47 protein-coding genes and 3 other annotated features (2 of these 50 only partly in view) are annotated in these 57,671 nt (G+C 43.3%); of the genes, 41 read left to right on the top strand and 6 right to left on the bottom strand.

Features of this window, described 5'->3' with window-relative positions; translation table 11 throughout:
* Positions 1-1,473, bottom strand: the 5' portion of a protein-coding gene (locus GC093_RS34265) for an LTA synthase family protein (protein WP_312886687.1). The gene continues 642 nt to the left of window position 1, outside the view; only the first 1,473 of its 2,115 coding nucleotides appear in the window; its start codon is at positions 1,471-1,473; the stop codon falls past the left edge of the window.
* Positions 1,474-1,696: 223 nt separating this feature from the next.
* Between GC093_RS34265 and GC093_RS34260 the strand changes: the two genes are divergently transcribed.
* From GC093_RS34260 to GC093_RS34190, 15 genes are all read left to right on the top strand, one after another.
* Positions 1,697-2,638 (top strand): nucleoside hydrolase, encoded by a 942-nt coding sequence (locus GC093_RS34260; RefSeq protein WP_171656439.1) that lies wholly within the window; start codon positions 1,697-1,699, stop codon positions 2,636-2,638.
* Positions 2,639-2,809: 171 nt separating this feature from the next.
* The gene (locus GC093_RS34255) at positions 2,810-3,118 is read left to right on the top strand and encodes a hypothetical protein (protein ID WP_171656438.1); all 309 of its coding nucleotides are present in this window, start codon (positions 2,810-2,812) and stop codon (positions 3,116-3,118) included.
* Positions 3,118-3,717 carry a nitroreductase family protein gene (locus GC093_RS34250; protein ID WP_171656437.1) on the top strand — a complete coding sequence of 200 codons (600 nt, stop codon included), beginning with the start codon at positions 3,118-3,120 and terminating at the stop codon, positions 3,715-3,717. The genes GC093_RS34255 and GC093_RS34250 overlap by 1 nt, the downstream gene beginning before the upstream one ends.
* 609 nt (positions 3,718-4,326) lie before the next feature.
* On the top strand, positions 4,327-5,409 hold the full coding sequence (locus GC093_RS34245) for a glycosyltransferase family 39 protein (protein WP_171656436.1): 1,083 nt from the start codon (positions 4,327-4,329) through the stop codon (positions 5,407-5,409).
* 84 nt (positions 5,410-5,493) lie between these two features.
* Positions 5,494-6,750, top strand: a complete 1,257-nt coding sequence (locus tag GC093_RS34240) for a glycosyltransferase family 39 protein (protein WP_171656435.1) — start codon at positions 5,494-5,496, stop codon at positions 6,748-6,750.
* Positions 6,729-7,436, top strand: a complete 708-nt coding sequence (locus GC093_RS34235; RefSeq protein WP_171656434.1) for a glycosyltransferase family 2 protein — start codon at positions 6,729-6,731, stop codon at positions 7,434-7,436. The genes GC093_RS34240 and GC093_RS34235 overlap by 22 nt, the downstream gene beginning before the upstream one ends.
* Before the next feature lie 40 nt (positions 7,437-7,476).
* On the top strand, positions 7,477-7,821 hold the full coding sequence (locus tag GC093_RS34230) for a DUF2304 domain-containing protein (RefSeq protein WP_281365361.1): 345 nt from the start codon (positions 7,477-7,479) through the stop codon (positions 7,819-7,821).
* Positions 7,822-7,850: 29 nt separating this feature from the next.
* Positions 7,851-8,174, top strand: a complete 324-nt coding sequence (locus GC093_RS34225; protein WP_171656432.1) for an EamA family transporter — start codon at positions 7,851-7,853, stop codon at positions 8,172-8,174.
* Between the two features lie 6 nt (positions 8,175-8,180).
* Entirely contained in the window at positions 8,181-9,224 is a 1,044-nt protein-coding gene (locus GC093_RS34220) for a GNAT family N-acetyltransferase (RefSeq protein WP_171656431.1), read from the top strand.
* A 103-nt stretch (positions 9,225-9,327) separates the two neighbouring features.
* On the top strand, positions 9,328-9,993 hold the full coding sequence (locus tag GC093_RS34215) for a class I SAM-dependent methyltransferase (protein ID WP_171656430.1): 666 nt from the start codon (positions 9,328-9,330) through the stop codon (positions 9,991-9,993).
* Positions 9,986-10,882, top strand: coding sequence for a polysaccharide deacetylase family protein (locus tag GC093_RS34210; protein WP_216624998.1), 897 nt, complete (start codon positions 9,986-9,988; stop codon positions 10,880-10,882). Before GC093_RS34215 ends, GC093_RS34210 begins: the two co-directional genes overlap by 8 nt.
* 278 nt (positions 10,883-11,160) lie before the next feature.
* A complete protein-coding gene (locus GC093_RS34205) occupies positions 11,161-11,799 on the top strand; it encodes a rhomboid family intramembrane serine protease (RefSeq protein ID WP_171656429.1) in 639 nt (212 codons plus the stop codon).
* Positions 11,800-12,052: 253 nt separating this feature from the next.
* Entirely contained in the window at positions 12,053-13,042 is a 990-nt protein-coding gene (locus GC093_RS34200; protein WP_171656428.1) for a LacI family DNA-binding transcriptional regulator, read from the top strand.
* A 98-nt stretch (positions 13,043-13,140) separates the two neighbouring features.
* Positions 13,141-14,934: an L-fucose isomerase gene (locus GC093_RS34195; protein ID WP_171656427.1), complete on the top strand. Its 1,794-nt coding sequence runs from the start codon at positions 13,141-13,143 to the stop codon at positions 14,932-14,934.
* A gap of 24 nt (positions 14,935-14,958) precedes the next feature.
* Positions 14,959-16,647, top strand: coding sequence for a ribulokinase (locus tag GC093_RS34190; RefSeq protein WP_171656426.1), 1,689 nt, complete (start codon positions 14,959-14,961; stop codon positions 16,645-16,647).
* A 224-nt stretch (positions 16,648-16,871) separates the two neighbouring features.
* Here the strand turns inward: GC093_RS34190 and uraA are convergent, their stop codons facing one another.
* Positions 16,872-18,143 carry a uracil permease gene (gene uraA / locus GC093_RS34185; protein WP_171656425.1) on the bottom strand — a complete coding sequence of 424 codons (1,272 nt, stop codon included), beginning with the start codon at positions 18,141-18,143 and terminating at the stop codon, positions 16,872-16,874.
* A gap of 215 nt (positions 18,144-18,358) precedes the next feature.
* Between uraA and GC093_RS34180 the strand changes: the two genes are divergently transcribed.
* The 6 genes from GC093_RS34180 to ilvN all read left to right on the top strand — a co-directional run bounded on the left by GC093_RS34180 (position 18,359) and on the right by ilvN (position 25,757).
* Positions 18,359-19,135, top strand: coding sequence for a YheC/YheD family protein (locus tag GC093_RS34180; protein WP_171656424.1), 777 nt, complete (start codon positions 18,359-18,361; stop codon positions 19,133-19,135).
* Positions 19,136-19,224: 89 nt separating this feature from the next.
* Positions 19,225-20,052, top strand: a complete 828-nt coding sequence (locus tag GC093_RS34175) for a DUF6492 family protein (protein ID WP_171656423.1) — start codon at positions 19,225-19,227, stop codon at positions 20,050-20,052.
* A complete protein-coding gene (locus GC093_RS34170) occupies positions 20,049-21,236 on the top strand; it encodes a glycosyltransferase family 4 protein (protein ID WP_171656422.1) in 1,188 nt (395 codons plus the stop codon). The genes GC093_RS34175 and GC093_RS34170 overlap by 4 nt, the downstream gene beginning before the upstream one ends.
* Positions 21,181-22,482: a sugar phosphate nucleotidyltransferase gene (locus GC093_RS34165; protein WP_171656421.1), complete on the top strand. Its 1,302-nt coding sequence runs from the start codon at positions 21,181-21,183 to the stop codon at positions 22,480-22,482. Before GC093_RS34170 ends, GC093_RS34165 begins: the two co-directional genes overlap by 56 nt.
* A gap of 36 nt (positions 22,483-22,518) precedes the next feature.
* Positions 22,519-22,797 (top strand) — a binding site (T-box leader).
* Between the two features lie 59 nt (positions 22,798-22,856).
* Positions 22,857-23,132, top strand: a binding site (T-box leader).
* Between the two features lie 58 nt (positions 23,133-23,190).
* Positions 23,191-23,466, top strand: a binding site (T-box leader).
* A 66-nt stretch (positions 23,467-23,532) separates the two neighbouring features.
* Positions 23,533-25,263 (top strand): biosynthetic-type acetolactate synthase large subunit, encoded by a 1,731-nt coding sequence (gene ilvB / locus GC093_RS34160; RefSeq protein ID WP_171656420.1) that lies wholly within the window; start codon positions 23,533-23,535, stop codon positions 25,261-25,263.
* Positions 25,260-25,757 carry an acetolactate synthase small subunit gene (gene ilvN, locus GC093_RS34155; RefSeq protein ID WP_171656419.1) on the top strand — a complete coding sequence of 166 codons (498 nt, stop codon included), beginning with the start codon at positions 25,260-25,262 and terminating at the stop codon, positions 25,755-25,757. Before ilvB ends, ilvN begins: the two co-directional genes overlap by 4 nt.
* A 478-nt stretch (positions 25,758-26,235) precedes the next feature.
* On the opposite strand, the gene rbsK is transcribed toward ilvN, so the two are convergent.
* Together rbsK and GC093_RS34145 are read right to left on the bottom strand one after the other, a co-directional pair.
* The gene (gene rbsK / locus GC093_RS34150) at positions 26,236-27,144 is read right to left on the bottom strand and encodes a ribokinase (protein ID WP_171656418.1); all 909 of its coding nucleotides are present in this window, start codon (positions 27,142-27,144) and stop codon (positions 26,236-26,238) included.
* A gap of 167 nt (positions 27,145-27,311) precedes the next feature.
* Entirely contained in the window at positions 27,312-28,172 is an 861-nt protein-coding gene (locus GC093_RS34145) for a helix-turn-helix domain-containing protein (RefSeq protein ID WP_171656417.1), read from the bottom strand.
* Between the two features lie 150 nt (positions 28,173-28,322).
* Between GC093_RS34145 and GC093_RS34140 the strand changes: the two genes are divergently transcribed.
* The 8 genes from GC093_RS34140 to GC093_RS34105 all read left to right on the top strand — a co-directional run bounded on the left by GC093_RS34140 (position 28,323) and on the right by GC093_RS34105 (position 39,230).
* Positions 28,323-29,132, top strand: coding sequence for a phytanoyl-CoA dioxygenase family protein (locus GC093_RS34140; RefSeq protein ID WP_171656416.1), 810 nt, complete (start codon positions 28,323-28,325; stop codon positions 29,130-29,132).
* A gap of 267 nt (positions 29,133-29,399) precedes the next feature.
* Positions 29,400-31,193, top strand: a complete 1,794-nt coding sequence (locus GC093_RS34135; RefSeq protein WP_216624997.1) for a cache domain-containing sensor histidine kinase — start codon at positions 29,400-29,402, stop codon at positions 31,191-31,193.
* Positions 31,186-32,808, top strand: a complete 1,623-nt coding sequence (locus GC093_RS34130; RefSeq protein WP_171656414.1) for a response regulator — start codon at positions 31,186-31,188, stop codon at positions 32,806-32,808. Before GC093_RS34135 ends, GC093_RS34130 begins: the two co-directional genes overlap by 8 nt.
* Before the next feature lie 84 nt (positions 32,809-32,892).
* Positions 32,893-33,783, top strand: coding sequence for a carbohydrate ABC transporter permease (locus tag GC093_RS34125; RefSeq protein ID WP_246315807.1), 891 nt, complete (start codon positions 32,893-32,895; stop codon positions 33,781-33,783).
* A 15-nt stretch (positions 33,784-33,798) separates the two neighbouring features.
* Positions 33,799-34,686, top strand: coding sequence for a carbohydrate ABC transporter permease (locus GC093_RS34120; protein ID WP_171656413.1), 888 nt, complete (start codon positions 33,799-33,801; stop codon positions 34,684-34,686).
* 72 nt (positions 34,687-34,758) lie between these two features.
* Positions 34,759-36,138, top strand: coding sequence for an ABC transporter substrate-binding protein (locus GC093_RS34115; RefSeq protein WP_171656412.1), 1,380 nt, complete (start codon positions 34,759-34,761; stop codon positions 36,136-36,138).
* A 48-nt stretch (positions 36,139-36,186) separates the two neighbouring features.
* Complete coding sequence (locus GC093_RS34110) at positions 36,187-37,656, top strand: fibronectin type III domain-containing protein (RefSeq protein ID WP_171656411.1); 1,470 nt, start codon at positions 36,187-36,189, stop codon at positions 37,654-37,656.
* A 236-nt stretch (positions 37,657-37,892) separates the two neighbouring features.
* Entirely contained in the window at positions 37,893-39,230 is a 1,338-nt protein-coding gene (locus tag GC093_RS34105; RefSeq protein ID WP_171656410.1) for a hypothetical protein, read from the top strand.
* A gap of 63 nt (positions 39,231-39,293) precedes the next feature.
* On the opposite strand, the gene GC093_RS34100 is transcribed toward GC093_RS34105, so the two are convergent.
* The gene (locus tag GC093_RS34100; RefSeq protein WP_171656409.1) at positions 39,294-40,202 is read right to left on the bottom strand and encodes a bifunctional 3-deoxy-7-phosphoheptulonate synthase/chorismate mutase; all 909 of its coding nucleotides are present in this window, start codon (positions 40,200-40,202) and stop codon (positions 39,294-39,296) included.
* A 539-nt stretch (positions 40,203-40,741) separates the two neighbouring features.
* On the opposite strand from GC093_RS34100, the gene GC093_RS34095 reads away from it, so the two are divergent.
* The 3 genes from GC093_RS34095 to GC093_RS34085 are packed head-to-tail and all read left to right on the top strand — an operon-like array spanning position 40,742 to position 44,402.
* Positions 40,742-41,836, top strand: coding sequence for a GerAB/ArcD/ProY family transporter (locus tag GC093_RS34095; RefSeq protein WP_171656408.1), 1,095 nt, complete (start codon positions 40,742-40,744; stop codon positions 41,834-41,836).
* On the top strand, positions 41,826-43,244 hold the full coding sequence (locus tag GC093_RS34090; RefSeq protein WP_171656407.1) for a spore germination protein: 1,419 nt from the start codon (positions 41,826-41,828) through the stop codon (positions 43,242-43,244). The genes GC093_RS34095 and GC093_RS34090 overlap by 11 nt, the downstream gene beginning before the upstream one ends.
* 6 nt (positions 43,245-43,250) lie before the next feature.
* A complete protein-coding gene (locus GC093_RS34085; protein WP_171656406.1) occupies positions 43,251-44,402 on the top strand; it encodes a Ger(x)C family spore germination protein in 1,152 nt (383 codons plus the stop codon).
* Between the two features lie 89 nt (positions 44,403-44,491).
* Here the strand turns inward: GC093_RS34085 and GC093_RS34080 are convergent, their stop codons facing one another.
* A complete protein-coding gene (locus tag GC093_RS34080; protein ID WP_171656405.1) occupies positions 44,492-45,391 on the bottom strand; it encodes a YitT family protein in 900 nt (299 codons plus the stop codon).
* A gap of 641 nt (positions 45,392-46,032) precedes the next feature.
* Here GC093_RS34080 and GC093_RS34075 point away from each other — a divergent pair.
* The 9 genes from GC093_RS34075 to GC093_RS34035 all read left to right on the top strand — a co-directional run.
* Positions 46,033-46,935, top strand: a complete 903-nt coding sequence (locus GC093_RS34075) for a peptidylprolyl isomerase (RefSeq protein ID WP_171656404.1) — start codon at positions 46,033-46,035, stop codon at positions 46,933-46,935.
* A gap of 176 nt (positions 46,936-47,111) precedes the next feature.
* Positions 47,112-47,789 carry a response regulator transcription factor gene (locus GC093_RS34070; protein WP_171656403.1) on the top strand — a complete coding sequence of 226 codons (678 nt, stop codon included), beginning with the start codon at positions 47,112-47,114 and terminating at the stop codon, positions 47,787-47,789.
* Positions 47,786-49,147, top strand: coding sequence for a HAMP domain-containing sensor histidine kinase (locus GC093_RS34065; protein ID WP_171656402.1), 1,362 nt, complete (start codon positions 47,786-47,788; stop codon positions 49,145-49,147). Before GC093_RS34070 ends, GC093_RS34065 begins: the two co-directional genes overlap by 4 nt.
* Before the next feature lie 512 nt (positions 49,148-49,659).
* On the top strand, positions 49,660-51,336 hold the full coding sequence (locus GC093_RS34060; RefSeq protein ID WP_171656401.1) for a permuted SH3 domain-containing protein: 1,677 nt from the start codon (positions 49,660-49,662) through the stop codon (positions 51,334-51,336).
* A gap of 24 nt (positions 51,337-51,360) precedes the next feature.
* A complete protein-coding gene (locus GC093_RS34055) occupies positions 51,361-52,086 on the top strand; it encodes an ABC transporter ATP-binding protein (RefSeq protein WP_281365360.1) in 726 nt (241 codons plus the stop codon).
* The gene (locus tag GC093_RS34050; RefSeq protein WP_171656400.1) at positions 52,083-53,258 is read left to right on the top strand and encodes an ABC transporter permease; all 1,176 of its coding nucleotides are present in this window, start codon (positions 52,083-52,085) and stop codon (positions 53,256-53,258) included. The genes GC093_RS34055 and GC093_RS34050 overlap by 4 nt, the downstream gene beginning before the upstream one ends.
* Positions 53,259-53,352: 94 nt before the next feature.
* Positions 53,353-55,578: a hypothetical protein gene (locus tag GC093_RS34045; RefSeq protein WP_171656399.1), complete on the top strand. Its 2,226-nt coding sequence runs from the start codon at positions 53,353-53,355 to the stop codon at positions 55,576-55,578.
* A 290-nt stretch (positions 55,579-55,868) separates the two neighbouring features.
* Positions 55,869-56,552: a response regulator transcription factor gene (locus GC093_RS34040; protein WP_171656398.1), complete on the top strand. Its 684-nt coding sequence runs from the start codon at positions 55,869-55,871 to the stop codon at positions 56,550-56,552.
* Positions 56,549-57,671, top strand: partial view of a sensor histidine kinase gene (locus GC093_RS34035; RefSeq protein WP_171656397.1) — the 5' portion only. The gene runs 449 nt beyond the window's last position; only the first 1,123 of its 1,572 coding nucleotides appear in the window; it begins with the start codon at positions 56,549-56,551; its stop codon lies off the right edge, out of view. Before GC093_RS34040 ends, GC093_RS34035 begins: the two co-directional genes overlap by 4 nt.

Here is a 57,671-nt window from a genome sequence, read left to right as displayed (position 1 = left end):
TTCCTTGTATGCGCTGTAGTTCTCCCCTAGGCTCGGCAGATGGTCTCCAAAGAATAATAGGATGGTCGGCTCATCGATGCTTTCATAATGGGTTACCAATCGTTTCAGCATATCGTCAGCGCCCAGGAGTCCTTGAGCATAGGTTTCAAGCAGCCCTTTAGTCTGGCCGGTTACTCCCGTTACTTCTATTGTATTTTCTTTGAATTTTCCAGGATAATAATGGAAGTGATTCTCCATAGTGTTGGCAAAAATGAAGTCTGGTCCTTCTGTAAGCGTACTGGTTTCGATTATCTGCTTGGCTACTTCTCTATCGGCTATATAAGGGCCTTCATAGTCGGGCTTTAAAAATTCCATAGGTACATACTTGGAAAATCCGAAGTTTTCATATACTTTTTTGCTGTTATAAAACCAGCTGTGAAATGCATTAATTGCTGTAGATGCATAGCCTTGCCGAGCCAAAATACTTCCTAACGAATCAACATCTTTATTAATGTACTGATTGTAAGGAATAGAGCCTTGGGGCAAGAAACGCATGGAGTTGCCAGTTAGCACTTCGAACTCGACATTGGCCGTTCCACCACCGTACTGAGGGGAGAGCATTGTCCCGCTGCTGTATTTCTCCAATAATTCATGATAGAAAGGGAGCGGATCCCGACTAAAGGAAACATCTTTGATTTGTGTTGCATCCCAGAAGGATTCGCTTAGAACGACAATAATATTAGGTTTACGTTCCCCAGCTACGGGTACAGCCGGTGTAACTGAATTATAAGCAGTGCGAATGGATTCCTCATCATAGCCTTCAGGCTGGTTCATAAACAGAAACTGTAAATTCATGATCGTTGATAGAAGAAACCCGTTTGTTCGAACATTCTCCGTCTGATCCCAAGCAAGGTTTTGAATGTGAGCTAATCTTTTCAGCGACATGGATCCGTCCGTATATATCAAGGTTAATAGGAGAAGAGAAGCAATCCCCATACCTAAACGTTGTTTCCATGGAAAAGTAAAAGCAATGCGCGGCAACTTGTATAACAGTAGAAAACTAATGACTATAAACGCGATAGATCCCGAAATGACAGTGAAGTTAAGTAAGCCTTTAAGATATTGGGCCATATCTTTGGTCTCGCTTGTTAAGAGCACATCCCATGGCAGAAAAGGGACACCTAATATCTCCAGCTTAATCCCGCTAATTAACCCCATTAAAAGACAGGTACTGGATACTAACCAGAACGATAAATGAACTCTGCCAGTAATGGCTGTTATAAGAAACAGAAAGCCCAAGACCACTATTGCATTTAGAGCAAGCTCTGGTATCGCATGGAACGTCCAGCTGAAGGTATCCCCCCAGCCGCCTCTGCTCATTAATTCGACTAAAAACACAATCCAAATTGACCACAAAAGCAAAGGCATTCGTCTCGCTGCTTTCATGCCCTGAGTTTGAATTGCAAGCTGTAAATCCCCCATATTTATCACCACATTTGTATTATTAACTTCTTGTAAATTCAGCCTTAAGTATAGCATACCTAATAGAATTAAAGATATTGGAACCTTTTGCGGTAATGCTAATTAAAAGTTGTGATTAACGGAGTTTTGTATTGCTGAACGTTTAGCAGAAGTGTAAAATCGTGTGTATTCATTGTGAGTCATTCATAATAGCAGCAAATAACTTAATTTTTTATACAGGGAGAGAGGTATTAGGATGATAAAAATGATTTTGGATGTAGACACTGGCATTGATGATGCATTGGCAATTGCCTACGCGATAGCCTCTCCTGAGATTGAGCTATTGGGAATTACGGTGACTTATGGAAATACACCCATCGATAATGCATTTCAAAATACATGCGAATTGCTGGAGCGCATTCATACCCAGATTCCGGTATATAAGGGCGCAGAAAAGCCTATTTCACGAAGTGCGCATTTTAGCAGTGTGTTTCATGGCACGGACGGTTTAGGTGAAACTTTAGGTAAAGCCGATGGGGTTGATCATATTTCAGCGGATGCTGTGGATTTTATTATTGAGCAGGTGAATAAGTATGGACCTAACTTGACGATTGTAACGACAGGTCCTGTTACTAATCTGGCTCAGGCCATCATGAAAGACCCTTCCATAATAACTCGGGTTGGCAGCGTTGTGACTATGGGCGGAGCTGTGACGACCCCAGGCAATGTGAACAAATTTGCAGAGGCGAATATATTTATCGATCCGGAAGCGGCCGATATGGTTCTCCGTTCAGAGCTCCCGATAACGCTGGTCGGTTTGGACGTTACTCGGAAGACACTTCTGACTCAAAAGGATATGCAGCGTTGGAGAAGTATGGAAACGGGATTAAGCACTTTGTTCGCTGATTTTACTGAATACTATCTTAATGTGTATCAAAAATATTATCCATTTTTGGGAGGCTGTGCACTACATGATCCGCTTGCTGTAGCGGTTGCTAAAGATCCTTCCTTAGTACGAACGATACCTATGTTCTTAAAGGTTGATTTGGAACAGGATGCGTTGGGCAGAACCGCAGAAGATTTACAGCGGGCCTCCTTATCAGGACCCAATACGTTTGTTAGCGTTCAGGTAGATTCAGAGAGATTTATGAACGACTTTTACAATCGACTTGATCTAGTTCTGAAGGGTTCGGAATGATGGATTAAATCGGATTGTGCGTATGGTTTCATGATCATTTCATAACCATGTGCCAAGCTGAATGATGTGACTCGAAGAACCATTACAATGGTTCTTCGGGTCTATTTGGTTTTGCATGAATAACAATCGTTTTATGATCAGAAAATATAGGGGCAGAGGGAGCTGAATATCGTGGGTGAACAATTACAGAGCTTTATTCAAGACCTTATGGAGAGAAATAAAGGGGTTTTTAAGGAAGGTGATTTCAAGGATTGCCAGGGAGCAGCAGCTGACATTAGAGAAATGATTAGGAGGCTTGAAAGCACGGAAATTAATTTCAGGAGAAAGTTATCCGAGATTTCAGCTAAACAACCTCCAGATAAAGAAAAAATCATTTATTTGCAAGGCTTGGTAGATGGTATGAATTTAGCTATTAAACCAATGGAGATCCAATACGATAATGAACGGAAAACTACACAAGGTTATAGGAGTGAGGAATAATGGCTAGCGAATTTCTAACTTTGGTAAAAAATAGACGTTCCATCTACGAAATCAGCAAAGAATCAACTATCTCTGATGAAAAGATTCAAGAAATCATTAGTGAGGCTGTCAAACATACTCCTTCGGCTTTCAACTCACAGAGCTCACGAGTGGTTCTATTATTAGGTGATCAGCACAATAAACTATGGGATATTACAACTGAAGTCCTCAAGGGAATCGTGCCAGCTGATCAGTTCGCATCAACCCAGCAGCGGATGGATGGTTTCCGCAATGCCTATGGTACTGTTATGTTCTTTGAAGACACGGCTGTGGTGGAAGGAATGCAAGCGAATTTCCCAACATATCAGGATCGGTTTCCAGCATGGTCCCAGCATACGTCGGGGATGCTTCAATTCGTAATCTGGACCGCTCTTGAAAATGAAGGCTTGGGGGCATCGTTACAGCACTATAATCCCTTAATCGACAATAAAGTGAAAATGGAGTGGAGATTGCCAGAAGGTTGGCAGCTTATTGCTCAGATGCCTTTTGGTAAACCTACGGCACCAGCAGGAGAAAAGGAATTTAAACCGATCGAGGAACGTGTGAAGATTTTTAAATAAAACGGGCACTCCAATTAATTTAAGGCTGACCGCAAAGGTCACTTCATCCCAGTTGGGAATAGAACTATCGGACTATATAATAGATCGTTCTGAATCTATTAATGAGCTATTAATGAGCTATTTATGTGGTTTTCAGTAGCATTTTTAGGGGATTAGATAATCTGGCGCAGAAAAATATAGGCATAATTAGATCGGGATGATGGAGGTCGAAAGTATTTTCGGTCTTCATTCTCCAAACATATACAATTGCAGCTATACCACTTGGTCCTATAAACAATAAAATTTTCATGAAATAGTTCATTTTCACAGAAATACTTCTTGTGAAAGCTCTAAGAAATATGTCATAATTGGGGATACTTACAATTATTAAAACATATGCTGACACTTGGAGACGTGTAAACAGTGCACCAACTAGCCCAATTATTTCATAGGTACAAAGATCGGGATTTCATTTTCCTCATACCGTTTGCGCTGCTGTCTCTCGATGTGAGATTGCGGTATTTTTTTTACCTCCTCAACTCCGGTAAAGGTTTTCCTCAGTCTGATGACACTCAATGGTACATCGATTATGCAAATTCTTTGTTGGGAAATTTCCAAATTGGACTACATATGAACGATATTATGTATATTGGGTATAATCTCCTACTTGCTTTGCTGCTTGGTTTGTTTAAGGACCCCGTTGCTGTCGTCTTTATTCAAGCGGTTGTTGCAGGTCTTAGTATAATATTTGTATATAAAATCTCACGTATGCTTTTCAATAAAATAACCGCGATCATAGCCTCATTTTTTTATTACTATTATTCGTGGCCTATAACCCTCTGGTCAACTTACATTCTATCCGATAGTTTTTTCATCAGCTTACTATTATTGAATGTTTATTTACTTCTCAAATTCATGCAGTCTAATAAAAGCGTATACAAGATCCTTTTTATAATGTCTTCTGTATATATTCTTGTTTTTAGACCGACAGGTGTCGTTTCTTTGTTTTTTATAATGGTATATATCCTAATTAACATCGATACCCAAAAAGTGTGGGAATTTATTAATAGGCACAGACTCGCTATCGGTGGCTCTTTAGCTGCCGCGGTTATCACAGTTATTTATTTATTTGTAGGAAATAAGTTAGATCCCTTTTTATCCTCTATGCAGTTTAACGCTAAGATGGTGCTATACAACGTTTATGCAAAAGGATGGATCTACGATAGACCGTCACCTCATGACTATTTTTATAAGCCCAATTATACGATTGATGTGCTGAATAGTCTGATACTAAGTTTTTTAGTAAACAACTGGGATCACGTTAGTATTTTATATGGAAAGCGGATCATAGCGTTTGTAGGTAAATGGGCATGGGATATAAAGTTAACCGGGATACGCAGCTATGTAAGGTTGGGGTGGTATTTGCTGCCGGCCGCTCTGTTTTTAGTTGGGACCATTGCAGCAATAGTACAAGGCATATTTAGAAAAGCTTCTATTCTGTGGTTGACCATTTTTGCCGTTTTTGTTTTTTGTATTATTTTATTTATAGACGGCATGTACAGATACAAAGCACCTAGCGTACCGTTTATTATGATTGTGGTTGCTTATGGGGCTGAGAGAGTATTTCACGAAGGTTTTGTGCTCGTCAAAAAAATGGCCGTTAAGCTGTTCTCCAAGACAAGAAGAAATACAGGATTGGATTCCAGCATGTGAGAAATTTATCCTTGCTAATTCACGGATCCATATGTAATATTTAAACATTGTGATACAACTTATGCTGTGACTTGGAGCTGTGAAATGTACCAACTATATCTTAAATACAAGGATCGAGAGTTCCTTTATATTATTCCTCTAGTAATCTTCTCCTTATCGATGAGATTGGGAAATTTTATGCGTATATGGTTCTCGGGTAAAGGCTTTCCTGATTCCGAGGATTCCCAATGGTATATAGAATATGCAAACGCTTTGCTGACAAACTTCCAAATTGGTCTGCATATGAACGACATTTTATATTTCGGCTATAATATACTGCTAACGCTGCTGCTTGCTTTATTCAAAGACACTGTTGCTATTGTGTTCATACAGGCGCTAACGGCAGGATTGAGTGTTATTCTTGTATATAAAATCGCACGAATGCTGTTTAATAGAAGCACGGCTGTAATAGCTTCCATTTTTTATTCCTATTCTTGGAACATTACCAAATGGTCCACGTATATACTTTCTGATAGCTTTTTCATCAGCTTACTCCTTCTATGTGTTTATTTCCTTCTCATGTCTTTAGAATCGAAAAAAAGAAAGTACACGATTTTGTTTGTAATGACCTCATTATATATGCTGGTATTTAGACCAACAGGTGTTATCTCTCTAGCTTTCATTATGATTTATTTCCTGTTTAGGCTCGACAAACAAACACTGCTGGATTTTGCTAAAAAGTACAGGCTGGTTATCGGATCCATTGTGGTTGCTGCAGTCGCAGCCGTTATCTATTTGATCGTCGGTGACAAGCTTAATCCCCTTATTGAGTCTGTGCAGTATAATGCTAAGCTAGTATTGTACAATATTTACGCGCATGGCTGGATCTATGATAAGGAATCTACTTATGACTACATTTTCAAACCGGATTATTCTATTAATATACTTGGAAGCCTTATCTTAAGTTTTTTAATAAATAATTGGGATGATGTGTTAATATTATACGGAAGAAGGGCTATTGCATTTCTCGGCTGGTGGGTATGGGAGACAGACTTAAGCACTTTCCGAGGGATTACCCGTTTCGTCTGGTATGTTCTGCCAACAGTATTGTTCTTGACTGGAACCATTGCTGCTATAGTTAATGGGCTGTTCAGAAAGGTGTCCATTATATGGCTGGTTGTACTTGCTGTCTATGCGTTCTGCATTCTTATTTTTATAGATGGAATGTATAGATATAAGGCTCCTGCCTTGCCTTTTCTTGCAATTGGGGCTGCTTATGGAGTAAAAACCATCTTTCATGGAGCAATGACTATTATAAAAAAATATGCGGGGAAGCTGCTATGGGACAAGAAAAAATACTGATTGTTATTCCTGCTTTTAATGAACAGAACAACATCCAGAAGGTAATCTGGGATATTCGAGAAAGTGGAGCGGATTATGATATTTTGGTTATCAATGATTGCTCCCATGACGGTACCTCGATCAATGCTAGGAAGTCGGAGGGCGTGAAGGTTGTGGATCTGCCCTATAACCTTGGCATTGGAGGCGCCGTACAGACCGGATTTAAGTATGCATTGGCTAATGGTTATGATTATATGGTGCAGGTCGACGGAGATGGGCAGCACATGCCCAAAGAAGTGATCAAACTATATGAGGCTATGGTTCAAAGCGGCAGTGACATGGTTATAGGTTCAAGATTCCTGGATATTAAATCTTTCCAAACCACATGGTCGAGAAGATTGGGGATCAAGGTATTCTATTATCTGTTCAGACTTTTGATACAAACGAAGGTTACGGATAGTACATCAGGATTTCGGATGTATAATAGAAAGAGTATACATTTATTGTCCAAATACTATCCAGATGATTACCCTGAACCTGATGCCATTATCCTTTTGAAAAAACATGGACTCCATATTAGTGAAGTAGGTGTTGAAATGAGAGAACGTGAGCATGGTACGTCCTCTATAACACCAATAAAAAGTCCTTATTATATGGCGAAGGTTATTCTGTCCATATTCTTCTCCTATACCCGGACAAGGTGGTGAATGCGTCATAGATAGCGGGCATTTTTACAACGTTCAGCTGATGGGAGTTGCCTTCAGTCTGATCATGATTATCTCAGTTTTTTTAATGGTAAGGGCAAGATTGCTTAGAGAAAAATATTCATTGGTGTGGTTTCTGATCGGATTATTTACATTAGTCATGTCTATTTTCAGGGATCTGATTGATTGGTTCTCTGGATTGATCGGCGTTGATTATGGTCCATCTGCTTTCTTTGCGATACTAATCGCTAGCGCTTATCTGCTTCTATTAAATATGAGTGTTAGTATATCGGGTATAAAGATGCACAACAAAGCTCTGACTCAAGAATTAGGCTTAACAAAGCTAAGGCTCGAGCAGCTTGAGAAGAAAATTAGCGAGGGTGAATAATAATTAATTATTTATTGCTTTTTGGCAGTATGACTATGACAGTAATTGCGAATACCGTGCTGAAGCTGGGCAGCAAATCCGTTCCCTTCGATGGACCTTTAAAGGGGATTATACTTGGTTATCTGACTTCGCCGCTTATCGTATCGGGCTTTACTCTTTACGCCATAGCTGCTATTCTGTGGATTTATTGCTTGTCTAAGTTTGATTTAAGCTATGTTACTTTTGTATCCAGTGCTCAATATGTTTTGCTGATTGCTGTCTCCCTTCTTGTGTTCAACGAGCAGATCAGTATGATGAAATGGACAGGCACAGGATTGATATTAGTAGGTGTATTTTTTTGGTTGAAAGGATAACATTTCATGTTCAGGTGTGTTGAATATACCGAAGCCATGAAGGATGAGTGGGATAGATTTGCATGGTCGAGAGGCACGGTATTTCATACCACTGCATTCAGACAAATCCTGATTAGCTCGTTCGGCTACAGGTGCAGATATCATGTCATTCTTAATGAGCAGGACCGTATTTGCGCGATAATTCCACTTATAGTGGGCCGGAATCTGGGCCTTAAAAAGGTCGGTGTATCGCTTCCTTTTGTCAACTATACCGACATTTGCGCTGACAGTGAAGAAGCCTTCAAGTTTACGAGGGATTCTCTGATACAATTAAAGGATAAATACCATCTTAGATATTTAGAGATGAGATTAAAGGATCAAAGCCTTGACAGCTCCGAGTGGAGCTTGAATCTTCATAATCACACCTTTGTGCTTTCTCTATCTGAGGATGAGGATGAGGTGCTATCACAATCTACTAGCAGCAATAGAAATCATGTACGCAAGGTATATAAAAACAACTGGTTCTCTGTTTCTTTTGACACTGCACATATGGATGCCTTTTATAAGGTGTATGTCAAAAGGATGAAGCAGCTCGGTTCTCCTGCCCAGGATATCCGCTTTTTTAAGAGTTTTCTTGAGTACTTGCCTGATCATGCTTTTTTGCTGTCTGTTCTCGATAATCAGACTGGTGATGTAGTAGGCGGGATGATGCTACTGACAAGCCCTTCGAACTCAACGTTGTATTATCCGTACGGCGCCAATCTTTCGGAGTATAACAATAAATACTTGAATAATTTTATGTACTGGGAAGCTGTGCGTTTTGGCATAAGAAACAAGTTGAAGTTTCTGGACCTTGGGAGGTCGCAGACTGGCTCGGGAACCTATAAATACAAGGAACAATGGGGAGCAAAGCCAGAGCAGCTCAAGTACCTGGTCTATAATGGCAGCGGTAAGGAGTCGGGGCCACCCGATAAGCAAAGTCTCCATTTTTTTGTGGAACTTTGGAAGGTTACGCCAAGCTTCATTACCGACAGAGTAGGTAAACAGCTGATTAAGTATTTGCTGCCTTAAAAGCTTTCCTAAGGAAAGCTTTGCTACGAAAGGGTAGGCTGAGCTTTCCATAGGAAAGCTTGCGTGATATGCATATTTTTCATAATCGGGGGATGCAGTAAAAATGAGTAGTTCTAACTGGAAGCAGTACTTTGACAAAAAAGCAGAGGTTCATGGAGCGTCTGTCAAATCATCTGACTATTTCGATGACGAAAGTTTTTTTATGCAGAGAGATAATACCTTGCGTTGGTTGGGGGAATCCAAAGGTAAGGTAATATTGGATGCTGGATGCGGAGTAGGTGCTTTCAGTGAGCCATTAGTTAAACAAAATACGGTATACGGTGTAGACTTTTCAGAGAAAAGCCTTGAATTTGCTGCGGGTAGAGGTCTACAAACATCGGCTGATGATTTGACGGCATTGCATTTTGAAGCGGGTAAATTTGACGTGGTATTATGTATCGGCGTTATTCAACTGATCGAACAATATAAGTCTGTCATTGGAGAGCTGGCAAGGGTTACTAAGCCGGGTGGAACACTGCTTATCCAAACTTTAAACAAAGGCTCCCTACAAAGAAAAGTATTAAGGCTATTTGAGAAGAGCAAAAAGTTTGACAAAATGTACGCCATGGATGAACTAAAAAAGGTATTCGAAGCACACGGCTTTGAACAAATACAGTTTTTGAATATTTATCATCCTTTCAAATTTGTGACAACAGGGGATGGGCAAGGGCTTTTCTCGAATACGCTAAGCACCTCGTTTGCGATAAAAGGGAGAAAGAAAATTGACTAAACAGGAAGCAACACATAGCGGAGCTTCTCAAGTAACCTCTCAGGTACCCAGCGTTAACAATATGCTGACCTTTGACATTGAGGAATGGTTTCACGCTAATTATGATGATGTGAAGCCCGATCTCAGCCAGCCCTCCCATTTCAGATCCAACATGGATACGCTTCTACGGATATGCAGAGAGACTGGCTGTAAGGCAACGTTCTTCGTTCTAGGTTATATTGGAGAGCATTTTCCGGACGTTGTAAGGGCGATTGCGCAGGAAGGGCATGATGTGGCGTCCCATGGATATGCTCATGAATTAGCCTACAAGCAGACGATTCAAGAGTTTAAGGCTGATGTGAAAAAGTCCGTGGATATTCTGGAGGATATAACAGGCAGCAAGGTTCTAGGGTACCGTGCGCCATCATGGTCTATTGTGGAAAGCAATCTGCATTATCTTGAAGCGCTAGAAGAGTTAGGGATGAAGTATGATGCCAGTATTTTTCCGGTAAAAACTTTTCTGTACGGAATTCCCACAGCACCTACGGAGATACATAGGCCCAAGGTTAATGGACGTGAGCTTAATCTTTATGAGGTTCCGATGTCTGTTATGAAGCTGTCAGGCAAGAATATGGGCTATTCGGGGGGCTTTTATTTCCGATTTTTTCCTAAGTTTTTTATCAAGCAAGTCATTCGTTCAGCCAATCGTCAAGGAAAGAGCTCCATTGTCTATCTGCACCCTCGAGAGGTTAATGTTAATGAAGCTAAGCTGATACTTCCACGCAAGGAGCATTTTATCCACTATTACAATATAGGCGGAACGGAAGCTAAGCTGGAAGACATCTTGAAAAGCTTTAATTTCACATCGATTTCGGAGCATTTGAAGCACAACTTTAAGCTGGAAGTCTGATATGTTAAATAAATAGGGTAGAGTTCAAAACCCAAACCAGTGCTAAACAGGTGTATTGGTTAAGGTGTAGAGCCAGAAATAGAGTGCACTTATGCAAAAAAGGTGAAATGGAACTGACGAAAGTCGCCATTATCCAATGGAGCGAGGTGCTTTTTTTCATTGGGAGATAATTTGGGCTATAATAGTGAGAGTTCATAAAGTCAACATTTTCAGCATAGAGAAATACATGTGATCGTAGAATAGGGAGAATAACAGCAGGAGCAGAAGGGAAGAGATATGTGTTTGCTAGAAGAGAAAGCTTAAAGCAGTTCATCCAGCTTTATCCGGTTACGGCTGTGATCATTGTGATTCATTTAATTGCTATGGCAGCTATGGAATGGTATGGCTCCTCCAAAGATAACGTGACCTTGATTCATTTCGGTGCGATGTTCGATCTTCCTAACATGCGGCCAGAGCCGTGGCGCTATGTGTCGGCGATATTTCTTCATATTGGTTTTGAACACCTGTTGTTCAACAGCTTCGCATTGTATGTATTCGCGGCACCACTTGAACGAATGCTTGGTGCTTGGCGTTACGGGCTGTTCTATCTTGCTTGCGGCATTATTGGAAATATAGTTAGTGCTTGGCTGCACTCGGATTACTATATTGGGGCTGGAGCGTCTGGTGCCATCTATGGTGTTTATGGAGCATACTTATACATGTCGGTACTCCGCAAGGATCTGATCGACTACCAGACGAAACAAACAGTGAGGATCATTGTCATTATGGGCTTTGTGTATTCGATCCTTATACCGAATGTAGATATTTACGCGCACTTAGGCGGCTTTGTTGGTGGTTTGGCGGTTATGTCCATTATTAGTCTGTTTGTAAAGCGGAGACAGCGGGTTGAAAGTGAAGAAGAGCAGGCAGCTCAGTGATTGGCGGGATAAGAATCATAAAAGAGTAGACAGTTGTGGGATTGTCTGCTCTTTGGAAGCGGATTGAAAGTATGAATATCAGAAAAACAAAGAGAAATAATCGACGGGTTGTTTACAGAGCTGGATTAGCCTTCGAATGGTTGAATGCATGATTCTAAATGAAGTATCTTGTTAAATAAAACTTATTATGCTACATTATGACATGTAAACGTTATACTACATGCTTACAGCTAAAAGGATCGGGGAATACAGTGTGAGTTCAATAACTATCAAAGACGTTGCACTAGCTGCTGGCGTATCCACCGCAACAGTGTCTCGCGTTCTTAATCGGACCGGATATGTCAGTAACCAGGTACGCCTTCATGTGGAGCAGGTGATGAAGGGCCTCAACTATCAGCCGAATGTGCTGGCACGCAGTTTGAAACAGGAGAAGTCGCGTACCGTGGGCATTGTACTGCCCGATATGACTAACCCTTATTTCATGGGTGTGGCCCGGATTGTGCAGCAGCGATTGCTCGAGAAAGGCTATCATCTGATCTATATGGATTCAGTGGAGGACCCTGAGAAGGAGCTTGAAGCCATACAATTACTGCAGGGCATGCGAATTGAAGCTTTGATTCTAGCCGGCACCGGACAAAATGCGGAGATTGTGAAGCATTTGATCCACTCAGGAACAGCTGTTGTACTGCTTGATCGTATCATTGATGGTGTGCACACGGATCTGGTCGTTGAGGATAACGCTGGTGCTGCTGAAGAAGCAATGGGCTATCTACTCAGTAAGTATGGAGATAGGATCGGAATCATCGGTGGGCCGCAGCATATCAGCACGGCTAGGGAGCGGTTGGAAGGTGCGCGAAAGGCTGTTGCGTTAGTAGGCATACAGATTTCTGAGACGAAATTTTATGCTGGGGATTATTCAAGAGCATCAGGTATTCAGGCTTGCAATTTCTTCATGGAAACAGAAGAGCCTCCAGTTGCTATCTTTTCCTCTAATAATGAAATGACTTACGGTTTTTATTTAGGTATGAAAGAACGAGGCTTGGACCTGGACTCCGTGGAAGTGATATCTTTCGGAGAACTGGACGCCGCACCTTTGTTCTCTCATCGTCTGTCCATCATATATCAGAATCCTGCGCAGATAGGGGAAGCCGTTGCAGAGCTCACGCTTAAACGTCTGGAAAGAGAAGGTATAGGCAGGGAAAAACGTATTTTTACACCGCGTTTAGAGAAGCAATTCTCCTAGCGGTTTCCTTTCTTGTCATGTGTAAACGATAACACACATACACTTTTATGTTATCGTTTACATGTACTTATAAATTATATTATTAGGAGGAATTATTCATGAGTAATGCGAATGTAAAGAACCGCTTGGTAGGCGACATGCCTAAGATTGGTATTCGCCCTGCAATTGACGGACGTAGAGGTGGGATTCGAGAATCATTGGAAGACGTAACAATGAATATGGCAAAAGCGGTTGCAGAGATGTTAAGCAGTAATCTAAAACATGCTAATGGTCTCCCTGTAGAATGTGTCATAGCCGATACTTGTATCGGAGGTGTGGCAGAAGCTGCCCAAACGGCTGCTAAGTTTGAAAGAGCAGGAGTGGGTGTATCAATTACGGTTACACCATCCTGGTGTTATCCATTAGAGACAATCGATACTTCACCTCATATTCCCAAAGCTATCTGGGGCTTTAACGGTACGGAGCGGCCAGGAGCGGTGTATCTAGCAGCAGCTAATTCAGCGCATAACCAGAAGGGATTGCCGGTATTCAGCATTTATGGGCGTGACGTTCAGGATATGGGAGATGGCAGTATTCCTGACGACGTTCAGAATAAACTCATACAATTCGCCAAAGCAGGGCTCGCAGCAGCCTCAATAAGAGGTAAATCCTATCTGTCGCTTGGCTCCGTATCGATGGGAATTGCCGGATGTATCGCTGATGAATCGTTTTTCCAGCAATACCTTGGCATGCGCAATGAGTATGTAGACATGACAGAATTCGTTCGCCGAATGGAGCGGGGCATCTATGATAAAGACGAGTTTGAAAGAGCTTTAAAATGGACGAAGGAAAATTGCGGTGAAGGTATTGATGTGAACCCAGAACATCTCAAAAGAACTGAAGATGAGAAGGTTCAAGATTGGGAAACAGTCGTTCAAATGACGCTGATAGCAAGGGATTTAATGATAGGTAACCCTAAATTGGCGGAGATGGGCTACGGTGAGGAAGCACTTGGTCATAATGCAATCGCAGCAGGCTTTCAAGGACAACGGATGTGGACCGATCACTTCCCTAACGGAGACTTTATGGAAGCGATCTTGACTTCTTCCTTTGACTGGAACGGAATTCGCGAGCCCTATGTTCTTTCCACGGAGAATGATACGCTTAACGCGGTTACGATGCTATTCGGTCATCTGTTGACAGATGCAGCTCAAATATTTGCTGATGTGCGCACTTATTGGAGCCCTGATGCAGTAAAAAGAGTAACTGGAAGCGAGCTAACCGGACTGGCGCAGAACGGGATCATTCATCTCACGAATTCGGGACCAGCATCACTAGATGGTACCGGACGTCAGACGAAGGATGGAAAACCGGCAATGAAGCCTTTCTGGGAGATTACGGATAACGAAGTACAGGAATGCTTGAAGGCTACGGCTTGGAGTCCGGCTGTTGATTTCTTCCGTGGCGGGGGATTCTCGACAGATTATCAAACACTTGGTGGAATGCCGGTAACGATGGCACGTATCAACCTCGTGCAAGGCTTGGGGCCGGTTCTGCAAATTGCCGAAGGCCATACGGTGGACATTCCGCAAGAAATTCATGATGTACTGGATCAAAGGACGAATCCAACATGGCCAACGACATGGTTTGTGCCGAGCTTAACAGGAGAAGGTGTATTTAGCGATGTTTACTCTGTTATGAATGCATGGGGTTCGAACCATTGTTCATTAAGCTACGGTCATATTGGCTCCAGCCTTATTACCTTGGCTTCAATGCTGCGTATCCCTGTCAGTATGCATAATGTAGCGGAAGAAAGCATCTTCAGACCAAGCGTATGGACAGCATTCGGGACGGCGAATCAGGAGTCGGCGGATTATCGTGCATGCGCTCAATTAGGGCCGCTGTATAAATAGGGGAGAGCGGGAGGCAAGAATTGTATGAGAGAAGAGCGAATCCCTAAATATACCATAGGCGTAGATTATGGCACGGAGAGCGGTAGAGCGGTGCTGGTTGATGTAAGCACCGGAGAGGAAATGGCCGCGCATGTGACGCCATATGCTCATGGCGTCATCGACCGGCAGCTTCCCGGCTCGCAGGTGCGGCTCCCGCACGAGTGGGCGCTGCAGCATCCAGGGGACTACCTGGATGTGCTGTACCAATCCGTGCCTGCGGTGCTGCAGCAGGCTGGAGTGCAGCCCGATGCCGTTATTGGCATCGGGATCGATTTCACCGCATGCACGGTGCTGCCGGTGAATGAGCAGGGTGTTCCTCTATGTTTACTAGAGGAACACCGGGACGATCCGCACAGCTGGGTGAAGCTGTGGAAGCATCACGCAGCCGCAATGCAAGCTGAGCAAATGAATGAATTGGCGAAGGCGAGAGGCGAAGCGTTCCTTCCGCGTTATGGGGGCAGCATATCCTCGGAATGGCTGCTGCCTAAGATTCTGGAGACAGCTGGGCAATCGCCCAGCGTGTTCCAAGCGGCGCATTATTTCGCAGAAGCAGCCGATTGGGTGGTATGGCAGCTGTGCGGTGAACTTGTACGTAACAGCTGCTGTGCAGGCTATAAGGGAACCTGGCACAAGTCGGAAGGCTATCCGTCTGCTGAGTTTATGAAGCAATTGGATCCTCGCTTGGAGCATTTGTATGAAACCAAGCTGGCTGGAGCTATACATCCGGTCGGCATACGTGCTGGGGGGCTGGAGCCGAGGATGGCAGAGAAGCTGGGACTTCAGGCTGGAACTGCCGTATCGACTGCGATTATTGATGCGCATGCAGCGGTGCTCGGCTGTGGCGTAACTGAACCTGCCAGTATGGTGCTGGCAATGGGAACTTCATTATGCCACATGGTTTTGAGTGATGAGGAGAGGCTTATCGAAGGGGTTAACGGTGTTGTAGAGGATGGAATTGTACCGGGTTTGTTTGCATACGAAGCTGGCCAACCAGCGGTAGGGGATATGTTTGCCTGGTTTGTCGAGACTTCGATATCCGATGAGATCAAGCATCAGGCAGCTGCCGAGGGGATCAATGTTCATGGCTGGCTGGAGAGAGAAGCTGAGAAGCTGAAGCCTGGCCAATCTGGACTTCTCGCTCTTGATTGGTGGAACGGAGGCCGTTCGCCGATTTTGGACCCACAATTGTCGGGCCTAATGGTCGGTCTTACATTAAGCACGACGCAAGCTGAGATGTATCGTGCTTTGCTGGAGGCTGCAGCGTTCGGTACGAGACGTATTGTCGAATGCTTTGAAGCGGGCGGTGTTAAGATTGAGTCGCTATACGCTTGCGGCGGGCTACCGCAAAAGAATAAATTATTAATGCAAATATTCGCCGATGTACTGGGTAAGGAGATCAAGCTGGCAAAGTCCAGTCAACCTGTAGCCTTAGGAGCCGCGATTTGTGGTGCAGCTGCAGCGGGAAAAGAAGCGGGTGGATACGACAGTTTGAACGAAGCTATTCAAGCGATGGGGCAAGTACAAGAGCGATACATCCAACCGAATAAAGAGGTCAAGACCCAGTATGACCGGTTATTCACTAATTATCGCAAACTGCATGAAACGCTCGGATTACCGTCTGGCGCGTTAGGGAATGTGATGCATGAATTAAAGCAGATGCGAAATGACGCTTAGAGTAGAAAAGATGTGATCTGGGTTCAAACCAATCTCGTCTAAAGTAAGCCCTTTGTGATCTGGAGACGAGCCTTTGGTAAAATTGCCACAGACATCCAAGTCATTCATAGTGACGGAACAATTCAATATTTGGGAAATCCTTATAAAAGGGCTGGCAAAATAAATAGCGCCCGACAGAGATCATAGGGTCTCTGTCGGGCGCTGCTTATTTTTGGGGGAAATGATTAATCATTATTGGTAAGCTTAAAGGTTTCTAGCAGCTTGAAGAACAGGCTGAGCAGAATGGCAGAGATAGTAGCCAGAGCCATACCCTTCAATTCGAAGTGTCCCCACTTCAGAGTCGCGCCACTAAGGCCAATTACAAGAACTACAGTTGTCAGAATAAGGTTGACTGGTTTGGAATAATCCACTTTGGTTTCTACAAGCATTCGGATACCGGAAGCAGCGATGACACCAAACAGCAGTAACGAAACACCACCCATGACAGGGGTCGGAATGGTTTGAATCAGCGCTGATATTTTACCAACAAAGGATAGAACAATCGCAAGGATCGCTGCCCCGCCAATAACCCATACGGAATATACACGGCTAATAGCCATGACGCCAATATTTTCTCCATAGGTAGTGTTAGGCGTTGAGCCAACCAAAGAGGAAAGCATGGTGGAGACTCCATTGCCCATTAAGGATCTGCTAAGCCCAGGGTCTTTGGATAAGTCTTTCCCTACCATATTACCGGTGACAATCAAGTGCCCTATATGCTCCGCAATTACGACGAGAGCCGCAGGGGCAATTATTAGAATACTCACCCAATCAAAGGTAGGGCTGTAGAAGGTCGGTAGCTTAAACCATTCTGCGGCTCCCAAAGTTTCTCTGATATGTACCAAACCAAGCGAGGCTGCAATAATATAACCAACAATAATGGATACCAGAATCGGAATGACCTTCAATAGACCACGAAATACTACGGAGCCTATTACCCCAACCAATAAGGTAACAATAGATACCGTTATAGCGGTAGGATCTGGCGACCAGCCCGCTGGAGCACCGCTTGGAGCGATAAAGCCAGCCATACCGGCAGCTGTAGGCACCAGCTCTAATCCAATAACGGACACTATCGCACCCATGGCTGCAGGCGGAAACACAATGTCAATCCAGCGTGTTCCTACAGCGCGTATTAGCAAGGCGACGAGTGTGAAAATCGCTCCCACAACGAGGAAGCCTCCTAATGCTGCACTATAACCTTTGGAGCCTAGAACGATGAATACAGGTGATAGAAAGGCGAAGCTTGACCCTAAAAAGGCCGGGATTTTTCCTTTTGTCATAAAGATATAAAGCAAAGTTCCTATCCCGTTCATCAGCAGGATGGTGGCTGGATCGACCTTGAACAAAATAGGTACCAGCACGGTGGAGCCAAACATAGCAAATAAATGCTGCAGACTAAGCGGAATGCTTTCCCCAATTGAGGGGCGTTCATCAACTTGAATGATGCGAGACACGGTGGATCCTCCTTAGAGTTTTGGCTTAAGCCATGAACTGAGTTAACTTACCGTACGATATTTTATCATAAAATCCATTTTAAAAAAGAAAAATTTATTCATATTTAGGAAAAATTTTGGCTCTTAGGTATTCATCCATGCCGATAACTTGCATTTCGGAATAAAGTATGTTGATTATGGCTATCTGAAAATTTTTTGTAGAAGGGTGAAATGTAGTGAAAAAAAAGAATACCATTCGTACCCTGACAAGTAAGTGGACCAAAACGTTAGTTTTATTAAAAAGCAATAAAGTTCGTAGATATATCCCCGAAACTAGGCTGTTCAACAAATCTTCGGTTCTTTCTTTGTTGAAAAAGTATCAAATGGTTTATGTGAAGCCTGTTAATGGTTCTTTCGGGCAAGGCGTCATAAGGGTGGACTTACAGCGGACTAAAAGTGGATCGAAATACCGGTACCAGCATGGGACTGCATCTAGAAGCTTTGGTAATTATGATGCCATGTATTCCTCAATCTCGAAATCAAAGCTGAAACGCAGCTATTTAGTCCAAAAAGGGATCCACATGCTGAAATATAATAACCGAGTATTTGACATACGAATTATGGTCCAAAAAAATAGGGAAAGGAAATGGGAAGCGAGCGGTTATATCGGTCGAGTTGCCCACCCCAAAAAAATAGTCACCAATTTCCATAATAGTGGAAAGCCATTGCCGCTGGAGACTTTGCTTGAACGTTTTGTACAGGGTGAGCAGAAGCAAGCCTATATAAGGGATTTGAAAAACTTGGGCTATCAAATTGCCGTACATCTAAACAAGCATTACCCGGGATTTAGAGAAATTGGAGTCGATATTGGTATCGATAAAGAGCTGAAGCCTTGGATTTTTGAAGTGAATACGGCCCCAGATCCTTTGATATTTAATCAATTAAAGGATAAACGGATGTTTCGTAAAGTCATCCATTATGCTCGATTAAACGGAAGGTTTCGTAAAAAGTAAGCTCTGTCCAATGGATTAGCCAGAGCCCATTCCTTTTCGCCTACATTGGCATATCATAAATCCAAACCTGCAAAATTGGAGATGAAGCTATGTCCTCGAAAGAAACAAAAATAGTAAGAAGTAAAACCCGAATAGATATCCTCATCCCAGCGATAGAGAAGGATTTAGGGACACTTCCCTTTGTTATTGATGCTGTAAGAAGGAATGTTAAGCATCCTATCGGGGACTTCATGATTGTTGCTCCAAGAAAGAAAAGAATTATTGATTTATGTATTAAAAAAGGATGTAAATTTATCGATGAAAATACGGTTCTCCCTATTACAAAATCCAATATTCATTATCGTTCCAAGAGATGGGATCGCTCGGGCTGGTTGTTTCAGCAGTTATTGAAGCTGGGAGGCGATACCCTGTGCAGCTCGAACTATTATTTAGTAATTGACGCTGATACGGTGTTAATTCGCCCGCATGTTTTCAAATCAGGAAAGAAAACTGTATTTTATTGCAGAGGCTGGAGCCAGCCTGAATATTTTAAAACCTATAAAAAGCTATTAAAAAGAAAAGCACCCCACCCGACCTCTTTTGTTACCCATTACATGCTGTTTGAAAAAGCGAAGGTGGCCAGGCTGAAGAAGGATATTGAATCGAAACATCCCACCAGAAGCTGGTATTCCGCGATAATGCATAGTATTAACAAATCGAAGCAATTTGGTTTTTCTGAGTTTGAAACATATGCGAACTACCTTTACTCCAAAAACCCTGGGGCACTTCTCTTAAAGAGTGCAAGAAATAAAAGCTTAAATATGAACGTTACGCAAATCTCCAAATCAAGAATAAAACAGTTAGCCCAAAAGTATCGATCTATCTCCTTCCACAAGCGTAAAGGGTATGTAATAAAATCAAAGGCGGGAGGGCATTGACAAATTACAAGGTAGTCTGGAAAGGTCCAGTAAAAAAAGCAAGCGGCCTAGGAATTGCCAGCAGAGAGTATGTGTATGCATTAAAACGGCTGGGAGTTGATGTTTCTGTTGGAGCCTCAGGAAGGAATTTGTCTAAAGATGGAAGCCAAAGGAAACTTAAAATATTAATATATCATCATCTGCCCCATACTATTAATATGAGCAAGGAAAGAAAAGCTTATGATCGAATCATCCTAAACACCGTATGGGAGACGACAAAAATTCCTAGGCGTTGGTTATCCAATATGAATAAGTTCGATGCGGTATGCGTTCCCTCACTTCAAAATAAGCAGGCTATGAGAAATAGCGGGGTTAGGGTTCCCATATTCATAGTTCCTCATGGAGTTCATACCGAAAAGTATAAACCCAGCAATAAGAAGCTGTCTTTAGCGAACGCAAAGGGAAGGTTTGTTTTTGTATCTGTATTTGGATTCCAGCACCGTAAAAATCCCGAAGCCTTATTAAGGGCTTACTGGGAAGCCTTTTCCGCTGCCGACAAAGTGCTTCTAGTAATCAAAACGAACGGGTACGCTTCCTATGAGAATGGAGCATGGATACAAAATAAAATGAGGAGATACAAAAGCAGACTTGGTATTGTCAAGAAAACAGCTCCCGTTAAGGTCATCGCAGGGCAGGTTAGCTCTAAGAAGCTCAGAGGGATTTATACGTTAGGCAATGTATTTGTTCTGCCTACTCGAGGTGAGGGCGTCGGCTTGCCATTCCTTGAGTCGTTATCCAGCGGTGTTCCAGTTATTGCTACCGGTTGGGGTGGACACAAGGACTTCCTAACTCATAGAAATTCATTCCTAGTATCGTATAAGTTGAAGAACCCTGCGAGCAGCATGAGTAGCAAGCACTCTATTTCACGCAAATTTCGCCAATTGTTCGCAGAGAAGGGGCAGCAATGGGCGGAAGTTGATATAAGCAGCTTAAAAAAACAAATGAGAGTCGCGTATCAAAACCCTTCACTGTGCAAAAAGAAGGGACAACAAGGCAGAAAAGATATGCTTAGGCTATCTTGGAACCGAGCTGGGATTTCTTTGAAGCACGCAGTAGAAAACGTTATTCTGTTGGGAGGAGGAAAAAATCTTGCGAATCGTTCTACTGTCTGGCGGTTCCGGAAAAAGACTATGGCCTCTGTCTAACGAGATAAGATCAAAAGTGTTTCTTAAACTTTTAAACTCTGAGGATGGCGGGAAGGAATCCATGATTCAGAGAGTTTGCAGACAATTAGATGCGGTGGGGTTGCTGCCAAATACGTCGATTGTTACACATAAAAGCCAATTTGAAATTACACAAAACCATATCGGTGAAACGGTTCCGATAATCTGTGAACCCTATAAAAGGGGAACTTTTACGGCAATAGCATTATCAGCAGCCTATTTTCATTCCAAGCTGAATGCGGATCCGAATGAAACGATTTGTGTTCTGCCTGTTGATGTGTTTGTTGAAACTGCATTTTTTCAGTTACTTTACAAATTACATGATGCCCTTGCCAGTTCCCAAGCGGATCTTGCTCTTATTGGAACGGTCCCTAGACATCCATCTAACCAGTATGGCTATATCGTACCGTATGTAAACAGTGGATCCGATTTTTACTCCGTCGCTCAATTCGCAGAAAAGCCTGACGAAACGATAGCGACTCGCTTAATCAATCAACATGCGCTTTGGAATTGCGGTGTATTTGCGTTTTCTTTAAATTTCATGCTTTCCTATTTGAAGAATAAAGGTCTGCCCATTGATTATGATCCATTGCATGAACGCTATAAGGAGCTTCCCGAGGTGAGCTTTGATCACGAAGTTGTAGAGAAAACAGCTCATTCCGTGGTAATCCCCTATGATGGAGCCTGGAAGGACCTGGGCAGCTGGGATACCTTAACCAATCATCTGGAAAGCAGTGTTATTGGTATAGGTGAGCTTTGTCATAACTCGGTAAATACTCAATTGGTTAATGAGCTGCCTATTCCCATTCACATCATCGATGTACCCAATGCAATCGTAGCGGCAAGTCCAGATGGTATCCTTGTGGCAAGTAAAAGTAAGTCCAGTCAAATTAAACAAAGGCTTAGCCATGAGTGGGCAAGGACTATGTACGAGGAAAAAAGCTGGGGAACATCTCGAGTATTGGATTTGTCCAAGGGAGATGAGGAAACAGAAACAGTGACTAGCAAAATGGTGATTAACCACGGAAAGAAGATTGATGAACCCAGTAACATGAAGATAAAGAAAATCTGGACCGTTATTTCGGGTTCAGGGGAGTTCACCTTGAATGATGTAATCGGTACTATTAAGGCGGGAGATGTCCTGGAAATTCCATGCGGAGTGAAACATAGTCTGAGGGCTAATAGACAGCTGGAAATTATAGAGGTCTATATCAAACAAGGTAATTGAAAAATGCGAAGCGTTATGCTATCATAAAAACCATCACAAAAAGCGTTGAAGAGAATAAAATACAAAGGCATTTATGCCCAGAGAGCAAGGGAATAGCTGAAACCTTTGCCATAAACCTTGTATGATGTCGTCTCGGAGCTTTTGATCGAAAAGCCGAATCAAGAAGTATAGGTTCAGATTCGCTGAGTAGACTCAAACGGAATGGCACACGTTATCGTGCAGCAGGTAAGGGAAATCTTACCTCATGAGGCTGAAATCGCAAGATTTCAGTAAATCAGGGTGGTACCACGAAAATTTACCCCTTTCGTCCCTATAGGCCCGACAGTTGCATTCTGTCGCCTTCGGATGAAAGGGGTTTGCTGTATTTCAATAATGAAAAAGCGTTGAAGAGAATAAAGTACAAAGGCACTTATGCCCAGAGAGCAAGGGAACAGCTGAAACCTTTGCCATAAACCTTGTATGATGTCGTCTCGGAGCTTTTGATCGAAAAGCCGAATCAAGTATAGGTTTAGATTCGCTGAGTAGGCTCAAACGGAATGGCACACGTTATCGTGCAGCAGGTAAGGGAACCCTTACCTCATGAGGCTGGAATCGCAAGATTTCAGTAAATCAGGGTGGTACCACGAAAATTTACCCCTTTCGTCCCTATAGGCTCGACAGTTGCATACTGTCGCCTTCGGATGAAAGGGGTTTGCTGTATTTTAAAATGAAAAAGCGTTGAAGAGAATAAAATACAAAGGCACTTATGCCCAGAGAGCAAGGGAACAGCTGAAACCTTTGCCATAAACCTTGTATGATGTCGTCTCGGAGCTTTTGATCGAAAAGCCGAATCACGTATAGGTTCAGATTGGCTGAGTAGGCTCAAACGGAATGGCACACGTTATCGTGCAGCAGGTAAGGGAACCCTTGCCTCATGAGGCTGGAATCGCAAGATTTCAGTAAATCAGGGTGGTACCACGAAAATTTACCCCTTTCGTCCCTATAGGCTGGCAGCAGCATTCTGTCGCCTTCGGATGAAAGGGGTTATTTGATATTAAAGGAGGCAGTTAAATGGAAAAATTATTCACATCCACAGACCACTCGCTTCAACAATCTCAGGAATTGATCACTGGATCAGAGGTTCTTTTGCGTGGCTTGCTAAGGGAAGGTGTTGAATGTGTGTTTGGGTACCCAGGAGGAAATGTTCTCTATATCTATGATGCAATGGTGGGCAATCCAGATTTTAAACATATTTTGACCCGACATGAGCAAGGAGCTATTCACGCAGCGGACGGCTATGCCCGATCTACAGGAAAAGTTGGAGTATGTATTGCCACTTCTGGTCCAGGAGCGACAAACTTAGTGACCGGAATTGCAACTGCTTATATGGATTCTGTACCCCTCGTGGTCATTACTGGTAATGTTCCAACAACTGTGATGGGTACGGACGCATTTCAGGAGGCAGATATCATTAGTATTACCATGTCAATAACTAAACACAGTTACTTAGTTCGTGACATACACGACCTTCCCCGCATCATCCATGAAGCCTTTCATATTGCAAACACTGGAAGGAAAGGTCCGGTATTGATCGACATCCCTAAAGACGTATCCAATCAAACAATGCTATTTCAACCATCCAACCCTATCAATTTACGTGGATACAATGGGACTCCGAGTCCTAATCAGGCTGAGGTAGATGAGTTAATTCAGGCTATTGCCGAGTCCGAAAGACCGGTTATTATAGCCGGAGGTGGGGTTGTTTATTCTAATGCGTCAAATGAGCTGCTAGAGTTCGTGAATAAAACGAAAATTCCTGTTACAACCACATTGCTTGGTTTGGGCGGTTTCCCAAGCGCTCACGATTTGTGGCTGGGAATGCCAGGCCATCATGGTACGTATACGGCGAATATGGCCATTCAAAATGCCGATCTGATTATCTCTATAGGTTCACGGTTTGATGACAGGGTTACGATGAAAGTAGATGGTTTTGCTCCTTGTGCCAAACGGATTGCCCATATCGATATTGATCCGGCTGAAATTGGTAAAAACATCAAAACGGATATTGCTTGTATCGGCGATATTAAGGCTGTACTTAAATATGCAAATACGAAAGCTTTGCCCTCCCAATCAAGTAGTTGGATCCATAAAATCCATGAAAATAAAGCAATGTATCCATTGCGTTATAAAGATTCCGAAACGGAGCTTAAACCACAATATGTTCTAGAGATGATTAATGAGACAACCCGAGGGGATGCGATTATTACCACTGACGTGGGCCAGCACCAAATGTGGGTAGCTCAATTTTACAAATTTAAACATCCACGCTCACTCCTAACTTCGGGAGGTCTTGGAACCATGGGATTCGGATTCCCATCTGCTATAGGGGCTCAGGTAGGAAATCCGGACCGACTTGTGATCTCTGTAAACGGTGACGGGGGCATGCAGATGTGTGCACAAGAGATGGCTATTTGTGCCATTAATCATATTCCGGTCAAAATTGTCGTGATCAACAATCAAGTATTGGGTATGGTCAAACAACAGCAGCAAATCATTCACGAAAATCGTTTCAGCCACATCGATCTTGCGGGAAGTCCCGATTTCGTGAAATTGGCTGAGGCTTACGGAATTAAAGGGCTAAGAGCAAGTAATAAAGCAGACGCTTCGCGTATTTGGCAGGAGGCTCTGAACATACCTGGACCTGTACTAGTTGAGTTTGTAGTGCCGAAAAAAGAGAATGTATATCCTATGGTTCTCCCTGGAACGACATTGGATCAGATGATAATGGGGGATTTCGAATGATGAATAAGCATATCATTTCTATCCTGGTTAATGATCAACCAGGGGTTTTACAAAGAGTATCGGGATTGTTCGGTCGCCGTGGGTTCAATATCGATAGCATCACGGTTGGGAGCAGCGTAGAGACTGGATTATCAAGGATGATTATTGTGACTACGGGCGATGAACGAACTATTGAACAAGTTGAAAAACAGCTTAACAAACTCATTGATGTTGTTCAAATATCCCATTTAAGCTCAAAACCGCTTGTAGCGAGAGAGCTCGCCTTTATCAAAGTGACCGCGGAGTCCTCTAAACGCCCAGAAATTCTTGGAGTGGTTGACACCTTCCGTGCATCAGTAATTGATATTTCATCTGATAGCCTGATCATTCAAGTAGTCGGGGAGTTGGGGAAAATCGAAGCTATGATTGAGCTTTTGCAGCTATACGGAATTCTGGAATTATCTAGAACGGGTACAACAGCAATGCTGCGGGGTGATGAATACAATAGTAATTGAGGTTCAACCTTAAAAACAGTGCTTGCCCCTCCTCCGATCATCAGCCTGCACAATCCTGCAAACATGCAGTTATTAGCTACCGAAATTGGCTTGTGAGAGGAAGAACTGCAAAGGTACAGCAATTTAATGCAAAGAGGTCCGGCTTCAGCTAAGAGTGAAAAAAGAGCTGCACATTTGCATGAATTCACCAATACTGCCGATAAAACGGCTAAAAGGCTGTAGAAATGCAGGATTTGGTGGTAGACAATAGCTTCGAATAATGCCATGTGCGCTGTCATTGCTTTTCATAAGGTCTTGTCAAGCGCTGAGCGTGTTAAGGAACCGAAATCGAATAGTTTCGTCAAGCGTTGATTTCGGTTCTGAGCCGTGATTGACAATAACAAGTGTAAAGGATTAGAACGTAAGCTGCTGGAGCAAGCCTTAATAGCTTCGAATGGATTCTGCATTCGAAGCTAAGGTTTTGCTTTGATGGTTAGTGTTAGGCTTTAGTTACCTCGTGGAGCGTAGGCATACCGTCTTGTGCTCCGAACTTAGTGACGGATAGGGATGCGGCCTTCACCGCTGAACGAATGGATGATTCCAGTGATTGCCCAGAAGCTAGTCCACAGCATAATGCTGCATTAAAGGCATCTCCTGCTCCGGTGGTGTCTGCAACCTGAACCCGAATGGCAGGAATCGTCATTAATTGGTCATTCTCCAAATAAGATACTCCGTGTTCCCCACGTGTTACTATCAAGGTCTGTCTGTGCAGGCTCTCCCACTTACGCATCCCCTCGGTAAGCTCTTCTTCGTTAGCATAGGTTCGTTGGGATAACAGCTCGAATTCAGTTTCATTTGGTGTCAAAATATCGATTAATTCATGAATCTCGTCTGGAAGGATTTTGGCTGGAGCGGGATTCAATACGGTTCGTACTCCATTCGAATGTGCAATTTCCAAAGCTAGCTTAACAGCAGGTGTTGGTATTTCCAACTGCAGGAGCACTATATCGGCTTCACGGATCAAGGATTCATTCTCAGCAACGAGCTGTTCATTTGTGTGAGCATTAGCTCCGGGGACAACTACAATACAGTTATCCTCAGCTGTATGTAAGATAGTGGCGGTCCCTGTAGGCACCTGATCTATTACTGAAATACGTTCAGTCATTACCCCGTACTGTGTTAATTGCTGAATAATTTGGCTTCCGAACACATCGTCTCCAACGGAGCCGATCATTGTTGCAACAGCTTCCAGCTTGGCGCAGCCAACGGCTTGATTGGCCCCTTTACCCCCAGGTAAATAGCGAATGTGCTGTCCTTCTATAGTTTCTCCGATTCGGGGCATTCTTTCTGTAGTAACGACCAAATCCATGTTCAGGCTGCCGACAATAACGATATGAGGATGTTTCATAGCAATCCCTCGTTTCTCTCTAATTTGATTAGTCTATCAATGGGTTCATCTCATCCAACCTATTATAGCCTACCTTCTACACTCCCGAAAAGCGGTCTTTAAGGATTAGTGGGGTTTCGACCGACCGCCATGATACGCCGCAACGCGTGCACGTGAGTCGTGAGTCTCTATTGCTTCAAAGCTTCCAGATTGTCGAAGTTTTTTCTACGGTAAGCCGTTGGGCTCATACCAAAAAAAGATGAAAATTGCTTGGAAAAGTAAAGTGGATCTCGAAATCCGATGTTATCGGAAACTTCAGCAACCGATAGCGTAGTGTGAGCCAGAAGACGTGAAGCATGACGCAGCCTTATCTTGAGCAAGGTTTCGATAACTGAGTCACCTGTTTCTGACTTGAATAAATGAGCAAACCTTGAAGGGGAGAGCAGGACTCTTGAAGCTAGCCTTTCAACGGTATGTGTCTGCTGCATATTATTGTTTAAAAATTCCAAGGTGCTCAGGATTCTGGAATCGAGGGTACTTCGGTGAAATTGGGCATTGTATCTGGCGAGATGAAGTAATAATTCCTCCATTGCATTTTGTGCCAATCGATCCTGAAATTCATCGGGAGCAACACAGTTCCGGATAATTCGCCGGAAGGCAGCGATCACTCTCCTGCGAATGTCGTTTCGGGAAATATGCAGATGGAACAAGCCTTCATCTCGTCTAGGCAAGTGGAGCAAGTCCGACCAGGTAGGATTCGGAACAAAATGTGCCCACATAAAGTGCCAAACCTCGTTTTCTGCTGTCCGATAGTTATGAGGAGTTCCAGGGGAAAGTAAAAATAGATCTCCCGGCGAACAGCGATGTATACGGTTGTTGATGCTGTATATACCGCTTCCAGAAAGTGTATAAGTAATCAACCAATCCCGTGTACCGTTAGGCCGGTAAGTGTAATATCCATATGGGGACCGGAAGGTGCTGGCCAGCAAAATGCCCGGAACCGGACTTTCAGAAACTTCTATAGCAGAATCCTCCATATTTATAACCATTCCGAACATTCCTCCTTTATTGTATAAAGCTTATAATGACAATTAGAAATATGCAATATTTACGGAATTGAATAAGCAGGATTGTAGGTATCTGCATGGTGACAAGACGTAATGAAGATTGCATTTTATTAGGATAGGGTGAGGTTCGTTATGCCATACGTATTAGCTGTGCTGTCAACAGAACAGAAGCAGAAATTCGAAACGGAAGGTTATTTAATTGTGAGCGGGTTATTTTCCGATGAGCAAGTGGAAGAGATCATAGTAACCTTTGATCAAATAAGCGAGCAAACTATTCCAGGCCATTTTGAGCCAGATAGGAGTCAGGATACAAAGGATGTGCTCAAACGGTATCCACGAGTCATGCAGCCCCATCGATTTAATGAGACAGCTCTTAAATATATGCTTCATGAGCCTGTTCTCCAAGTTCTAAAAGATTTATTCGAGGAGAACCCTCTAGCAGCTCAGACGATGTTTTACTATAAACCACCGGGTTCTCGCGGACAAGCGCTGCATCAGGATAATTTTTATTTGAAGGTGGAGCCGGGGAATTGTATAGCGGCTTGGATGGCGGTTGATTCGGCGGATGAGGAGAATGGCGGGCTGCTCGTTGTCCCCAGAACGAACGAGCACGAAATTGTATGTCCTGAGTTAGCGGATGACACCGAATCCTTCACCAAGCATTTGGTTAAGGTGCCGCAAGGGAATACAATCGTTCCTGCTGTTATGAAGAAGGGCGATGTTTTATTCTTTAATGGCAACTTGATTCATGGTTCCTACCGTAACAAATCGAAGGACCGTTTTCGTCGGGCATTTATTTGTCATTACGCTGGTGAATCAACAACCCAGATAGCGAGTTTCTACAGCCCGTTGTTTCGTGCAGACGGCACTAAGGTTGAAGCAGAAGTGAATCCGGATGGCGGACCGTGCGGTGTTGAATTTGATACCCTTTATCCTCATTGAATGTGAGGTTCGAGCGTTTCTTGGTTCTTATTATCCATGTAGGCGAAAGAACTGAATAGATTAAGAATGTTAAGTCAAGCTTCCAAAGGTACTTTTGGATGCTTGGCTTTTTTGAACCCAATTGGTTTCGACAACTTTACTAGATTGACAAGATAGCCATATGAATATAGACTTTGTAAACGATTACATATTGATGATAGAGATAAGATCATACTACGATGCGTTATGTCAAATTTGTTTTGTATACTTACGAGCGGAGTGATATCCATGCAGTCTTTGACATCTGTACTAGGCAATATGAAATTAAGACCAAAGCTAATCTTTTCCTTTGCCTTACTTATTGTATTATCCGCTTTAAGCATAGGAGTGGTTTCTTATGTCATTCTAAAAAGGTCCATAGTGAATGAAGTGGGACAATCCATTCAAGAAGTGCTGCAGCAAACGCTGCAAAATATTGATTACAAGCTTAAAGATATTGACGATCTTTATGTGAAAATGATTATGAACAAAGAGCTGCAAAGTATTATGGAAACAAAGACCTCAGAATTGAAGCCAAATGAGAAGTCCGCCTATATAAACTTGTTTTACGAAACCGTTTATCCAAGTATATTTGGCGGCCGTTCGGAGCAGTTGTTGTCCGTGAGTATTTACGGAGAGAATGGGATGAATCTGACTTATAATACGGATATGCATGCATTAAACCGAACTAAGGACGATATACAGGCTACCTCCATTTATCGGCAAGCAGATGTGGCTAAGGGAAAACCGTTATGGTTGTTTGCAGAACAGGACATCTTTAACACAGAGGCGCAGCCGCCCAAGGTTATCTCCAATGTGAGAAAAGCGTTGGCCCTTCTATCGTTCAAGGACTGGGGACTGGTGGTTCTTAATGTCCGTGAAAGCTATATTTTCGACAGCTATAAGAATAATTTGAGAAATTTGCAAGCTGTCACGTTTATGGTTGATGACAAAGGCTACATTATTTCTCATGCCAATAAGGGACTTATCTCCACGAAAGCGGATGATCTTCTTACGGAGAAGCTGTCGCAAGCCCTTCATGGTAGTTCATTATTCCGTGTCGATGGAATGGAGTATTCACTCCATTTCGTGACATCGGAATACACGGGGTGGAGGCTTGTAACGGTGGTGCCGCAATCGGCGATAAATAAAAATATCGATCTCGCTAAAAATACAATTGTCATTATCGTAGCTATTACCATTGCAGCAGCGCTCATTCTTTCCGTTGCAATCTCATCAGGAATCACTCGTCCGCTCTTGAAGCTACTAAGGCATATTAAAAAAGTAAGAGACGGGAATATGGATACAAAAGTTAATCTTGGCACACAGGAAGAATTCGGCGAATTATCGGAAAGCTTCAATGAAATGACCGTGGAGCTCAAAAATCTCATTTCCAAGGTTAGGGAGGACGAGAAACGAATCAGAACGGCAGAGCTTAGGGCCTTGCAATCGCAAATTAATCCTCACATGCTATACAACACATTGGACTCTATTTATTGGATGACTATCACGAAGGAGTACGAAGAAATTGGGGAAATGACAACGGCGCTGGCACAATTTTTCCGATTAATTCTAAACAAGGGTAATGAGCTGACTACGATTTCCAAAGAGGTAGAGACTGTTGAGCATTATCTTCGTATTCAAAAGCTGCAATTTAAAGATAAGTTTGATTACAAAATTGAAGTAGATGCTGATATACAGAGCGAATCGTGTATAAAGCTGCTCTTACAGCCGCTTGTAGAAAATGCGATTCTGCATGGAATCAAGCCCCTCAGACATCAACGGGGGTTCATTCGGATCAAGGGGAGAAAGGAAGGGAATGTCGTGGTTTTGGAGGTTATAGATAACGGCATCGGTATGGATGACGTTCAAATCGAGGCTCTGCTAGAGCAGCCGCTTCATGATGACGGCGGTTATGGAGCTTATAATGTGAACGAACGCATTGGGCTGGCTTACGGAACGGAGTACGGAATCCAATATGAAAGTGACCCGCACCGAGGTACTACGGTTCGGGTCCTACTGCCTGGAGGTCAAAATGTATAAATTAATTTTGGTCGATGACTCTGAACGAGTGAGACGAGGGCTCCAATTGAGCCTTGATTGGCCTAGCCATGAAATCGAGATCATAGGTGAGGCCGAGGATGGCGAAGCAGCAATGGAGCTCATTATAGAAATGAAGCCGGATTTGATCATATCGGATGTCCTTATGCCTCACATGAATGGGCTGGAGCTGACAGAGAATGCGCTGCGAATCGTACCGCACGCTAAGATCATTCTACTGAGCGGCTACGATCATTTTGATTATGTTCAGACTGCTATTCGGAACGGAGCTTTTGATTATCTTCTGAAGCCGACAAAGGTGGAGGAATTGCTGAACGTAATCAATAAGGCAAAGCAGAGCATCAAGCAGGAATTGGGCCTCTTGAAGGGTGTGGAGGATCTAAAAAGGCAGCTTTATCAAAGCATACCTGTGATGAAGGAAAGATACTTGCGTTATTTGCTCACCGGGCGAATGACGCTACAGGAAATCCATGACAACTGCGATTATTTGCAGCTTTCCATTGGAGGGAATCATTATTCATGTTTGGTGCTGGAGATAGATGAACCAGCTACGGTGATAGAGCGCAACCGTTTGAACGATAAGCAGCTTTTATTATTTGCTTTTAAAAATATAGCGGATGAGCTGTTCAGAGAGCAATTTTACGCAGAGATCATTGAAAATGTAGACAACCAGCTCGTTATGATTCTAAGCGGCAAGGACCTGCAGGATGTAAAACGTTATGTAGAAAGCCTTCAGGCCTTGGTAAAGAAGATGAAGTATTATATTACCCGCTATTACAAAGTGCCTGTTTACATCGGTATAGGTGGTGTTTATGAAACAACAGATTGGATATCGAAGTCTTACAAGGAAGCCATGGAAGCGATGGAGTATCGCATCTATTCGGGGGAAGAAGGAGTCATATTCTATAGCGACGTTGGATATACGCGCACACAGGAACACATAATCTACCCGTATGATTTAGAGAAAAAGCTGTGTCTAGCATTGAAAATCGGCGATAAAGAGGGGGCTTGCTCCTATGCACGGCAGTTTCTACAAGCGATCGTCGGTGATTATCCTCATAACCCCGAGCAGCTGCGTAATATATGTCTCCAGTTGGTGTATACGCTGCTGCGTATGTTAATGGAATGGAATATCTCGGACGGTAAAGTGATGGACTTTGCCGCATTAGATGAGCAGCTCAAGAAATGGAAAACTATTGAGCATCTCGAAACCTGGCTGATCCAATATGTGACGGGATTAACCAACATAATTGAGGAGAAGATGCTGCAGCGCAACGTGTCCATTATACAAAAGGCGGTAACATTTATGGAGCAGCATTATCACAGAGACATCTCTTTGCAGGAAGTGGCCGATGCGGTGTATTTAACCCCGAACTATTTTGCCAATTTGTTTAAAGAAAGAACAGGGGAAACGATGCTGAACTTTTTGTCGGATATCCGGATTAGCAAAGCCAAAGAACTATTGAAGCAACCGGATATCAAAATATACGAAGTCGCTGAACGGGTCGGTTATACGGATGCTAAGTATTTCGGCCAGGTTTTCAAAAAAATAGTCGGTTTAACGCCTGTAGAGTACAAGAAAGCAGTAAGTTCTTAAGATCGCAATCCGATCATAAGAATTTCACCTACTACCGACCCTAGGATGCCCGCATAATGGGATTAAGGGAAGGGGGTGAATGGAATGATCCTGATGAAATCGATGCTATCTAATAAGCAGGTAATAGGCTATTTGTTTCTTCTACCGTTAATTATTGGGGTGTTGGTATTTTCGCTGTACCCGATCGGTGAGGCGTTCCGTATCAGCTTGTATCATCATAACGGAGTGAGAGGCGTTTGGGCGGGACTTGGCAATTATGCATTTATTTTGAGTGACAGTTCTTTCTGGAAGGCTCTCCGAAACACGATCATAATGGGGGTGATGGGGCTTGGAATTGGGCTGCCTTTAAGCTTTATTGTCGCCTCACTGATTAACAGCATAGTTAGGCCGGGTATGAGCGTGTTATTTAAAGCGATTTATTTCTTACCGAATGTGACCTCGACGATAGCGGCATCCATCGTATTTTTGCTACTGTTTTATCCGACGGAGAAAGGGGTAGCCAACACGGTACTGAACCTGTTCGGATTGAAGCCGCTTGGTTGGATGTCTGATCCGAGCTATGCCAAAATAAGCGTGATCCTGATGGATACATGGCATGGTGTGGGCTACTCGGTGCTGATCTGGCTGGCCGGCCTGCAGTCGATTTCGCGCGATTTGTACGAGGCTGCGGAAGTGGATGGAGCCCGTAAGCTGCAGCAATGGCTGTATATCACAATTCCCGGGATGAAGCCCGTCATCTTCTTTATGGTGGTCATGGGTACCATTAACGCTTTCAAAAGGTTCGGTGAGGTCTATGTGATCGGAGGCCCTGACGGCAATCCGGGCGGTTCTTTGTTTACGCTCATGCTATATGTGTACCGTTACGGTTTTTATACGTATGATTTCGGCAAAGCTGCTGCCGCTTCGTACGTGATTTTCATCATTATTTTGCTGTTTACTCTCTTAAACTTCAAGGCGTTTAAGAATAAAGACTAACCGGAGTTGAAGCGTATGTCAGAGATTACTGCCGTATCACAGGTCAAAATAAGCATTCAGTCGAGAAGAAAATCTGATTTTGTTCGAAATACGTTCGTTATAGCTCTATTGCTGGCAGGTGGAATACTCATCATCGTACCTTTTATCGTCATGCTCTCGATCAGCTTGGATAAGGATGCAGTGTTTGAATTTCCATTCCCGTTTAAGCTGGTACCGGAGAATATCGGTCTAGATAACTTTAAAATGGCTATCGCCAATACGAAAATGATGCAGTTGTATTTAAATACGTTTATGGTAGCTGGCGGGGTCATTTTCATTAGTACATTTTCCGCATTATTGGCAGGATACGCCTTATCGAAGCTGAATGTGAAGGGCGGGAAAATCATTTTATTGTTGGTGCTGGCCACACTAATGATTCCGGGCGAGGCAACACTCATTCCCTTGTTTATGCTGTTTAAGCAACTTCAGCTTCTTAATTCATATTGGGCTTTCTATTTACCGGCCATCTCCTATGTATTTGGAACGTTTCTGACTAAGCAATTTATGGATGGGGTTCCGGCTGAATTAAGAGAAGCCGCGATTATCGATGGCGCAAATGAATTCCAATGCTTTTCCAAAATTTATTTCGTTTTAAGCATGCCTATTGTTGCTACATTAATCATTCTGACGTTCTTGAATGTGTGGAACAGCTTCCTGTTCCCGCTAATTATGCTGAACGATCCTGCGAAGTATACGATTCAACTCGGCATTGCGATGCTGAAATCACGTACGGCAAGTGGGGAAGCGCCTCCGGGAATGAATATGGCGGCTACGGTTATGTCCGTCATTCCGGTGCTGATCGTTTATTTATTTTTCCAGAGGTACATCATTCAGAGCATCGCCCATTCAGGAATCAAGCAATAAATAAGTTGTTAATGATAAGGATCATGCTCACGATGCAAGTTTTCTCACGAAAACTCTAGGGAGGTCAAAAAAGTGAAGCTATCTAAACTAAAGCTTTTGTTGAGCGTAACCATTTGTACGGTCCTGTTGTTTTTGACAGCATGCGGGGGAGGGAACGAAGGAACTCAAAATAATGCTAACGATGGAAGCGCATCCAAAGAACTTGCCGGTGTTGTTAAGGTAGCTGTATTCAGTTTCCCTGTAGATGATGGGATTAACCCTGCAACAGGTAAACCGGCTAAAGGAATCAAGGCGTTGTTCGAGCCTTTTCTCGCCAAGCATCCAAAATTAACTCTCGAATACAGCGAGGTCCCGGCGGATGACAGGAAAGCGAAATGGCAAGCTCTGCTGCTTAGCAATAGTGTTGACGTTGTATTTTTGGATGCGTCCATTGACTTTTACAACCAAGGCTTCCTGATGCCGCTTGACGATTATTTGGCACGGGATAACTGGAAGCAAAACTTTGTGGACGCGCTGTGGACGGATAAGGAGCGTTTGACCAATGAAGGGGACGGCAAAGTGATGGCGATGCCGGGTGGAATACTGACGAATACGATCGTTTATGACAAACAGATCTTCGAAGAATTCGGTGTACAGCCATTAAGTGAAAAGCCTACAGCGGATGAACTTATCGAGAAAGCGAAAAAGCTTACAGGCATTAATCCGAAAACTGGAAAGCAGTCGTACGGGCTGTTTTATGATCCAAGAAAAACAAGCCACATGATGCTTGATTATTTTTCCGGTGGTCAGGGCGTACAGTTCGGCACTATTGATTGGAAAAATTTTGGCAATAGTAAACTGAATTTCAATACTCCTGAGATTAAGAAGAGTCTTCAAACGTTAATCGACATTAATCCTTACTTGCCGCCGGGTTATGAAATTGGCCGGGGTTTTGAGAATTGGGGTAAAGCCGACAATAACGTCGCGATGTGTCTATGGTGCGGTAATATGGATGAGGTACTGAAAAATAAACTGGAAAAACGGTATGTGATGACCAAGGGGATTCGCGACAAGAACGACAAAACCTCCTTCGGTACGGCCCGTGTCACGGCAATGGCCAAGCAAAGCAAAAACCCGGAGGCCGCTTGGCAGGTGCTGAAATATATGACAGGTCCGGAGGGGCAGAAATTCATGTATGACAACTATAAGGAGCTGCCTTCCTGGAAAAGCGCCGATTGGGTGAAGAAAGAAGAAGATCCTTACGCAGAGCAGCTATTGGCTGTTGTGAAAGATACGAAAAATGTGCTGTTCCCGCCTATTATGTTCTCCACGATTCGTCCATGGATGGGTGACATTATTTCGAGAGCGATTCACGGACAGAAGTACAATCTCGACACGGAGCTGGCGCAAACCCAGGACAAAGTAAATAAATGGGTAGAAGAACAAAAGGCGATTGATGCGGGAAAAAAATAAATAAAGAACGCAGCCTGCAGTGCTGCAATCTATAGTCAGGAGAATGATATGAACACGAAACCATGGGGCATCAAGGATCAAAATGAGCTGTTTACGACGGCATTAGGCGTACATGAGTCAGGCTGGGAGCTGCATATCACCCGTCTGGCACCCGGTGACGGCTGTGTTCTAATCGACTGGTTGCATTCAGGGGATGTTGCTGCATCCAGTCTGGAGTACCGAGTTGAGTACAACAAAAGGAACAGCAGTGAAAAAAGCGTTCTTGTTGTGGAAGTTCTGGAAGGCTCCTTTACGATAACATCCCTCGAAAACGGCTGCGATTATGAAATTCGATTAATTGCCGTTGAGAGCGGAACTGGTCGAATCGCAGCAGATAGCCCGATAAGATTGGCAATGCCGGGGGTCGTCCCAGGCACGGTGATCAATTACATCCATCCAGATGATTATACATATAATTTCTCAGGTCGGTCTCCTGCAAGCCCCTCAATTGTCCGGCTCCCCGATGGGCGGCTTCTGGCTTCTCATGATGTGTACTGGGGATTAGGAGGACAGAACCTGAGCGTTATCTTCCGTTCGGAGGATGAGGGGAACACTTGGCGGTTCGTAACCTATCTGTATCCGTGCTTCTGGGGCAAATTGTTTGTTCACGGCGAGCGCTTGTTCATGATAGCCACCAGCACCGAATATGGGGAGCTGATGATCGGCGGTTCAGATGACGGAGGGGAGTCATGGAGCTCCCCGTGCACCATTTTGCCGGGCGGATCCCGCGAGAACGGCGGTCCGCATAAGGCTCCCATGCCGGTAATCGTTCATAACGGGCGCATTTGGACTGCCGTGGAGCATGGCTCCTGGACATTACGCGGCCATAAAGCCGGCGTAGTATCCGCACCGGAGGATGCGGATTTGCTCGATCCCGCCAGCTGGACGGCGTCGCCGTTCATACCCTATGACAGCAGCTGGCCTGGAACCGTACACGGCGGAGACGCTCCGGGGGTGCTGGAAGGAAATGTAGTGATCACGCCGGAAGGCGGGCTTGTGAACATATTAAGATATAATACGAAGGGAGGAACGCCTGATTACGGCAGAGCCATTATGCTAAACGTAGATAAGGAAAATCCCGGGGCTTCGCTTTCGTTCCGTCAAGTTATCCGATTTGAAGGAAATATGTCCAAATTCACGATTCAATTCGATCCTGTGAGTAAGCGCTATTGGTCGCTCGTGAACCGTGTTACTTCTTCGAATATTCATCAGCGAAACATACTTACATTGGTCGCTTCGGACAAATTGGAGGAATGGGACACTATTCGGGATATTCTGGACTATGAGCATAACGGGTGGACAGAGGATAATACGAAGGTAGGGTTCCAGTACGTGGATTGGTTTTTTGACGGAGACGCTATTTTAGTTGCTTCTAGAACGGCTATTAATGGGGCTTACAACTATCATAATGCGAATTATATGACCTTCCATAGGATAGAAGCGTTTCGGGAAACCCTTACAGGAGCGGCTGGAACGTGATGAGCTGGCGCAAATGATTTCCAAAGTCCGTAAGCGTAGTCAGGATGTCTGGATATAGCCTAGTGAATATCACAGCTCTTAGTGTAATGTGGAACAGGGAAATACAGTCAGCTTACTGAAAAAGCTCAACCTTAAGCCGGTAAACGGTATAGGTTGAGCTTTTATTACATAAAAATGGTATACAATATGCCAATTTTAATTTATGATTATTTGAAAACTGCTTAGAGGTGGACATGATGAGAAGCTATCTGATATTGGCGATGTGTATGCTGTTCTTAATTCAATATTTTGTTCAATCGGAGTGGTTACTCTATATATTGGCTGTTTGTGCAAGCGTTGCTTTTATAGGAAGTATCACATTGGCTAGAACGGTTCCCCGTATATTCAGCATCCTTATGTTTATAGCCGGTGCCGTATTAACTGGGTTAAAGGGGCAAGGACTGGATGCTATGGCGCAAGGAATCACATCGAACATCCCATTATTAACACTTCTAGTCTTAGTTCCGTTATTATCCATTCCATTTAAAATGGGCGGTTTTTTTGATTCAATTTTGATTTACTTAAAAAGATATCAGAATAAACCGGGAAAAATGTTTGCAGGAATTACCATGGTGCTTTTCTTTCTCGGTCCCATACTTAATCTAGGCTCCATCCGCATTGTCCATGACCTGCTCAAGGACTTACGGTTAAATGCTACATTTTTGTCCAAAGCCTACCTTGTCGGATTTTCCACAACCATTTTATGGTCCCCTTATTATGCTGCGGTGGGAGTAGTATTACTGTATCTGCATGTATCTATTGGGAGTTATATGACCTATGGATTTGGAATAGCCGTGTTATTTTTACTTATCGGAAATGTGATGTTCGGGCTTTGGGCAAAAAAGAATATGCTTGAAATTGAATTAAATAATGATGAAAGTGGAGCCATTACTTCTGACCACCGTAAAAGGATGAAGCTGCTTCCGATTGTAATCATTATGCTGATGCTAATTACTATTGCTGCTGAATACGCGACACATTGGTCCATGCTCGTATTAGTTAGTCTTCTGGCTCTTATTTTTCCGTTGCTCTGGTGTATGTTCTCGAAGCAGTGGGGGTTATTCAAGCATCAAATTATCGAATATCGGGATAAGGCCGTACCTGTCATGAATAATGAAATTATTATGTATATCAGTGCTGGTTTCTTCGGACAATCGCTCAAAGGATCAAGCTTTGGCCAAGGGATAACTATTTTTATGAATCAATTATCGCAAACTTCTTTCCTGCTATTCGCCCTATTTATTATGATTACGATGGTTTGTATTACCTTTGTGGGGATTCATCAAGTCGTTATAGTCACCGTCCTTGCGACACAAATGGATCCCGTCATGTTAGGGACATCCAAAGAAATTCTAGCCATGGTGCTGATGCTGGCTTGGTCCGCCTCCTCTATATTGAGTCCAGTCAACCCAATAAACCTATTGGTTAGCACCTTGGTGAAAAGGACGAGTATGCAAGTTGGAATCAGGGATAACGGTCTATATTTACTCATTGTGTCTGCAATTGGAATAGGTATCCTTACGCTCTTACATTAGGTGAGAAAATTAAGAGAATCGGAGCTGGTCTATTCACCAGACTCCGATTCAATGCTTAGCGGATTATCTTAATAATCCGGATTGCTTTACTTCCGAGTAGAAGCGATTGAACTCTTCAATGTTAAGCTGCTGGGCCGCATCGGACAGGGCGGCAGCAGGGTTGGGATGCACCTCGACCATGATGCCGTCAGCCCCAGCGGCCAAGGCAGCCTTCGCACAAGGAGCGAAGATTGCTTTGCGGCCTGTTGAATGCGTGACATCTACAAGCACCGGCAGATGACTCTCCTGCTTCAGTATCGGAACAGCGGATATATCCAGTGTGTTGCGCGTCGCATTCTCGTATGTGCGAATTCCTCGTTCGATCAGCATCACCTGTTTATTGCCTCGGGATAGAATATATTCTGCTGCATGAAGGAACTCGTCAATAGTAGCGGCAATACCCCGTTTCAGCAGGATAGGTGTCCGTACTTCACCTGCTGCCTTCAGCAGCTCGAAGTTTTGCATATTTCTGGCTCCAATTTGAATCACGTCTATATATTCGCAGGCTAGCTCAATATGCGCAGGGTCCACGATTTCACTGATGGTCTTAAGGCCAAACTCAGTGGCTACCTCTTTCAAAATTTTCAAGCCATCTATTCCTAAGCCCTGAAAATCATACGGAGAAGTCCTTGGTTTAAATGCACCTCCGCGCATTACTGTAATTCCCTCCTGCTTCAAGGCCGCTGCGACTTGTCGGACTTGCTCATAGCTTTCAACTGAACAAGGTCCCGCGACCATCATCTGCTTTCCGCCTCCAACCGCAATATCCCCAATAGTAACGATGGTATCTTCCCTTTGCCTTTTCCGGCTGACCAGCAGGTGATTCTCTCCGATTTCTTGAGTGATCAGAGCTTTTTCTGATAATAAGTCCTTTAATTGCAGATTGATCTCATCTAATCGTTCTCTTAATTGCACAGCGTGTAATTGACTCATACCAATTCAGCTCCTTCATGTAAGTGAATGTTGGAAAACGCAAAAAGACTCCATCGCAAGGGACGAGGAGCCGTGGTACCACCCTTATTAGAAAATCAACCTTCAGCGGTATGTTGAATTGAAGGCATGCTTTTCTCACTTTCAGCCCGTTAACGCCGGGAATACGGGTACTCCTAAAAACTGCCGGGGAAATGGCAATTATTCAGAGACCAGCTCAGGAGTGAACTTCGGCGGACAATTCGTTCGGGTGCTTTCAATCGGTGGCACTCCGTCCCTGTAATGAACCTTTTCCGCGTACTCTTTCCGTCATTGCTTGTTATTAATTCAGTTAATTGAAATTGGTTTTCGTATGATTAAGATGCATTGTAATCCAAAATGAGATGAGGATGCAAGAATTCGAATTAACGCAGGATTGCTTTGTCGCTGTGAAGCAGCTAGCTTAACCTGGAAGGACGGTGCAGCTGGATGCCTTAGTTTAGTATATGCAGGGGTTGGCAATAATGGGATTCATAATAACAGGGATGCAGGTGAATTTTTTTATGAATCCTAAACATTTTTCTTTTCTACAAATATGTACCATTCTGATGCTTTCCATCGGCATGATGAACCATGTCATCGTAATCCCGGTTCTAATGGAGGTGGCAGGTCGTGATGCTTGGATAAGTGTGCTCCTTGCATCCATTTTGTTCGTTCCCGTGTTCTTCTTGATAGCCTATATCATTCAAAAAACGATGAGTGCCCAGCATAGATCTATTATCGAATGGCTTCGTGAAAAGTATGGCAAATGGGTGGCAGGCTGTATTGCAGTCGTGCTTTCTCTGACGCTGTTTACCTCAGCTCTGTTTACGGGAAAGGACTTTAAGATTTGGACGAGCTCCTCTTATTTACCGGAAACGCCACCCAGCGTGATTGCGATTATTCTTGTTGGAGTGGCGTACTACATATCGCTTCAAGGGATTCGTGCTATAGCTTACAGTTCGGCTGTACTATTACCTTTAGTCATTATATTTGGCGAATTTGTTATGATTTCCAACTATCCCCACAAAGATTATGCGATGCTGTTCCCAGTGTTTGAATACGGTAAGTCCCAGGCTATAAACGGCATTCTTTTTGTGGGCACGGGGTTTATCGAGGTTATGTATATAATTTTTTTGCAGCAGCACATTAGAGCTAAGGTTAAGAAACGACATGTTGTTATTCTAGGCTTGATGATGGCGGGATTGACTATTGGACCAGTAATGGGTTCTATCGCCGCATTCGGGCCTGTTGAAGCTCAGATCCAAAGGTATCCGGCTTTTGAAGAGTGGAGATTGGTTAAGATCGGAAATTATATCGAGCATGTGGACTTTTTGTCCATTTATCAATGGGTGTGTGGTGCTTTCATCCGGATAAGTCTAGCTATGTATATGATAGGAGAGTTGATTCCTAAATGGAAGAAGCTTGTCTCGTCTCTAATAGCCCTTCTAATGGCTATTTTACTCGTTAGCGAAATTGGAGATATTACCTTTCTCTATGTTATGAAAACCTATTATTTTCCTATTACATTTTACACCTTGCTCGGAATGCTTCTAGTTCTATTCTTATTCGTCCTATTTGCTAAAAGGGATGAGGTGAAGAAGATCAATGAGTCTTAATGCATTTCAAGAGGAGTTTAAGGATTGCTCTGATGTTATTTTCTATAGCCATCCCTTCGCTGATTCTTGTGAGGTGACTTTGGTTTATTGCAGTACGCTTTGTGATGTAAAACTTATCAACGATATGGTTCTGCCAGCATTGATGCGCATCTGGAACTTCACTTCATTTGAAAGTGTTGAGAGTATTAACGAGGCTAAAGATATTAATATGCTCTACGAAACATCCGGTTCCGAGTACAGCTCCAAGATTTTTACCGGACATGTCATGATATGGATTAATCATCTGGATGCTGCTTTCAGCTTAAGTATTGAAAAAATTCCCAATCGTAATACCGAAGAGACCAATATCGACGTATCCATACGTGGAGCAAAAGACGGTTTAGTCGAGAGTATCGATACCAATGTTGGCTTGATCCGCAAAAGATTGCCTACTCCTATGCTGGCTCTGGAAAGCTATAAGATCGGAGTAAAAAGTCAAACCAGGGTAGGTCTGATGTTTCTTGTAGATAAGCTTGATGAAACCATTCTGGAAACCATCCGAGAGAAGCTGGCCAAGGTACAGCATAAGCTGGAGGATCTGTCCAGCGCTACGCAGCTGGAGGAAATTATTTCGGATAAACCATATAGCATATTTCCACTCACGGCTTACTCCGGCAGAGCTGATTTCATAGTCTCCTGCTTGATGAAAGGAAGATTCGTCATTCTATTGGACGGGATTCCAGGGGCTATTATTGCTCCGGCTTCCTTATCTTTACTGCTAAAGACACCGGAGGATTTGCACTTTAATTTTATCTCGTCGAGCTTCGGACGTCTTTTACGTATATTCAGTCTTATTTTTTCAATATTTTTACCGAGCTTTTTTGTTGCTCTGACTGGATTTCATCAAGACCAAATACCGTTTCCTTTATTAGCGACCATTGTTATGACACGGCTTGGCATACCATTATCGTCACCTATGGAGATGTTTCTCATTTTATTATTGCTGGAAACCTTTAAAGAAGCGGGTTACCGGCTTCCATCGATGATTGGACAAACCCTAACGGTGGTGGGGGGATTAATTATTGGGGATGCTGCGATACGCGCCGGACTAACCTCGCCATCCATGGTTGTCGTAGCTGCCATATCTATTGTTGCAGGGTCGACCTTGATTAGCCAGACCCTTTCGGGAACTGTAAGCGTGTTAAGATACTTCAATCTGTTACTCGCTTCATCTCTTGGTATGTACGGCTTCATGGTTTCTTTGCTGCTGCTCACTGTTTATTTGTCAGGCTTAACGTCTTTTGGGGTGCCTTATTTAGCCCCTGTATCACCCATTACATTTAAAGATATGCTAAGAGCTTTTATTATGCTACCGAGAAAGCTGGGAGGATTCGTTCCTGTACATCTTAGAAGAAAAGACAAAGGATAGATGACCTTGAAAAAGATAGGTTGGATTATCAAATTAAAGCTGGTCATTCTGCTGATGCTTTTGCTCTCAGGCTGCTGGGATTATAAAGAAATTCATCAAATAACCTTTGTAACAACAATTGGAATTGATTATAAGGATAAAGTGTTCACAGTTTACCTCCAGGCATTGAATTTTGCCAATATTGCTCAAAGAGAGGGTGTGCGTCCACCCAAGCATAATTCTGTTGTTGGAACTGGCAAAGGGGCTACCGTTACCGAAGCGATGTTCGATTTGTACAAATCGGAGCAGCAGCGCGTTTACTGGGGACATGTATCAACAATGATTATAGGAGAAGCTGCTCTTAAGGAAATTACAGTCGAGCAATTGACGGATACAATTAACAGATACCGTGAAATCCGCTACAACATTTGGATTTACGGAACCGATGTGCCTATTGATAAATTAATGGATATACAACCAAACTTTGGATATTCCCCTTATGATTCCAGATTAATGAAGCCGGACAAAACGTATAGTCAATTCTCGACTATAAAACCCATGTTTTTATATCGTTTTCTATCTGATTATTACGAGAGGGGGGTAACAGCCATGCTGCCCAAGCTTGTTTATGAAAAATCCCATTGGATGGAAAACAGCAAAACAACGCCTCATCTTATCATTGATGGTGCTTATTTTTACTCTCACAAAAAATTCCGCGGGGAAATCCCTTACTCTCAATTGAAAGGTAAAAGGTATTTGGAGAAAGCGGCGGAGCGGATGCTTATAACGATTAATCAGAATGGGCAAGCGACCGCTACTTTTGTATTGAATCGCCCTGAAATAATAACCAAGCATACTATACAAAATGGACAAGTTTATTACGATATTGAACTTCGTTTGACTGGCTATTTGGATGAATTAATTAAAGAGATGAGTCAACCAACGATGAATTCTCTTGTTCAGAAAAGTGTGGAAAAGGATATCAGGCGAACCTTTGAGGCCGGAAAGAAAATAAAGGCAGACGTATTAAATTTGAACACACCTGTATTTCGTTACGATTATCAAGCTTGGAAGCAATTTATTTGGCCGAATCCGAACATGGAAAATATCCAAATAAGAAATATAAATGTCAAAGTGCTTATCAAATACACTGGGAAATATAAGGGCAGAATCGATTGAGGAATTATCAAATATGTGAAAAGTGCCCATAGCAAAAAAGCCCCTGCAAGCCAAGTAACTTTGGCTAACATGGGCTTTTTCTTTAGGCTTTAATGAATATCTTTCTTCTTGAACCGTCCGCCTTTAACATCATGGATATTCCCAATTGCCAGAAAAGCTTTGGGATCGAGTTCATCGACAATAGACTTAAGCTTCGCTTCCTCAAGACGGGTGATGACGCTGAAAATTACTTTTTTATCATCGCCTGTATAAGCGCCCGAGCCATTCAAATAGGTTACTCCACGTCCAAGTCTATACGTTATAGCGTCCCCAATCTTCTCATACTCATCGCTGATCAGCCAAACCGATTTGGATTGATCTAATCCTTCAATAGTAATATCAATTAATTTGAAAGCAATATAATACGCAATTAGCGAGTACATGGCGTGATCCCAGCCAAATACAAATCCGGCGCTTCCGAGAATGAAAAAGTTGAAGAACATAACAATCTCGCCTACAGAAAATGCAGACTTCTTGCTTACGAGAATGGCAACAATCTCTGTACCATCTAAGGAGCCTCCTGAACGGATAACTAGACCAACGCCGATTCCTAGTATAATACCTCCAAAAACAGCAGCGAGCAGAGGGTCAATGGTTATAGGTTTTACAGGATGAAGAAGTGTAGTTCCAATAGACATTATGATAACGGAGAAAAGTGTTGAGAATGCAAATGTTTTACCTATTTGTTTATATCCAATCATTAAAAAAGGCAGGTTCAGAATAACAAGAAACACACCGAGCGGAATATTAGTCAAATGGGAAATGATGATGGAAATACCGACGATTCCACCGTCAATGATATTGTTAGGTACCAGAAATATTTCCAAGCCTACTGAAAATAGAGCGGATCCAATGATCATTAATAAAGCGCGGCGCAGAAACTTTGACCAAGATTGTTTGCGATGCTGGGACTGAGCTTGTTCATTTTGATAAGCTGTGCTGGATGACATATAGGGCTCCTCTTTTCCGAATCTCATTCATTTTTTTAAGAATTACGTTATGGATTTGAATGAGTGCGGGTATGTAATAGAAGAGAACTTAAGAATAGCGAGCAGATGCCTCTTGAGTAATTCACGAATCCTAGAATGAACAAAGAATAAGAAAAGAACAAGTAATAATAAGTAGAAATAAAATGATTCATAAGGTGAGGACTCATTCATAGGCAATAATGATTTATGTATTTGCATCGATTTTTTTGATAATGAGGGTTCCAGATGCATGATGGTATGGGCATCATTATACTGCCCTAATGCGCTCTGTTCATACAGGAAATGCTGCGAAATGGGAGGAGTCAACGGGAAAACGAAAAAACCAACGATGAACCAAACCAGAATAATCCAATGACGTTTTAATACATGCAAAACAAGCCCCTCCAAATCACGAAAAATCCTAGTTGAATAGCTAAAATTGTAGCACTTCAGGTAGTGGGAGTCAAACCAGCAGAGCCTAAGGCGAACATACAGACTAAGCAAATCTTCAGCTAATTTTAAAGTTAAATTAAGAAAGCTAGTCCATAATGGGTACTATCAGCAGCGACGCTGAACGAGAAAACTTCAGCTAGACACTACAACTCAGAAGGGAAGTCATCATATTGAACTATAAATTATCGAATCGTAAATGGATGATAGGTACCTTACTATTATTTATTATTTTAGTCGCTTATATTACGGTATATCCACCGATTAAAAGTAATGCAGCAGAAGCGGTGGCTACAGTTAACGGAGTGAAGATTAACAAGGAGCAGCTATATGAAACAGTGATGGCGAGCAGCGGCGCACAAACCGTGAACAGCATGATTGAGAAGGAATTGATTCGTCAGGAAGCTGAAAAGGCCGGCATTCAAATCCAGGATGCTGATCTGGACAAGGAGCTTGCTACCTTAAAATTAAACTTCCCATCCGAAACAGAGTTTAACCAAGCTCTTGTCGCGAATGGACTTACTTTGGATAGCTTGAAAGAAGAAATGAAGCCTCAAGTCATGATGCAAAAGATTTTGGAGCAGCAAGTAACGGTAACAGATGATGAAATCAAGCAATATTATGATGCTAATCTAGAAACCTTAAAAACACCTGAGCAGGTAAAAGCCTCTCATATATTAGTCGCCACTAAAGAAGAAGCGGATGCGATTTTGGTTGATTTAAAGAATGGGGCAGATATGGCCAAGATAGCGCAAGAAAAATCACTGGATGAAGGAACGAAGGAAAAAGGCGGGGATCTTGGCTTCTTTGGCCGCGGGACGATGGAAGAGCCTTTCGAAGCCGCTGCGTTTGCCTTGAAGGCTGGCGGATTAAGTGATGTGGTTCAAACTGTTCATGGCTTCCATATCATCAAGGTTACGGACCATAAGGATGCAGCTACTCCTAGCTTGGAAGAGAAGAAGACAGAAATCCATGATAAGCTGGTCAAGGACAAAACATCCGAAATGGCAACAAGCTGGTTGGATCAGAAGAAATCTGAGGCTAAAATCGAGAATTATTTAAGCAAAGGCGTGTAAAGCCTGCTTTAGCTATAGAAGTATACTGGCGTCCCTTCAGTCTACAAAAGACTGAAGGGACGCTTTTTCTTCGTAAAGGAGTTGAACAAAACTGAGAGTTCCTATTCAATCTACTTATTGAAATGGGGTTGTATTTTGCATATGATGATTAATAGTCTTTGAAAGCGAGGAGCCTTATGTCCAAAATTATTGTTGTTGATGACGATCCATTTATTAGGCAGCTTATTAAGAGCAGTCTTCTCAGCGAGGGTTTTCAGATTATTGATAGTACCAATGGATTGGAAGCGTTGGAAGTGTTGGAGCGAACTAACGTTGATATGGTCATTCTTGATATTATGATGCCACTGATGGATGGCTGGGAGCTATGTGAGCGGCTGCGCGGACTGTATCCGGATCTTCCCTTGTTAATGGTAACGGCGAAAAGTGAGTCCGTACATAAAATAAGAGGCTTTCACTTAGGGACTGACGATTATCTGGTGAAGCCATTCGATCCCATGGAGCTGGTGCTCCGAGTAAAAGCGTTGTTAAAGCGTTACCGGATCAACACTTCTCAAGTGATACAGCTGGGCAATGCCGAATTGCGCAGAACACACCTTGAAGTAGTTCATAATGGCAGCAGACAGACATTGCCGTTAAAGGAATTCGAACTGCTGTTTAAGCTGGCTTGGCATCCTAATCAGATTTTTACCAGGAACCAATTGATAGAGCAAATATGGGGCAGAGATTACGCAGGAGATGATCGGACCGTAGATGTGCATATCAAGCGGTTGAGAGAACGATTTCCAGATGATACCTATCCTTTTACTATTGTGACGGTTCGGGGCTTGGGCTACAAGCTGGAGCTGAAATTATGATTCGGTCACTCTATATGCGCGTGGCGCTGACCTTTCTGGCTTCCGTCTTTTTGGGGCTGATTTGCGCTTTTTTTGTAACTAATTATTGGTTTAGAGATACATTTGAAATGGAGCTCCAGGATGAACTGCAAAATACGGTCCAGGATCTCGTGGAAACGTTCCAGCAAATGAACGATGCTGATTTGGATTCGTATTTGAATAACAGACATTGGTTAAAGAACTTCTACGTTACGCTGTATGACTCGATGAATAACAAGAGAGAGTATGGTCTGAAACGGCAGGAACGCTTCGAAATAGAGGATCAGGATGTAGAGCAAGTATTAAAAGGGGAAATTGCGAGGCATTCGGGAGAGCCTAGGGGACAATACGTCGGTTATCCTTTTACAGTAAATGGTCAAAAGCATGCGGTTTTTATTCAAGCTGGCATTAGAAAAGAAGGGGATAATTTTAGAAACATCATTCTAACTAACTTGGCTATTACACTCGTGAGTGGGAGTTTATTCGTTTTGATTGCAGCGCGTTATTTGGTGAGGCCTCTCAAGGGAATGACTTTGGCTACCCGGCGTATTTCCAAGGGGGATTTTAATGTGAGCTTTGGCTGGCATAAGCGAAAGGATGAGCTGGGTGAGTTGGCCCGCAGCTTTAACCATATGGCAGCAGAGCTTAAGCAGCTAGAGCAGATGCGCCAAGACTTTGTATCCAGCGTTTCTCATGAAATCCAATCACCGTTAACTTCAATTACAGGTTTTACTAAGCTAATCCGTTCCAGGCAAATGCCTGAGGAGGAGCGGAATCAATATTTGGATATCATTCAGACGGAGTCCGAACGCTTATCGCGTTTAAGTGAAAATTTACTTAAGTTAGCTTCCTTGGAGTCGGAGCACCATCCTTATCACCCTACTACGTATAGGCTTGACGAACAGATACGACGCATTATTGTCGCTCAGGAGCCATTATGGCTAGCCAAAGAAGTGGAGCTGGATTTGACTCTTCCGCCTGTAATCATTTCGGCTGATGAGGATCAGCTTAGTCAAGTTTGGATCAATCTGCTGACTAATGCGGCTAAGTTTTCCTCGCAGGGGGGGTTAATCCAAGTTGAGCTTCTACCACAGGTTGACCGTGTGCAGGTTTCGATTAGGGACTATGGTATTGGTATTTCTCAGGGAGAATTGAATCATATTTTCGATAAATTTTATAAAGCAGATCGTTCGAGACATAGAGAGGCTGGAGGAAGCGGATTAGGGCTTGCCATTGTTCACAAAATTATCGATCTGCACGGCGGTTCTATTACGGTTCAGAGTGAGCCTGGTAAAGGCTCGCAGTTTCTGGTGACATTGCCGAGTGTCGCAGCTAAGTAAACAAGAACACCGCTTACCTCGCAAACAACATTATAATAATACGAAACAGGGGCTGCTTTCCAAAGTCGAAGAGACTTAGGAGATGGTCCTTTTTTATTGGAAGATTTGAAACTGAAATTTTGCTGAAAATTAGCTGAATAAAAGCTGAAAGCAGAACCAAGGATTATGTGTCGATAATTGCATGAAATGTAGGTGCAGCAAGGGTTTAATGCTTTCAGGGTTCTTTCAGCTAGTCATCAAGTTCATTTCAGATATAACCCTCATAATGAAATCATTAGTAAACAAAGTAGAAAGAGGTATGGTACCCTGTTAAAAGCAGGTGATTCTCTGAAGATTTGGGGCAGTTCACGTTGTACATATAATCAGCAGGATAGGGCAGGAGATATGTGGTTCCATGTAGGGTAACTGGAATCAGCATCGTGGAGCGTGGAATTTGGCCGAAAGTCATGAAGTATAAAGAAGGCGCTTGTGTTTAATTGGAGCCAAGTTTACGTTGGGGAGGCATTTCGTTCATGAAGATGAAAAAGGGAATTATTGTAGCCGTAGCTGCTGTGGTTGTATGTGGTGGAGGTACCTACGCTTATTTGAATAAGGGAACGTTGTTTCAAAGCAAACAGCAAACAGCAGTGAAGGAGACGATTTATACAGTAAAAAAAGGCAATATCCGCTCGGTAATATCGGGCACAGCCCAGCTTGAGGCACAAGAGCAGCAGACGATTGTTCCGCCGAAGGAAGGGATGATCAAAACAATCAACCTGACTCGGAATCAAGCGGTAAAGAAGGGAGATTTGCTGCTAGAGCTCTCGGATTCATCCTTGGATGAAAAGTTGGATCAAGCTAAGCTGACACTCAGCGGCTATCAATCCGATATGCAGGATTTACAAGCCCAATCCGCAGCGTTGAAGACTTATGCTCCTGCTACAGGAAAGCTAATCCTCTCAACCAATATCAGTGAAGGTGCCTCGGTCTCCAAATCTACCAAAATTGCCACAATTGCGGATACCAATTCTTTGACGGTTACCCTGCCATTTTTGCAAGAAGAGGCTGTACAAATTCATAACGGAGATAGTGTTCAGCTAACTATTGATGGGTATATGTTAACCAAATCTGGCGTGGTCAACTCGGTATCCCAGTCCGTTAAGTCCGACGCGAAGGGCAATCGGTTGATTGATGTGGCCATTCGAGTTGATAATGACGGGTCGATGGATGCAGGCCAAACGGTTAAAGGCTCTGTCATGGCTGGAGGCTTGAAGATTGAATCCAAAGGATCAGCTGCGCTGCAATATAAAACCTCGGTTACCGTGTTAGCGGGGGTATCGGGTACAGTGGATCAATTGCTGATTAAAGAAAATCAAATGGTCAATAAAGGCGATCTGATCGATACGCTTGTTAGCGACACTTTGAGCAGAGACATTACAAATAAGCAAAACCAGATTAATCAATCTCTCAAAAGCATCAAGGACATAGAGGACCAGATTGAAAAGCTGAAGGTACTCGCGCCCTTTGACGGCATATTCTCCACAGACTTTGTAGACCAAAAGAAAAATGTGCTGACTGCCTACCCAGCTGGAACAACCATTGGAAGTAATGTTCAACTGGGCGCAGTAGCCAATCTGGAAACCTTGCAGCTTCCCATTAAGGTAGATGAGCTTGACCTGCCGAAGATTAAGGTTGGACAGAAGGCGGAGGTTAAGGTAGATGCCGTATCAGGTAAAGTCTTTAACGGAGAAGTAACTCAGGTTTCAACAGTAGGTACGGTTACGAACGGGGTTACTTTTTATACGGCTGTTATAACCTTGAAAAATGTATCCGAGCTAAAAAACACAATGACAGCTACAGCTGAGATCATAATTGAAGATAAGAAGGACGTTCTCGTTCTTCCGGTAGATGCAGTAAAACAAAGAAGCGGCAAACGTATCGTTTCGGTGAAAAAAGAGGATGGCACCATCGAAGCGGATCATGAAGTGAAGATAGGCTCCAATACCAGCACGATGATTGAAATCACATCGGGTCTGAAGGAAGGTGACTCCGTCGTTGTTCAATCAGCTAATTCAACGAAGAAGCTTTCCCAAACAGAAATTGACGCCATGAGAAATCAGTTCCAGCAAGGCGGCAATCGCGGTAACACTAATGGTGGTGCCGGCGGCGGTGGTGGTGGATTCCAAGGCACTAGACCTCCAGGCTTCTAAATCTCCAAGGGAAGGTGATAAGATATGAAAATGATAGAATTACAAAATATTAAAAAATCTTATTCCCGCGGAGTCGAGGAACTGATGATTTTGAAAGACGTTTCTCTTTCCATAGATAAAGGAGAGTTCGTAGCCATTGTCGGTCCCAGCGGTTCCGGTAAATCGACACTGATGAATACAATCGGACTTCTGGACGTGCCTACCTCTGGGTCCTATATGTTGGATGGTGTAGCAACAGAAAAAATGAAGGATGACGAGCTGGCGGGACTTCGGAATCGGAAGATCGGATTTATTTTTCAACAATTTAACTTGCTGCCGCGTCTTACTGCTATTGAAAATGTAGAGCTGCCGATGATCTATTACGGAACTCCGAAGAAGGAACGGAGGGAACGGTCACAGAACATGCTCGAAATGCTGGGAATGGGTCAACGCTCGCATCACAAGCCCAGTGAGTTGTCAGGCGGCCAACAGCAGCGTGTAGCGATTGCCCGGGCTTTGGCTATCGGTCCTTCCCTTCTGCTGGCGGATGAACCGACAGGAGCATTGGACTCCAAAACAGGGCAAGAGGTATTGGAGCTTATGCTGCACTTGAACGAAATCGGAAATACCATCGTATTAATTACCCATGATCTGCATATCGCGGAAAATGCCAAAAGAATTGTAACGATAAGGGATGGACTGATTGTAGGGGATTTGTTAAATGAGCCTCAAACGCAAAAGTCTGAAGCAGCGGTAGAGGTGACAGTATGAGAATCACCGAACTGTTGCAGATGGCTTTGAAAACGGTAAGCGCCAATTGGATGCGAACCTTGCTGACGATGCTGGGCGTTATCATAGGCGTCAGCTCAGTAGTGACCTTGGTTGCAATTGGTAAAGGGACTTCAGCTCAAATCGCTAAGCAGTATGAAAATATGGGTACTAACTTGCTGGTGGTGAATTTGCTGAATCAAGGACGTGCCACGCAGCTTAATTATACGGATATAATGGAATTTGAACAGTTTCCAGAAATTGCCGCAATTGCTCCAACGGTTTCATCCAGTCTGAACATCAAATACGATACCACACAAGAATCCTATTCGGTGCTGGGCTCTAATGAACGTTATATGAGCATCTTGAAGGCATCCCTTAACAAAGGCCGATTTATCACGGAAGCTGATCTGGATTTACGAACAAATGTGGCCGTGATGGGCGCTACTGTTGCCAAGGAGCTATTCGGCACGACGGATCCTCTGGATAAAATTATTAATATTAATGGTTTCCAGTTTACGGTTGTCGGTTTGTTAAATGCGAAGGGTTCCAGTATTGGCGGGACATCCGCAGATGACTCGGTCATCATTCCTCTGACTACAGCCCAACGTCAGCTAACTATGGGGAGCATTAGAACGACCTATATTGAAGCTACATCGAAGGAAGACATCACCAAGGCTCAGAGCACTTTAACCGCTTTTTTGACTTATAAGTTTAAAAGCTCTTCCGGATTTCGTTTTACGAATCAGGATCAATTACTTTCGGCGAGTACGGAAGCTTCGAATTCATTAACCAGTCAGCTGGTAAGTGTTGCTTGTATCTCCTTGCTGGTTGGGGGAATAGGGATTATGAACATCATGCTGGTTACGGTAAGTGAACGAACCCGAGAGATTGGTATTCGCAAATCGATAGGAGCTAAGCGGAAAAATATACTCTTGCAATTTCTGTTCGAGGCTATTGTTATAAGCGGATTAGGCGGATTGATCGGGCTGCTGATTGGCGTAGGGCTTGCCAAGGCATGGCCGTATTTCAATCCTAAGCAAATGACGGTTGTTTCTTTTGATATCAGTATGTACGCATTCCTGTTTTCTGTTCTTGTTGGTGTTATTTTTGGACTCTATCCGGCTAACAAAGCATCCAAGCTGCGGCCGATTGATGCTCTGCGCACCGATTAATTGAGTCGCATAGCCCTAATATTTCTTCAAAAAACTCAAGTTTATACTTACGATGCTGGTTTCGCTCAAGCGAAACCCTTAGGAGGCACATCATATGATTATTAACCGACTACGCGAGGCGGTATCTTCACGAATCGTCCGTATAACCGCCATCCTTTTTACTGCACTTTGTATCGCTTTCACTACTTGGACATCAGGAATATCGTTTGCAGGCAAAGAAGGAGTGTTTATTAATAGCTCTGTATACTTTACCTTGGAGAATGTTGCTCTTTCCACAGGCTCCAGCAATCAAACGATGCAATTTCAGCTCCAATTGAATAATGATGGAGATTCGATCATCGATTACAACTATTACGGAGTGAAGGTAACCTCTACTTCCGGTGGCAGCTATTATGCGCAGCTGAGCAAGCAGGCCGATGCTCAAGTGCCTGGTCATTCTGCAATAAGCTACTACTATGTATCAACTATTCCTGGAGGACTAGATGCCTCGCAGCTTCAGGTAACGGTATTTGAACGAAATGGAAATGGCTCCAGTGTGAGGGATGTAGGCTCACTTTCGGTTGCTAATGCGCAATCCATTGGTCAAACCAATCATCAGCTTCTCGTGAATTTAGCCGATGTGGATACGGCTGTTGCAACGAATTCCTTTGTATCTTACCAAGCTGTAAAAGCAGTTACTCTGCCTCAAGATGGCAAATGGACTATTCTTGTGGATGCAATGGTAACTCCTATGGGAACAGAAACGATAACTTTACCTTCCGGTATCAAATATTTACTTCATGATGGACAGGGCAGAACCTTATCCTTGTCGTCTAATGCGGTTCAAGGCACTTCCATTAATGCAGGACAATCGAAGCACATTCTTTTGTCTACAACTATGGATACACTGCCTTCAACGGATGCTATGACACTCGATCTGTCGCTTGACAGCGCTGGTATATCATCCTTAGGAAAGCTATCCTTGGCACCTCTATTCCAATTAGCAAAAATGGGCGAGCGTGTTCCCTATGTACTAAATGGACGTGAAGGCATTACGTTGGAGCTGCAAAAGGCTGAGCAGCAGCAAATTTCCAATAAGAATGGAGCGATTTTTACTGCGGTGCTGCATAATGACGGTAAGAGCACCATCAAAGCCCCTTCGCTTCAGGGTGTTTTGATTTCCAAAGAAGCTACGCTGTCTGTTAATGCAGCCGCTGTGGTTGTACCTGAAACCTATTTGGCTCCCGGCGAGTCAGGAGCATACCGGTTCGTGGCACAGCTGCCTGATGGCACAGCTGCTGAGAAGCTTCAATTCCTTATATCTGAAGCGGCTTCCGATACTTCATCGGCTACAGCTAAGACGAATTCATCGGCTTCAACTGGCAGCACATCTACAGCTGGTTCCAATTCAAATACATCAGCCTCGAACACAACATCCAACGGATCATCAAATAGTACAGAAGGAGCTTCTTCTATAGGTTCGATTCCGATTTTGGCAGCTACCCTACAAGAAGGGCTGACTGCAGGCTCGAATATGAACAATATTCCACAATATGAACTGGGACAACCCATTGTGTTTGATTCCAGCAGCGAGCTGATTGATTCTAATCTGCAGGTTTCTTTGGTAGAGCTCAATGGTCATTCCGATTCCGAGAGCGGATATCAGACGGTAATTGCTAAATTCAAGCTGTTGAATAATAGCAATGAAACCTTGCAAATTCCGAGTTTCGGTACGTCCTTGACTGATATCACCGGTACTACTTATCCGGGAGCGCGCCAAACGACTGCTTTGCAGGAGCTTATTCCGAATGCCGCTTATGTATACAGCTATTCGTTCATGCTTCCTCCTTCTGCTAAAGGGCAATTTAAGCTTAGCTTAACAGATGCATCTAATGCTTCGAACATTAAAGTGCCGATTGCTGACTATAAAGTGAGTGTAGCTAATACGGGAGAAGAAGACCCGCAGGCAGTGACGAAGAAGCTATCGCTGTATCCATTCAATGTAACGATGGACTACTGGACTATTAATGCACAATACAGCAGCGGCAGCTACACTTATAGTCTTAAAGGAAACTTTGACATTAAGAAGTCTGAGCAAGTCATCGTAGACGACACCTTCTCTACATTGGAATTTGAAGTGGTTGATGCGACTAATCGTATTCTAGGCAGCACAACTCACAAGCTGCAGGGAACGGGTAAGCTGATCAGCGGGTTACAAACCATTACATTTACCGATGTAAAATCAGAGCAGCTTGAATATCCGGTTTCGATCCGAGTTTACGAGGTTATTACTACTTCTACAGGGACAGCCAAACGACTGCTCGCAACTTTAACCCAATAAATTGTTTGATGTTGATAAGTGTAAGTTTAAGAAGTCAATGTTTCAGCATAAAAGAGCTCTATTGCATCATTTTGCAATAGAGCCTTTTGGCCGTAACTACTGGAAATTTTCAGCAAATCTTCAGCTTCCTCTAAAGAAACGTTCAGTTTTCTCTCAGCATGAATTCAGGCATTGGGCTTATGATAGGGATGTTATACATTCTATAATCATAATTGTTAGGTTTAGTGTGTTAATTGATAAAAATCAGTATAATATAGAACACAAAGACTACTATAAGGCGGTAGATCAATATGCAACAACTAAAGGGAATAAAAATATTACTGGTTGATGATGAGCCCAATATCGTGCAATTTCTAGAGCTTGGTCTGCAAAATGAAGGCTTCGAAGTGCAATCGGCTAACGACGGTATGACAGCAATCAGCATGATGAAGCAATTTCAGCCTCATGTCGCCATACTTGATGTGATGATGCCCGGAATGGATGGTTTCGAGGTATGCCGAATGATCAAAAAAACAGAGAATGTAGCCGTGATCATGTTGACCGCCAAGGATGAGGTAGACGACCGGGTTAAGGGGTTAACGTTAGGTGCGGATGATTATATGATAAAGCCGTTCAGCTTTGAGGAGCTGCTTGCCCGAATTTATGCCAGAGTTCGTAATCAGTTTCCGAATCTGTTCGGAGAAGTTATTATCGGAAAGTTTAATATTGATGACCGACGCAAAGAGATCAAGATGGAAAATCGAGTGCTGGAGCTGTCTCCAACTGAATATGAGCTGCTTAAATTTTTGGTGGTTAACCATGGGTTGGTACTTAGTAAAACGGTAATTTTGGATAAAGTGTGGGGCTATGATTTTGGAGGGGAAGAAAATATTGTTGAAGTGTACATCCGTGCGCTCAGGGACAAACTAAATGATAAGAATCATCAAATTATACGAACCCTGAGAGGGTTAGGATACCGAGTTGATTTGGTATGAAGGACACACCTTGGTATAAAACCATTTTCTCTCCCAATTCACTTCGGGTTCAATTATTATCTCGTTCCTTATTGATTCTTGCCTGCTTGCTTGTTCTGATCGGTCTTGTTCAATATGTTTTTATGCGGGAGAACATTTATAGAAACAAAGCTGCCAGTATTCAAAGTCAAGTCTTGTCCATCCCACCGAATGCTTGGCAGCAGTTTAGCGCAAACTTAGGCAATACCAATAATGGTAGTAGTGGCGGAAATAATAATAATGGGGGCGAAACTCGTACTGACAATCGTCCAGATAGCCGCAATGACAACAAAAATGACAGCAAAAATGACAACAATCGTTCGGATAACCGGCCTGGCAATAGGTCCCCGTTCTTTTTCATCCCCGAGGCTAATTTAGCTTATATCGATTCGAGCGGTAATCATACAATATTGAAGAACGGACCCGATGAAACGGTTCCACCTAAGCTTGAAACACAGGAGTATTTGGATGTACTTCAGCAGCAAGGTAAACCGAAATTAAATTATAGAGTTATTACTTCCGGAGGAGAAGAGCAATTGATGGTGCTGCAGACGGTCGGCACGAGACAAACGCTTGGCCTCGTTCAAGTCACCACGATGACCTTGCCCCTCAGAGAGCTGCTCATCCGGCAATTGCTTACTTTTCTATTTCTTGCCGTAGTTGCTATGCTGTTTGGATTGTTAGCCTTTCTACCGGTGCTGCGAAAAACATTGATCCCCTTATTCAATATGGTCAAAACCGTTGAGAAAATTAATGCAGGGAACTTGGAGACACGCTTTCCAACTCGGCAGGGGCAGATGGAGATCGACCGTTTATCTGAATCGTTTAACGGAATGTTAATGCGTCTGGAAGCGTCCTTTGAAGCGGAAAAAGAGACGAAGGAGCAGATGCGTCGCTTTATAGCGGATGCTTCTCATGAGCTTCGCACTCCATTAACCTCCATCAACGGATTTCTGGAAGTATTGCTCCGCGGCGCGGCTAATCAGCCTGATCAATTGCACAAAGCGTTAACAAGCATGCACAGTGAATCGGAGCGGCTCAATAAGTTAGTCCATGATTTGCTGGTGTTGGCTAAGCTCGACAAATCTCCACATATCCAGC

It is taken from the genome of Paenibacillus foliorum, from assembly GCF_013141765.1.
GTDB classification, from domain to species: Bacteria; Bacillota; Bacilli; order Paenibacillales; family NBRC-103111; genus Paenibacillus_S; species Paenibacillus_S foliorum.
The sequence above is the reverse complement of the archived record's forward strand: the minus strand, read 5'-3'. Positions and strand labels throughout refer to the sequence as shown.

Coding starts and splice junctions, on each gene's coding strand:
- GC093_RS34260 (WP_171656439.1), top strand. CDS start 1,697: ATGATAAAAATGATTTTGGATGTAGACACTGGCATTGATGATGCATTG.
- GC093_RS34250 (WP_171656437.1), top strand. CDS start 3,118: ATGGCTAGCGAATTTCTAACTTTGGTAAAAAATAGACGTTCCATCTAC.
- GC093_RS34245 (WP_171656436.1), top strand. CDS start 4,327: ATGAACGATATTATGTATATTGGGTATAATCTCCTACTTGCTTTGCTG.
- GC093_RS34240 (WP_171656435.1), top strand. CDS start 5,494: ATGTACCAACTATATCTTAAATACAAGGATCGAGAGTTCCTTTATATT.
- GC093_RS34235 (WP_171656434.1), top strand. CDS start 6,729: ATGGGACAAGAAAAAATACTGATTGTTATTCCTGCTTTTAATGAACAG.
- GC093_RS34230 (WP_281365361.1), top strand. CDS start 7,477: ATGGGAGTTGCCTTCAGTCTGATCATGATTATCTCAGTTTTTTTAATG.
- GC093_RS34225 (WP_171656432.1), top strand. CDS start 7,851: ATGACTATGACAGTAATTGCGAATACCGTGCTGAAGCTGGGCAGCAAA.
- GC093_RS34220 (WP_171656431.1), top strand. CDS start 8,181: ATGTTCAGGTGTGTTGAATATACCGAAGCCATGAAGGATGAGTGGGAT.
- GC093_RS34215 (WP_171656430.1), top strand. CDS start 9,328: ATGAGTAGTTCTAACTGGAAGCAGTACTTTGACAAAAAAGCAGAGGTT.
- GC093_RS34195 (WP_171656427.1), top strand. CDS start 13,141: ATGAGTAATGCGAATGTAAAGAACCGCTTGGTAGGCGACATGCCTAAG.
- GC093_RS34190 (WP_171656426.1), top strand. CDS start 14,959: ATGAGAGAAGAGCGAATCCCTAAATATACCATAGGCGTAGATTATGGC.
- GC093_RS34175 (WP_171656423.1), top strand. CDS start 19,225: ATGTCCTCGAAAGAAACAAAAATAGTAAGAAGTAAAACCCGAATAGAT.
- ilvB (WP_171656420.1), top strand. CDS start 23,533: ATGGAAAAATTATTCACATCCACAGACCACTCGCTTCAACAATCTCAG.
- ilvN (WP_171656419.1), top strand. CDS start 25,260: ATGATGAATAAGCATATCATTTCTATCCTGGTTAATGATCAACCAGGG.
- rbsK (WP_171656418.1), bottom strand. CDS start 27,144: ATGAAACATCCTCATATCGTTATTGTCGGCAGCCTGAACATGGATTTG.
- GC093_RS34145 (WP_171656417.1), bottom strand. CDS start 28,172: ATGGTTATAAATATGGAGGATTCTGCTATAGAAGTTTCTGAAAGTCCG.
- GC093_RS34140 (WP_171656416.1), top strand. CDS start 28,323: ATGCCATACGTATTAGCTGTGCTGTCAACAGAACAGAAGCAGAAATTC.
- GC093_RS34135 (WP_216624997.1), top strand. CDS start 29,400: ATGCAGTCTTTGACATCTGTACTAGGCAATATGAAATTAAGACCAAAG.
- GC093_RS34130 (WP_171656414.1), top strand. CDS start 31,186: ATGTATAAATTAATTTTGGTCGATGACTCTGAACGAGTGAGACGAGGG.
- GC093_RS34125 (WP_246315807.1), top strand. CDS start 32,893: ATGATCCTGATGAAATCGATGCTATCTAATAAGCAGGTAATAGGCTAT.
- GC093_RS34120 (WP_171656413.1), top strand. CDS start 33,799: ATGTCAGAGATTACTGCCGTATCACAGGTCAAAATAAGCATTCAGTCG.
- GC093_RS34110 (WP_171656411.1), top strand. CDS start 36,187: ATGAACACGAAACCATGGGGCATCAAGGATCAAAATGAGCTGTTTACG.
- GC093_RS34105 (WP_171656410.1), top strand. CDS start 37,893: ATGAGAAGCTATCTGATATTGGCGATGTGTATGCTGTTCTTAATTCAA.
- GC093_RS34100 (WP_171656409.1), bottom strand. CDS start 40,202: ATGAGTCAATTACACGCTGTGCAATTAAGAGAACGATTAGATGAGATC.
- GC093_RS34095 (WP_171656408.1), top strand. CDS start 40,742: ATGAATCCTAAACATTTTTCTTTTCTACAAATATGTACCATTCTGATG.
- GC093_RS34090 (WP_171656407.1), top strand. CDS start 41,826: ATGAGTCTTAATGCATTTCAAGAGGAGTTTAAGGATTGCTCTGATGTT.
- GC093_RS34080 (WP_171656405.1), bottom strand. CDS start 45,391: ATGTCATCCAGCACAGCTTATCAAAATGAACAAGCTCAGTCCCAGCAT.
- GC093_RS34070 (WP_171656403.1), top strand. CDS start 47,112: ATGTCCAAAATTATTGTTGTTGATGACGATCCATTTATTAGGCAGCTT.
- GC093_RS34065 (WP_171656402.1), top strand. CDS start 47,786: ATGATTCGGTCACTCTATATGCGCGTGGCGCTGACCTTTCTGGCTTCC.
- GC093_RS34060 (WP_171656401.1), top strand. CDS start 49,660: ATGAAGATGAAAAAGGGAATTATTGTAGCCGTAGCTGCTGTGGTTGTA.
- GC093_RS34055 (WP_281365360.1), top strand. CDS start 51,361: ATGAAAATGATAGAATTACAAAATATTAAAAAATCTTATTCCCGCGGA.
- GC093_RS34050 (WP_171656400.1), top strand. CDS start 52,083: ATGAGAATCACCGAACTGTTGCAGATGGCTTTGAAAACGGTAAGCGCC.
- GC093_RS34045 (WP_171656399.1), top strand. CDS start 53,353: ATGATTATTAACCGACTACGCGAGGCGGTATCTTCACGAATCGTCCGT.
- GC093_RS34040 (WP_171656398.1), top strand. CDS start 55,869: ATGCAACAACTAAAGGGAATAAAAATATTACTGGTTGATGATGAGCCC.